Below are 53670 nucleotides of genomic sequence, written 5' to 3'. Positions count from 1 at the left end.
GTCAAGGCCGGCATGATCGAGACCGGTCCCGACATCCAGGTCATGGATCCGGAACTGGTCATCTGCACGCTGGACAACGGCGCGCGGCTGAACATGGAACTGACGGTCGAGACCGGCAAGGGCTATGTCCCGGCCAGCCAGAACCGTCCGGAAGACGCGCCCATCGGCCTGATCCCGATCGACGCCCTGTTCTCCCCGGTCCGCAAGGTGTCCTACAAGGTCGACAATGCCCGCGTCGGGCAGGTCACCGACTATGACCGCCTGTCGATGACGGTGGAGACCAACGGTTCGGTCAAGCCGGACGACGCGGTGGCCCTGGCCGCCCGCATCCTGCAGGACCAGCTGCAGCTGTTCATCAACTTCGAGGAGCCGACGCACGCCGTCTCCGAGGAGAAGCACGAGGAGGTTCCGTTCAACAAGAACCTGCTCCGCAAGGTGGACGAGCTGGAACTGTCGGTCCGTTCGGCCAACTGCCTGAAGAACGACAACATCGTCTACATCGGCGACTTGGTGCAGAAGACGGAAGCGGAAATGCTCCGCACCCCGAACTTCGGCCGCAAGTCGCTGAACGAGATCAAGGAAGTGCTGTCCCAGATGGGCCTGCACCTGGGTATGGAAATCCCGAACTGGCCGCCGGAGAACATCGAAGAGCTGGCCAAGCGTCTGGAAGAGCCGTACTAAGCATCTCGCTTGTTTCCGCGTCCTTCCCGTCCACGGGCGGGGAGGGCGCGTTTCCCAGGGCCGAAACGGCCCGACCCCATGGCCGTACCAGCGTTATGACTGGGCGGCGGGGTTCACGATCGGCTCCCCGAGGGGGGTCATGCCATGAAGGAGGACCGCCATGCGTCACGGCGTTTCGGGACGTAAGTTCAGCAAGACCAGCAGCCACCGCAAGGCCATGTTCTCGAACATGGCGAACGCGGTGATCAAGCACGAGCAGATCACCACCACCCTGCCGAAGGCGAAGGACCTGCGTCCGATCGTCGACAAGCTGATCACGCTCGGCAAGAAGGGTGGCCTGGCCAACCGTCGTCTGGCCTTCGCGCAGCTGCGCGACAACGACACGGTCACCAAGCTGTTCACGGTGCTGGCCGACCGCTACAAGGATCGCCAGGGTGGCTACAGCCGCGTCCTGAAGGCCGGCTTCCGCTACGGCGACGCCGCCGACATGGCGGTGTTCGAGCTGGTCGACCGCGACGTTTCCGCCAAGGGCCAGGATTCGGGCCCGACGCAGGATGCCGTCGAGGCCGAGGCCGAGACCGCTGAGTGATATGACCGGGCATCGCGCCGGTTATCCTGACTGTGCGGCATCGGGCCTCAGGGCCCCATGTCGTGCAGGACGGAACCGCCGATATCGGTGATATGTTAGACCCTTCCTTCGGGCACCCCCGAAGGAAGGGTTTTCTCTTATGTGGCCGGTCGAATGTTGCGTTCCCTTTACACGCGCCTCCAGCGCCTGTCCGCCCGCGACGATGCCGTCTGGTGGATGTCGGCGATCTCCTTCGCCGAAAGCTCCTTCTTCCCATTGCCGCCGGACGTGATGCTGGTGCCGATGTGCCTGGAGAAGCCGAAGCGACTTTGGTTCTACACCAACATCTGCGCCTTCGCGTCGCTACTGGGCGGCCTGCTGGGCTACGCGCTGGGCTTTTATCTGTTCGAGAGCATCGGGCGGATGATCATCGACTTCTACAATGCGCAGGAGTCGTTCCATCACTTCCAGGAGATGTTCACCGAGTTCGGTCCCTGGTTCCTGATCCTGAAGGGCGTAACGCCGATCCCGTACAAGCTGCTGACGATCACCGCCGGATTCGCCCATCTGGACCTGACGGTCTTCATCCTCTGTTCGATCGTCGCGCGCTTTTCCCGATTCTACATGATCGCCATCCTGCTGCATTTCTACGGACCGCAGGTTCAGCACATCATCGAGAAGCGGCTGATGCTGGTGGCCACCGTCCTGTTGGTCGTGGTGGTCGGCGGCCTGCTCAGCTTCAAGTTCGTCTGAACGACTCAGTCCGGCATGCCCTGGTCCTGGCGGTCGCGGCGGGACGGGGGCAGGGCGTCGCGGTCGGCGCGGTCGCGGCGCACGATCAGGACGATGGCGACCGCTACGAACAGTCCGCCCAGCATCGGGATGATCATCTCGGCCATGCCGATGTTGGGCAGCGCCATCACGCGCGACGCCAGCATGACGAGTCCAAGGACAAGCAGCGCCAGCAGCAGTCGCAGGGACCGGTTGCGCGGCGGTCTGCCGTCCGATTTCGGAGTCATTTCAGTCATTCCCTTCTTACAGCTGATATCGGCATAGTGGGGGCCGAACGGGGGATGGTCCAGAGGGGTGTGGCATTCCGTCATGCCCATGGCCGTCCTCACAACAAGAAGAATAGGAGCCGTCGTGGCTAAGTTCCGTCCGGTCCGTCTCATCGCCCCGCTTGTGGCTGTGGCCCTTCTCGGCCTGTCGGCCTGCGCCGACCACCCGGCGTCGCGCCCTGCCGCCTCCGGTCCGGCGCCCACCGTCACCGTGGTCCCCGGACCGTCCACCCCGCGCGGCGGTGCCGACGACCAGTCGCTGCGGATCGACGGTGGCACCGGCGCCGGCGCCTCCTGTCAGGCCCAGTGCGAGCGCAGCCACAATGTGTGCATGGATTCGGTCGCCGCGCGCAACCAGGGCGGCATCGACCGCACCGATTCGACCCCCTTCAGCCCGACCGACAACTGCAGCTATCAGCTGAAGCAGTGCTACCAGCGCTGCGGCGCGCCGCGCTGAGGCATTCATCATGGCGAAGCGCGGCGAGTCGGGCGGGGATGCCGGGCTGTTCGAGTCGGCGGCTCCCCGCCCGCTCGCCGACCGGCTGCGTCCGCGCACGCTGGGCGAGGTGGTCGGGCAGGACCATCTGCTGAAGCCCGACGGGCCGCTGGGCCGCATGGTCGCGGCGCGGCGGCTGGCCTCCATGATCCTGTGGGGGCCGCCCGGCTGCGGCAAGACCACCATCGCCCGCCTGCTGGCCCACAGCACCGACCTGCATTTCGAACCGCTGTCGGCGGTCTTCTCCGGCGTCGCCGACCTCCGCAAGGTCTTCGACGCCGCCCGCGCCCGGCGGGTGGCGGGGCAGGGCACTCTGCTGTTCATCGACGAGATCCACCGCTTCAACCGGTCGCAGCAGGACGGCTTCCTGCCCTTCGTCGAGGACGGCACCGTCACGCTGGTGGGGGCCACCACCGAGAATCCGTCCTTCGAACTGAACGCCGCCTTGCTGTCGCGGGCTCAGGTGTTCGTGCTGAACCGCTTGGACGACGCGGCGCTGGAAAAGCTGTTGTCGCGGGCGGAGGCGGAGATGGGCCGGCCGCTGCCGCTGGACGCCGATGCGCGCGCCGCGGTGAAGGCGATGGCCGACGGCGACGGCCGCTTCTGCCTGAACCTGTGCGAGGAGCTGTTCGCGCTGCCGGGCGAGACGGTGCTGGACACCAACGCGCTCGCCGCCACCATCCAGCGCCGCGCGCCGCTCTACGACAAGGCGCAGGAGGGGCATTACAACCTCATCAGCGCCCTGCACAAGTCGCTGCGCGGGTCGGACACCGACGCGGCGCTCTACTGGTACAGCCGCATGCTGGATGGCGGGGAGGACCCGCGTTACATCGCGCGGCGCCTGACCCGTTTCGCGGTGGAGGATGTCGGGCTGGCCGATCCCAATGCCCTGACCCAGGCCATCGCCGCCTGGGAAGCCTATGAGCGGCTGGGCAGCCCGGAGGGCGAACTGGCCCTGGCGCAGCTGGTGATCTATCTGGGGACGGCGCCGAAGTCGAATTCCGGCTATACGGCCTACAAATCGGCGGTGCGCGCGGCGAAGGAAACCGGTTCGCTGATGCCGCCCAAGCATATCCTGAACGCGCCGACCAAGCTGATGAAGACCATCGGCTACGGCAAGGGATACGAGTACGACCACGACACGGCGGAGGGCTTCTCCGGCCAGAATTACTTCCCCGAAGGGATGGCGCGGCGCGAGTTCTACCAGCCAGTGGAACGCGGATTCGAACGCGACCTGCGCAAGCGGCTGGACTATTGGGCCAAGCTGCGCGAACGGCGGGGGGAAGAGTAGGCAGCGGACGTCATGCCGGTGTCGGAATGACGGCGTCGAATAACGTCCGCTGAACCGCGCCCTTTACGCCGCCATCCCATCGGCCGGTGCCGAGGCGATCAGGCGATAGTGGCTGGTGTCGGCGAGGACCGAGCAGCTCAGGGTCTTCGACACGCCCTCGTCTTCGGTGCTGACGACGCGGGCATGCGGAATGCCCAGCAGGTTGACCGTTGCCGTCACCCGCCAACCGCGGCCGCCGGCGCTGCCGACCGGTTGGAAAACCTGCCCGATCTGGACATGCTTCTTACTCATGACGGATAAACCCTCGGACGGCCGGTTGCCCGTGGGCGAATCCCGGCCAGTTGCGCAAAACCTCAACCCACAGTTAAGCGCAGCGGCGAGTCGCGATCAACAGGGAAACCACCGGACATCCCCAGGATCGGCAAAGCCGGTGTGAAATGTCACGGGCCGTTGCCGTGGCGTCAACATCCCGACTTCGGCAGCGCCTCGATCTTGTCCAGCACCGCGTTGACGGTGAAATCGCCATAGTCGATCTGCATGGACTCGGCGATGCCGTTTTCCAGCAGATGCAGGCTCATCTCATATTCTGGCTGGGCCGAATCGCTCTGGGTCGGGAAAAAGGCCATGCGGACCGGCCAGGCCTTGCCCACCTTCAGCAGCGGATCCTTGCCGCCGTCCTTCGGCGCGCCGGGCTTGCCGACGACGGTCGATACCTCGGTCGGCCCTTCCGCGTCGGACCCGTCGAAGATGGTGCGGGTGAAGAAGGGGTCCTTCCGCTCGGCATGGTCCAGGATCGCCAGCGTGTGGGCGGTCGGGAACATGGTGCCGGCCGGCAGATCCATCTCCTGCGGTTCGGGCTTGGTGAACTGGGCGGTGCCGGCGCCGTCGCGGTTCAGGTTCGCCTCGCCGCGCACCTCCTCGTCCACCTCGCCGTTGACCAGCTTGCGGACGTTGAAGCGGTAGCGCAGTCCGTCCTTCGATTCCCAGGTGGTGTAGTTGGTGTTCATCGCCATGTCGTCGCCTTCGCTGTAGACGAAGCGCAGCTGGAAGCGCTGCTCCGTCGTCCAGCCGTCGCAGGCGTCGGCCCATTCGAACATCATGCGGCCGCGAACGTCGCTGACCTTCGACCCGTTGCGCGCCGAGGCGAGCGACATGGTGTAGATCGCCCGGTGCGGCTGGATCCTGGCCGCCACCGCCGCCATGGAGGTCGCGGCCGGCTGAGCCAGGACGGGGGAGGCCGCAAGGAGCGCACCGGTGGAAACGGCGGCCGCGAGGACCGCGCCGACGGTTGCCGGAAAGGCGGAAAGACGGTCGAGCAAGACGGGATCCACAGGTGATTGACGGCTCTTGGTGAAGTATGGGTGTTTTTTCCGCGGTCCGAAAGGCCCGCCACCCGAATGTCCTAATCAATGGAAGGGAACCGCCGGAATGACAAGCCCTGCCGAGTTGCCGCTTGCGGCGCAGTCGGACAGTCCCGCCTCCCGCCCCGCCTCCAGTCCCGACACCCGCCCGGTGCTGCTGCTGACCCGCCGTCTTCCCGATGCGGTGGAGGCGCGGGCCTCGCGCGATTACCGGGCGGTGCTCAATCCGGATGACCGCGCCTTCAGCGGGACGGAGATCGCGGCCCGCGCGGCGGAGGTTGGGGCCGACGCGGTGCTCTGCTGTGCCGGCGACCGGCTGGACGCCGCCGCCATCGCGGCGCTGCCGCAGCGGGTGCGGGTGCTGGCGACCTTCTCGGTCGGGACCGACCACATCGACCTTGAGGCGGCGCGCGCCCGCGGCCTGACCGTCACCAACACGCCCGACGTGCTGACCGATGCCACCGCCGACATCGCGCTGCTTCTGCTGCTGGGTGCCGCGCGCCGCGCCTCGGAGGGCGAGCGGATGATCCGCGCCAACGCCTGGACCGGCTGGACGCCGACCCAGTTGATGGGCACCCATGTCGGCGGCAAGCGGCTGGGCATAATCGGCATGGGCCGCATCGGGCAGGCGGTGGCGGCGCGCGCCCGCGCCTTCGGCTTGACCATCCATTACAGCAACCGCCGCCGTCTGCCGCCGGAGCTCGAACTGGGCGCCATCCATCATGCCGACCCGGAGGCGATGCTGCCGGTGTGCGATGTCCTGTCGCTTCACTTTCCGGCCACGGCGGAAACCCGACATTGGCTGAACGCCGAACGGATCGGACGGCTGCCGCCGGGGGCCATCCTCGTCAACACGGCGCGCGGCAGCGTGGTGGACGACGATGCGGTGATCGACGCGCTGAAGGCCGGGCGGTTGGCGTCCGCCGGGCTCGACGTCTTCGAGAACGAACCGAACCTGCATCCCGGCTATCGCGATTTGCCCAACGCATTCCTGCTGCCGCATCTGGGCAGCGCCACGGTGGAAACGCGGAATGCCATGGGATTCAAGGCGCTGGACAACATCGACGCGGTGACGGCCGGCCGGCCGGCGCCGGATCGGGTGGTGTGACGGGTGGGGGGGGGCCTTTTGCCGGGCCGGCGTTCCGGCCGCCCCACACCGGCAGGGATTTCCTGCCCCGAACGGATGGGGTGGGCAGAAGATGCCGGTCCAGTGGGAAATAGGCTCCACCCCCTGCCGATGATCCGGCGGCGCAATCCGCCGGAAATGCATAAAATGCTTGGTATCTGCGGGGTGCGGCGGGTTGGCACAGCGGTTGCTTGGGTAGGAGCGAAGTGTTCCGACCTTCATCAGAGGAGCCGACCCCATGAACGCCATCGTCGCCGCCCTGGACCTGAAGCACCACACCTCCGACCGTTTCGACGTGCCGGCCGGATGGTCGCCGGTCGCGTTGGCTTCGCGTGTCGGGCTTCTGCGGGGGACCGAGCGCCAGACGCTGGACGAGACGATCGCGCTACTCGCCGAAGCCAAGGAGACGATCGCCGAACTGCATGAGCGCATCGCCTACCTGGAAAGCCTGACGATGACGGACGAGTTGACCGGCCTCCTGAACCGGCGCGGCTTCTACAGCCACTTCCGGCGCGAGCTGGCGTCCGCCCGCCGCAACGGGTCCGCCGGCGGGCTGCTGGTCATGATCGACCTGGACGGTTTCAAGGCCATCAACGACACCCACGGCCATGTGGCCGGCGATGCCTATCTGCGGCAGGTGGCGCGGATGATCGTCGGCAATGTCCGCCAGGAGGACGTGGTCGCCCGGCTGGGCGGTGACGAGTTCGCCGTGCTGCTGACCAACACCGACACCGCCAGCGGCCTCGCCCGCGCCCGCCAACTGGCCGCCATCGCCGACGCCACCCATGTGGAATGGGGCGGGCAGTCGCTGCCGGTCCGTTTCTCCGTCGGCACCCAGCCCTATGGCGCCGACGACAGCGAGGACGAGGTGATGCGCCGCGCCGACGCCATGATGTACGGCGCCAAGGGTGCCCGTCGCCGCGATGCCAAGCGCAGGACCAGACGGGCGGCCTGAGCCGCCGCCCGGCTCCATCCCGGTATATTGCCACTGCCGATAACCGATCGCCGCCCGCGTCCGCCGTGGGCGGTTTTTCGTTTGAATGCAGGGCGGTCGGCGGTCATCAGGGGTGTCATCCAGCGGTCCGGTAACGACTATTTAACCGTCGCGACCTAATCAGAAAGGGGCTATACCGGTACTGCGATCCCGCAACTGTGGTACGCAATCCGGCAATGGACAGCGTGAACGCGGGGGTCACACCCAGGGAGGATGCATGTCAGCGGAGCCGTGCGGTCCATTGGCGACCGGTGGTGGGCCGACCAAGACCGTCCTCATCGTCGAGGACAACGAGCTGAACATGAAGCTCTTTCATGACCTGCTCGAAGCGCACGGCTACGGCACGCTGCAGACCCGCGAAGGCATGGAGGCGATGCGGCTGGCCCGTCAGCACCGCCCCGACCTGATCCTGATGGACATCCAGCTGCCGGAGGTTTCCGGGCTGGAGGTGACCCGCTGGATCAAGGACGATCCGGATCTGAGGAGCATTCCGGTGGTGGCCGTCACCGCATTCGCCATGAAAGGCGACGAGGAGAAAATCCGTCAGGGTGGCTGCGAGGATTATGTGGCAAAGCCCATTTCGGTTGTGAGGTTCCTCGAAACAGTCAAGAAGTTTCTCGGCTGAGTCTGTTTTCACTGTAGCAATTCTGCAGGAATTTCCTTCCGATGTCCGCGCGTGTCCTTGTCGTTGACGATGTACTGCCGAATGTGAAGCTGCTCGCGGCAAAGCTGACGCGCGAGTACTTCAATGTTCTGACGGCCTTCAACGGACCCGACGCGCTTGAGATGGTGCGGAAGGAATCGCCGGACATCGTCCTCCTCGACGTCATGATGCCGGGCATGGACGGGTTCGAGGTCTGCGAGAAGATCCGCTCCGATCCCGCCACCATGCATATCCCCGTGGTGATGGTCACGGCGCTGTCGGACATCGCCGACCGCGTCCGCGGGCTGGAGGCCGGGGCCGACGATTTCCTGACCAAGCCGGTGAACGACATCGCGCTGTTCGCGCGCGTCCGCTCGCTGGTGCGGCTGAAGATGATGATGGACGAGTGGCGGCTGCGCGAAAGCACGTCCGGCCAGTTCGGCGTCATCGAGCGCAGCGGCACCATGCTGAGCGAATCCTTCGAGCGCGCCAACGTGCTGGTGCTGGAGGATTCCGCCCTCGACCTGGAAAAGGTGACGGAGACGCTTCAGCGCGACCACAACGTGGTGTTCTCCGCCGACACCGGCGCCAAGGCGCTGGAACGCGCGCTTGGCACGCCACTCGATCTGGTGGTGGTCAGCCTGACCCTGCTGAACGAGGACGGACTGCGGCTCTGTTCGCAGCTTCGCTCGCACGAGCGCACGCGGCAGGTGCCGATCCTGCTGATGGTGGACGACGGCGACCTGGGGCAGGTGGCGAAGGGGCTGGAACTCGGCGCCAACGATTACGTCATCAAGCCGGTCGACCGGAACGAACTGCTGGCCCGCGCCCGCACCCAGATCCGGCGCAAGCGCTATCAGGAACGTCTGCGCTCCAATTACGAGCAGAGCCTGTCGATGGCGCTGACCGACAGCCTGACCGGCGTCTTCAACCGCCGCTACGTCAACGCCCATCTGCCCCGGCTGTTGGAACGCGCCATCGACAGCCACAAGCCGGTGTCGGTGCTGATGTTCGACATCGACCATTTCAAGGTGGTCAACGACACCTACGGCCACGCCATCGGCGACGAGGTTCTGCGCGAGGTATCCGCCCGCGCCAGCCGCAACCTGCGCACCTTCGACCTCGTCGCCCGTCTGGGTGGCGAGGAGTTCGTCGTCATCCTGCCGGACACCGACGGGGAAGCCGCCCTGATCGTCGCCGAGCGCCTGCGCTCGCGCATCGCCGACACACCCTTCACCGTGTCGTCCGACCGTGGCGAGATCAACGTGACGGTGTCCATCGGCATTTCCATCGGCGGCCGGCTGGGCGACACCGCCGAAGGGCTGGTCCGCCGTGCCGACGAGGCGCTGTACGAAGCCAAGCGGTCGGGCCGCAACTGCGTCATCGCCGACGCCCGTGCCGACCAGTTGGAGGGGTAGGGGCGGGGTTTTCGACTCGTCCTCTTGCCGATCCTGCTGCGCCGCACCATGTGGCAAGGCCGTTCCTGATCACCGGCATCCATGGGGGACCGATGCTCGCCACCGCCAGCGGCGCCATCACCCATCTGGGCAGCAGCAGCCTTCTCGTCCCGCTTTCCGCCCTCTATGCGACCGCGCTGTGGCGGCACCATTCGGCGCCGCTGGCGCTGCGCTGGCTGCTCGCCCTGTCGCTGTGCCTGGGCGCCATGGTGGTGCTGAAACTGGTGGGGCATGGCTGTGGCCTGCCCGACTTTCCGCTGTTTCCGTCGCTGTTCGCCGGCGACCGTTTCGTCAGCCCCAGCGGCCATGCCGCCTTCTCTGCCGTCTTCTACGGGTCGGTGTCGGCGCTGGCGGCGCGCAATGCCCAATCGCGCTGGCTCCGCATCGCGCTGCCGCTGGCGGCGGTGGCGCTGGTGCTGGCCATCGGCGCCTCGCGTGTCGCCGTCTCCGCCCATTCGGGGGCGGAGGTGGTGGCCGGGCTGATGATCGGCGGGCTGTCGGCCTTGCTGTTCCTGTGGAGCAGCCGCAAGGACTCCGTACCGCGCCTGCGTCCTTCCCCCTGGCTGGCGGGGGCGATGGCGCTGGGGTTGGCCCTGCTGTTCCATGCCGGCGATCCGTCCTTCGTCGAGGGGACGATCCGCTGGGCCGCCCATCAGTTGGGCAGCGAGGGCAGCCTGTGCGAGCTGGCCGGCCGGGTGTTCCCCGGCAATCGCGGGTAAATCACCAACCGGGGTGAAGCCGGTGGCGTCCTGTGCTATGACGGACGGCCGCGCCCGGTTCCGCCGATGCGGCGCCGTTCGCGTCAATGCTTGAGCCTGGGGCTTGCGCCACGCCGCGCAAGATCCTATACCGACGCCCCGTTTCCGTTCCGTTCCGTTCCGCCCGTTCCGTCAGCTTTGGCCTGGTCACCTCGCACCGCATGTCGCTTTTCGATGCCCTGCCGCGTGGCCCTTCGTCGGGTGGCGCCGCCGTCCCCTTCGGTCAGGAGGACCTGACGCGCGTCTTCGATGCCAAGACGCTGCAGCGCGGCCGCACGCTGATGATGACCGGTGCGGTGACGCTGGGTCCTTCCGGCGGCGACCGGATCGAGGCGGAAGTCAGCGATCTTGGCCGCCGGCTGTCGGTGACGGTGACGCCGGTGCAGGGCAAGCGCAGCATCGTGCTCGACCGCAGCTGTACCTGTGGCCGCAACGCCTGCGCCCATATGGCGGCGGCGGCGATGCTGGCGCTGGAAAGCCGGCCGGAATGGCGCCGCGCCTCCCTGTTCGACGTGGCCGACGTGAAGGCGCCGCTGGTCCCGCCGCCGCCACCGCCGCCTGTCCCGGTGACGCCTTCGCCGGCTGCGGCGCCGGCAGCACCGCCACCTGCGCCTACAATACCCAAGCCCCCGCTGTCCCTGGTCCGCCCACCGGTCCCGCCGCCGATCCGCAGCGTGGCGCCCCCGCCTCCACCCCTGGCGCCGAAGCCGGAGCCGGTGCGCAGCCTGCGCTGGACGCTGGAGCCGGGGCAGGGCGACGTCGCCTGCTATATCCTGGTGGAGTTCGTGGCGGAGGGATCGGCCGACGCCAGCCCCGCCAGCCCGCGCGACGTGCTGGCCAAGGCGCCGCGCTCTGTCGACGGCGATGCCGACCGTGCCATCGCCCGGCTGCTCGGCGGCGGCGGGACGGAGCGCACCCCCGTGGCCAAGAGCCGGGGGGAGGCGGTCGACCGCTTGCTGCGCCGCCTGCTGTCCACCGGCCGCCTGCGCTGGCGCGACGGCACCCCGCTGGCCGAGGCACCGGGCCGCACCGTCCGCGCCTTCCGCGACCCCGCCACCCGCAAGCTGCGCCCGACCGGCCTGCCGGAACGCAGCGTGCTGGTGAAGGGCCAGTCCTATTGGTGCGTCGACAGCGCCTCCGGCACCGTCTTCCCGGTCGACCTCCAGGTGGTGGAGGTGCCGAAGGCCAAGCCGGTGCAGGCCGTTCCGCCACCGCCGGTTCCGTCAAAATCGCCTCCGTCCAAATCGACCCCGTCCCGCCTGTTCGGTCCGTCGCGCGGTGGTGTGGCGTCGATGCCGCGCATCACCCCGCCGCCGCCGTCCATCTCGTCCTCCAACTTCCGCGACAACGCCATTCCCGGCGTGCGCAGCGGCGCGGCCGACGCGGCGGCCATCGTCGAACGCTCCCCCCGCATCATCGCACGCCTCGGCCGCGTGGTGACGCCGGCCGACGGGCTGGTCGACGTGCTGCGCCTGTCCTTCGACTATGGCGAACCCGGCCGCGCGGTTGAGATCGAGCCCGACGACCAGCGCCAGTTCGCCCGATACGAGGATGACTTCGGCGACGTTACCTTCGTCCGCCGCGACAAGGCCGACGAACAGGCGGCGCTGGACCGGCTGTCGGGGCTCGGCTTCGCCCAGGCGCGGATCGAGCCGCCGAAGGGTGCCTTGAACGCCCGCGGCTCGCGCGTCCACTGGCTGACCGGCCGCGACGTGGAGGAGCGCTGGCAGCATTTCCTCACCAACGAGGTCCCCGCCCTGACCAAGGCCGGCTGGGTCATGGAGGTCGGGGCGGATTTCGGCACCAAGGTGATCGAGCCGGGGGCGGAGGTCGAGGTCGCCGTCCGCGATGCCGGCGACGGCTGGTTCGATCTGGACGTCGGCGTCGAGATCGACGGCGAGCGACAGCCGCTTCTGCCGATCCTTGCCCGGTTGGTGGAAAAGGGCGGCCTGTCGACCACCCGTGTCATCGACGGCCGGGCCCACATCGTGCTGGACGACGGCAATGTCCTGGCCCTGCCAGCCGAGCGGATCGAGCGGCTGCTGAGCGTCCTGGAAGCGATGCTGGACAGCGGGCGCAGCAGCGGCGACCGGCTGAAGGTCCCGCTGGCCGAGGCCGACTCGTTGCTGGACATCGACGACCTGATCGCCCGGCGCGGCGACGAAACGGCGCAGATCGACGGCTACCTCCAGCGCCTGCGCGCCGACGAGATGCCGGGCGACATGACGCCGCCGCCGGGCTTCAAGGGCGAACTGCGCGATTACCAGCGCGGCGGTCTCGCCTGGATGCAGAGCCTGCGCGCCAACAACGTCGCCGGCATCCTGGCCGACGACATGGGGCTGGGCAAGACCGCCCAGACCTTGGCCCACATCGCGATGGAGGAGCATGAGGGCCGGCTGACCGACCCCTGCCTCGTCGTGGTGCCGACCAGCCTCGTGCCGAACTGGGTGGCGGAGTCGGAGCGCTTCACCCCGGATCTGCGGGTGGTGGTGCTGCATGGCATCGACCGCCACGGCAAGCTGTCGGAGATCGACCGCGCCCACATCGTCGTGACCACCTATGGCGTGGTGGCGCGCGACGTCGACCTGCTGAAGCGCCTGACCTGGCACATGATCGTGCTGGACGAGGCGCAGGCGATCAAGAACCCCGACGGCAAGGCGACCCGCGCAGTGGCGGCGCTGCCGGCGCGGCACCGGCTCTGCCTGTCCGGCACGCCGGTGGAGAACAATCTGGGCGAACTGTGGAGCCAGTTCGCCTTCCTGATGCCCGGCCTGCTGGGCGACCGAAAGGACTTCGGCAAGCGTTACCGCGTGCCGATCGAGAAGCGCGGCGACAACACCCGCGCCAATCTGCTGATGCGCCGCATCCGCCCCTTCCTGCTCCGCCGCACCAAGGAGGCGGTGGCGAAGGAGCTTCCGCCGAAGACCGAGGTGGTGGTGCGCATCGACCTGGAACGCGACCAGCGCGACCTCTACGAGACCATCCGCCTGTCGGTGAACGAGACGGTGCGCGCGGCGCTGGCCGCCAGCGGCAAGGGGCTGGGCCAGAACGCCATCGCGGTGATCGACGCGCTTTTGAAGCTGCGGCAGGTCTGCTGCGACCCGCGCCTGCTGAAATCCATCGCCGCCTTGGGCGGCAAGGCGCGGCCGAGCGCCAAGCTGCACGCCCTGACCGAGATGGTGAAGGAGATGGTGCCGGAAGGCCGGCGCATCCTGATCTTCTCGCAGTTCACCACCATGCTCGACCTCATCAAGCTGGAACTGGAGAAGGCCCACATCTCCTATGTCGAGCTGACCGGCCGCACCCTGGACCGCGCCGAGCCGGTGAACCGCTTCCAGAACCGCGAGGTTCCGGTCTTCCTCATCAGCCTGAAGGCCGGCGGCCGCGGCCTGAACCTGACCGCCGCCGACACGGTGATCCATTACGATCCCTGGTGGAACCCGGCCGCCGAGGATCAGGCGACCGACCGCGCCTATCGCATCGGCCAGGACAAGCCGGTCTTCGTCTACAAGCTGATCGCCGCCAACACGGTGGAGGAACGCATCCTCGACCTCCAGCGCCGCAAGGGCAGCCTGTCCGCCGCCACCATCGAGGGCAAGGGGCTGGTCAGCGCGCTCGACGGCGGCGACATCGACTATCTGCTGGGGGATGGGGACGGCGACGAGGACTAGGCGCCGACCTCAGTGCGCCCGTTTGGCGGCCAGCAGGCTGGCGACCGCCGCGCCGTTCCTGCCGGCGCGCTCGCCGATGGCGGTCAGAGTTTCGCCCGGTGCGGCGTCGATGTTCGCGGCCTTCAGCACCTCCATCGCCTTGTCCGGCGTCAGCCCCAGCGCCGGCGCCGCCGCTTCAAGCGTGGCGCCCGACAGCGCGCCGAACACCGCCCCCGGATTGACGCTGCCGCCGCCGGTGGTGCCGGTCAGGCCGGTGAAGACCACCGACAGGACGATGGTGGCGACGAAGGCGGCCTGCGCGGCGTACCGCTTCAGATAGCCGAGGAAAGCCCGCCAGTTCTTCACCAGATGCCAGAGCGCGATGGCGGAAAACGCCATGCTGAGCCATTCGTGGGAGAAGCGCACCAGCCCGGTGTTCCAGTGCAGCAGCAGCATCACGCCGGTCACCGTCGACACGACGAAGGTGACGATGGTGACGGGAGTGACCACGTCGCGGGTCATGGTTTTGGAAATGGTCATGGCAGTCGCCCTTGATCCGGTGTCGTTTCTTGTTGGCTGCCATGATCGCGCGCGACTGTAACTGGACAATATCCGGCGGGATGCTGCTGTGTAACAGTGTGTAACGCGCCGGCCGGCATGCTATCGGCCGCTTCGCCCTTCATTGTCTGCGATGTGATTGGGGAATGTCATGGCCTCGATTCAGGAAGCCTTGCGGGTTGCCGTCGACCATCACGGGGCCGGGCGGCTGCGGGAGGCGGAGATCCTCTATGGCCGCATCCTCGCTGCCGCTCCCGGGACCCATGCCGCGTCCCATCTGCTGGGAATGCTGCTGGCGCAGACCGGCCGGCTGGAGGACGCGGCGCTACGCATCGCCGCGGCGGTGCGCGCCCGGCCGGACATCGCCGATTACCACCGCGACCTCGGCAAGGTCCATCAGGCGCTGGGCCACCCGGCGGAGGCCATGGCCAGCCTGCGCCGCGCCGCCGCCCTGCAGCCCGACGACGCGGCGGTCCTGGTTCTTCTTGGCGTCGCGGCGCAGATGACGGGCGACACCGACTCCGCCATCGACGCGCTGGGCCGCGCGCTGGCGCTCGAACCGCGCGACGGCGAGACCCGGCAAAGGCTGGGCCTGCTGCTGGAACTGCGCGGCATCCACCACCTGGAACAGGGCCGTGAAGAGGCGGCGGTCGCCGACCTGTCGCGCTTGGTTGCCGTGGAACCGCCGACGGCGGAGCGGCTGTTCCAGCTCGGCAACGCCTTCTCCCGCGCCGGACGGGCGGACGATGCGCTGGCCCGCTATCGGCAGGCGCTGGCGTTGCAGCCCGACCATGTCGGGGCGGTCTTCAACCTCGGCATCCTGACCCGGCAAGCGGCGGGCCTGGATCTGGCGGCGCTGGAGCAGGCGGCGGCGAGCCTGGACCGGGCGGTGACGCTGGCGCCCGATTTCCTCGACGCGCGGGAGAACCTCGCCATCCTTCTGTTCCAGACCTACCGGGAGGCCGAATCGCTGACCGAGATCGACAGGCTTCTGACGCAGAAAACACAGCGCGCGGTGCAGGAAGGCGCGGCGCTCGCCCTGCCGCCGCTTCGCGACCGCCCGGCCGCCCCGGAGAGGCGCATCCGCGATGTCGTCGCCTTCAGCCTGTGGGGGGTGGCCGAGATCTACCAGCGCGGGGCGCTGGAGAATGCCCGGCTGGTGCGGTCGGTCTATCCAGGCTGGACCTGCCGGATTTACCACGACGACAGCGTGCCGCCGGAGTTCCTGGCGGAGTTGGACGCGCTGGGCGCAGAACGGGTGGTCATGCCGCCCGGCAGCGGCCCGGTCAGCGGCCTTTACTGGCGCTTTCTCGCCTCCGACGATCCGACCGTCCGCCGTTTCGTCTGCCGTGACTGCGACTCGCGGGTCGGTCCGCGCGAGCGTGCGGCGGTGGAGGCGTGGATCGCGTCGGGCAAGCCCTTCCACGTCATGCGCGACCACCCGCTGCACAGCGAACTGATGCTGGCCGGCATGTGGGGTGGGGTCGCCGGCCTGCTGCCGCCGCTGGCGCCGCTGATCGACCGCTTCGCCGCGGTGGAAGCCGACCGCTGGCAGGACCAGCGCTTCCTCCGCTCCCACCTGTGGCCGCTGATCGCCGATGCCTGTCTGGTCCATGACAGCCACCAGCCCCGCCATGGCGTCCCGTTCCCCGCCCATTCCGGCGACCAGGCGGAGCATGCCGTCGGCCGGCGCATCGTGTGATCCGCCCGCAATCCTGTCCCCGCAATCCTGTCCAAGACGACCGTCACGCCCGCCTGTTAGACTGCGGCATGGACCAGCAATCAGCACTCACCCGGACTCCGGTCGGCGGCGGCGATTTCGCCCGGCTGTGGCGGGAAGCGCGCTTCGACGGCATGGAATGCCTGAACGCCCGCTTCCAGCGCCACAGCTATGCCCCGCACACGCACGAGACCTATGTGGTCGGAGTCATCACCGCCGGGACGGAGTTGTACCGCTGCCGCGGCGCCGAGCGGATGGCGCGGGCCGGACAGGTCGTGGTTCTGGATCCGGAGGTTCTGCATGACGGCCGTCCGGCCGAGGACGGCTATGCCTACCGCATGTTCTACCCGTCGGTGGCGCTGTTCGAACAGGCGATGGCCGATGCTCTGGGCCAGTCCGTCGCCCCGCATTTCGCCGCCACCGAACTGGACGACCCGGAGCTGTTCCAGGCCCTGCGCGGCCTGCACCATGGGCTGGAGGGGCCGTACCGCGAGCCGCTGCGCACCGACACCGACGCGCTGCGCGCCTTCACCGCGCTGGCTCTGCGCCATGGCGACCTGACCGCCCGCCCGCGCCATGCCGGGCAGGAGCCGGTGGCCGTCCGCCGCGCGCGGGAATATCTGGATGCCCACCTCGACAGTCCGGTGGAACTGGCCGATCTGGCCGGGGCGGCGGGGCTCAGCCGCTTCCACCTGCTGCGCGTCTTCCGCGCGGCGGTGGGCACCACACCGCACGGCTATTTGACCGACCGGCGCGTCGCCCAGGCCAAGCGGCTGCTGGCTGGGCCTCTGCCGTTGGCCGATGTCGCGCTGGACTGCGGCTTCTGCGATCAGGCGCATTTCAACCGCGTTTTCAAGGGCCGGGTCGGCGTCTCCCCCGGCCAATACCGGCGCGGCAGCAATCCCATCCAAGACGCCCCCGCCGCGGCCGCCTAGCTTCCCGCACATGAGCATGGACAGCATCACCATCCCGGCATCCCCGCGGCAGGAGTTCGCGGCGGGCGTCGTCCATTGCCTGCCCATCGTGGCGGGCGCGGTTCCCTTCGGCTTCCTGCTGGGCAGTCTCGCCGCCAAGGCCGGGCTGTCCGCGCTGGACATGGGGCTGATGAGCGCGCTGGTCTTCGCCGGCAGCTCCCAGTTCGTCGCCGTCGAGCTTCTGGACAAGGGCAGCGCCGGTCTGGCGGTGGTTGGGGCGATCCTGCTGGTCAACCTGCGCCACCTGCTGATGGGGGCGACGCTGGAGCCGCGCTTCCGCGGCATCCCCCGCGCGCAGGCCGGTCTGGCGCTGTTCTTCATGACCGACGAGCAATGGGCGCTGGCCCTGCGCCGAGGCCCTGAGCTGACGCTGGCCTATTGGTACGGCGTGGCGGCGACGCTCTATCTGGCGTGGCTCACCAGCACGGTGGCGGGAACGCTGGCCGGTGCGCTGATCGCCGACCCCGCCGCCTGGGGGCTGGATTTCACCTTCATCGCCGTCTTCCTGTGCCTGCTGGCCGGGTTCTGGCGCGGAGCGGGTTCGCTGCCGCCCTGGCTGGCCAGCGCCGCCGCCGCGCTGGCCGTGCATGCGCTGTCCTCCGGAGGGACTTGGCACATTCTGGCGGGTGCGCTGGCCGGCGGAGCGGTCGCCGCAATGCAGGCCAAAGGGCAGGGGAGGGCGCGCGATGCTTGAGTCGCTGCATCTGGACTGGAGCGTCTTCGCCATCGTGCTGGGCGGTGCACTGGTCACCTGGATGACGCGGATCGGCGGGCCGTGGCTGATCGCGCGGATCCGGCCCGGCCGGGCGGCGAGCGCGGCGCTGGAGGCGACGCCGGGCGCCGTCCTGGTCGCCCTGGTGGCGCCCGCCGCACTGTCGCGCCCGTCCGACGCGCTGGCCGCCGCCTTCGTCTGCCTGATCGCCCGGCGCGTGCCGATGGTGGTCGCGGTGGTGGCCGGCGTGGTCGCCGTCGTGTTGCTGCGCCGCCTGCTGTAGCCACAGCTGAAGTCATTGTTGCAAACTGCCGTCTGGTGAAGCGCGTGAGGGATGCCTATAAGTCGGGAATGACCGACCCGATCTCCGCCCCCTCCGCGCCCGCATCCACCCCGGCTGCATTCGACCCGCACGCCCTGCCGCCGCTGCGCGACGTGATCGCGCGTTTTGGGCTGGAGGCGCGCAAGTCGCTGGGACAGAACTTCCTGCTCGACCTGAACCTGACGGGACGGATCGCGCGCTCGGCCCACCTGCCGGCCGGCACCACCGCCATCGAGGTCGGCCCCGGTCCCGGCGGCCTGACCCGCGCGCTGCTGGCGACCAACGCGGTGAAGGTCATCGCCATCGAACGCGACCGCCGCTTCATCGAGGCGCTGCAGGACGTCATCGAAGCGTCGCAGGGCCGCCTGAGCATCGTCGAGGCCGACGCCCTGACGGTGGACCCGGAGGATCTGGCGCCCGCCCCGCGCGCCATCGTCGCCAATCTGCCCTACAATGTCGCGACCCCGCTTCTGCTCGGCTGGCTGGCGCGGATCGAGGCCTATGTCAGCCTGACCCTGATGTTCCAGAAGGAGGTCGCCGACCGGCTGGTGGCGAAGCCGGGCAGCAAGGCCTATGGCCGGCTGTCGGTCATCACCCAATGGCGCTCCGATGCCCGCGTGCTGTTCAATCTGCCGCCGCGCGCCTTCACCCCGCCGCCGAAGGTCGAATCGACGGTCGTCCACCTGACCCCGCGCACCAACCCGGAATCGGCCGACTGGCGCGCACTGGAACAGGTCACCGCCGCCGCCTTCGGCCAGCGCCGCAAGATGCTGCGCCAGAGCCTGAAGTCGCTGGGCAACGCCGAAGCCCTCCTTGAAGAGACCGGCATCGCCCCGACCGCCCGCGCGGAGGAGATCGACGTCGCCGGCTTCGCCGCACTCGCCCGTGCTTTCCGCGCGCGCACTCCGGTGGAGCCGCCATCGGAGGGGGGCGCATGATCCGGGTCAATCCCCGCATCAGCCTGGATGAAAGCGAGTTGCAGGAGGAGTTTATCCGCGCCTCCGGCCCCGGCGGCCAGCACGTCAACAAGACGGAGACGGCGGTCCAACTGCGTTTCGATGTGCGCCGCTCGCCGAACCTGCCCGATCCGGTGCGTTACCGGCTGGAGCGGCTGGCCGGATCCCGCCTGACCCAGGACGGCGTATTGATCCTGGTGGCGGACCGCTACCGCTCGCAAATGCGCAACCGCGAAGACGCCCGCGAGCGCCTGATCGACCTGATCCGCGAAGCCGCCGCCCCGCCGCCGCCGCCCCGCCGTCCGACCAAACCGACCAAGGGTTCCAAGGAGCGGCGATTGGAGGGCAAGGCCAAGCGGTCGGAGGTGAAGAAGATGCGCGGAAACGTTCACGACTGAGCGCTTTTGGTCAAAGCGCCATCTTCATCTCAACGTCGTCATAGTCCACCCGCAACCCGTCCTGATCGTCGATCAGTCCGGCCTGGACCAATGCGGTCACATCCAGATGGACATTGCGGTAATCGCGGCCCAGCGCTCCGGCCAATGCCCGGATACTCGCAGTGGGATTGCGATGCAGATGCCGGAGGATCTCCAGTCGCTTCGGTGTAAGGACCCGCGCCATCCCCTCGAAGGACTCGAAGGTGATGTGATGCTCCCGGACGGTCTCCCCGGCTGCATGGCGGCGGAATGCATCCTTGATCGCGGCGGCCTCTGCCTGGAGGTCGACACCGACGTGGATCTGAAGCGTCGTCATAGCCTTCCCTCCCTGACCGCCGCGACATCGGCGAAAAACTGGTCGATCAACTGCTCGATGGTCTCGAACCGAATCGGTACCTCCCGGCCTCGAATGTGCTTGTGGTCACCTTTGCCCTTTTCATTGTCGTACCCGACCATCCGTTCACCGGCCCTGCCGTAGAACAGGCTGTATTTGTAGCCATGCTCCGATGGTGGCACCGGAGCCGCCACTGACCAGACCCGCACTTGGACAATGCTTCCGTCGTCGTAGAGGGTCTTGCGGGACAGCAGGATCACGGCCTTGTTCATGCCTTAAGGTAAATGGTTTCGATGATGTGATAAAGCCACATATGGCAATCCACCAAATCAGGTCCGGCCTTGTCGCCCGAATATGCCGCGACCGGAGTCCATGCGGCATGCCCGCCATGAGGCAGGCGCATTGGACGGTTCAACCAACCCGTGCCAGCCTTGCAGTTCGCTTGCCTGTGAAACATTTCCCGGTCCGGACAGGTCCGGGGTCGGAGACGTTCCATGAGCCACCCTTCCGCCGCCTTGCCGTCGCCGACTTCGGCGCGGCTGTCCGTCGGATTCGCCTGGGTCGGGCATTCGCTGATGCACATCGTGTCGGCACTGTTCCTGACCATCGTGCTGGCGCTGGAAACGGAATGGAAGCTCTCCTATGACGAGCTGATCCGGCTATGGACGCTGGGCGCCTTCATGATCGGGCTGGGGGCGCCGCTGGCCGGCTGGCTGGGCGACCGCTGGAGTTCGGCCGGCATGATCGCCGTCTTCTACCTGATGACCGGCGGCGGAGCGGTTCTGGCCGGGCTGTCGGACGGGCCGGAGATGCTGATGTGGTCGCTGGCCCTGCTGGGGCTGGGGGCGTCGATCTACCACCCCGTCGGCATGGCCTGGATGATGGCGAATGCCGAGAACCGCGGCAAGGCGATGGGCTGGCTCGGCCTGTTCGGCACCTTCGGTGTCGCCACCGCCGCGGTGGTCGCCGGCAGCCTGACGCAATGGCTGAACTGGCGCATGGCCTTCATCATCCCCGGTGCGATCTGCCTCGTGCTGGGTGTCGTTCTGGCCCTGCTGATGATGTCCGGAGTCGTTCAGGACCGCCACGCCGACGTGAAGCCGCAGCCCAAGCCGTCGCGCGGCGACGTGGTGCGCGCCTTCTTCGTGCTGTCGCTGACCATGGTCTGCGCCGGGTTGATCTTCAACGCCATGCAGGTGGTGCTGCCCAAGCTGTTCGAGGCGCGGCTGGGCGGCTGGCTCGGCACCGGCACGCTGGGGGTCGGCGGGCTGGTGACGGCGGTCTACCTGATCTCCGCCCTGCCGCAGATGGTCGGCGGTGTGCTGGCCGACCGCCATTCGCTGAAGCGGGTCTATATGCTCTGCCTGCTGGCCCAGATTCCGCTGATGGCCGCGGTCGCCGTTCTGGCCGACGTGCCGCTGGTGGCCGCTGCGGCCTTCGTGGTCATCGCTTCACAGACGCAAATCCCGGCGGAGAACATGCTGCTGGCCCGTTACACCCCGGACAAGCACCGCGGGCTGGCCTTCGGCGCCAAATACATCCTGTCCTTCGGTGCCGGCCCGCTGGCGGTGCAGCTGGTCGCCTGGGTCTATGAGCGCACCGGTGAGTTCACCATGCTCTACCTGACCTTGTCGGCGCTGGCCGCCATCGCCTTCGCCGCCGCCCTGCTGCTGCCCGACGACCGCCGCAAGGCCGAACCGGTGGCGGAACCCCTGCCGGCGGCGGAGTGAGGTGCGTTACAGGTTGTCCCGCAGGTCGGCCAGAGTGACCATCAGCATCATCGGATCAATCGGCGAGGTATCGAGGCCGAGGCGAAGATAGAATCCCTTTGCCTCCTCCGACAGTGCATGGACGATCAGCCCGCGGACGCCGATCAGATCGGCTGCCTGCACGACCCGCAGGGCGGCGTCACGGAACAGGGCCCGGCCGAGACCCTGCCCCTGTCGTGCCCGCGAAACGGCAAGCCGCGCCAGCACTACCACCGGAATTGGGTCCGGCATGTTGCGGCGGAAACGTCCCGGCGCATCGGTGACCGCCACCGCGCTCGATGCCAAAGCATAATAGCCGGCAATTACGTCGCCGGCGCAGGCGACGAAGGTCCGCGATGCGCCGCTGGCCTGATTGGCCATGGCCCGGCGCCTCAGCCAAGTGTCCAGTGACGGCGTGCCGGAGTCGAACAGGTCGACGCGATGGTGGGGCGCAAGCGGCTCGGGCGCGGACAGCGTCATTCGCGGTCCCAGGGTGCGGGCGTCCGTAGGGCCCGGCGCAGCCGTTCATTGGGCTTGGGCGACGCATCCAGCCGGGCCAGGAACTCGGCATAAGCCTCCGGGCTGGCCGCTATGATCGCGCGGTCGAGCAGCGCATCCTCGGCGGCGCGGCGAGCTGCTTCCAGAATGAAGTCCGTGCGGTTCTTGCCCTGTGCCTGGGCCGCCCGGTCGATCAGGCTGCGCTCCTCCGGCCGGATGCGGATATTGAGCGTCTCGCGCCGGGACTTTTCTTCTGACGGTTCGACAGGCTGCATGGCGGCCACCTCCGGTTGGTGAGATAGCCTGCCATAGCGCAATGACAATGTCATTACAAACCAGCCCTTACGTGTCGGGAGCACGCCGGTCGTCCCGACGCGCTCCCCGCCAGATCGTCAGGCCAGCGTCTTGTTCAGCGCCTGATCCAGGTCGGCGATGATGTCCTCCGGCGTTTCCAGCCCGATCGACAGGCGGATCACGTCGGGGCCGGCGCCGGCCGAGGCCTGGGCTTCCGCCGACAGCTGGCGGTGGGTGGTCGAGGACGGGTGGATGATCAGCGACCGGGCGTCGCCGATGTTGGCGAGGTGGCTGAACAGCTCCACGCTCTCCACCACCTTCACGCCGGCCTCGAAGCCGCCCTTGACGCCGAAGGTGAGAACCGCACCGGCACCGCGCGGCAGGTACTTCTTCGCGAGATCACGGTACTTGGACGATTCCAGCCCGGCATAGCTGACCCAACTCACCGCCGGATGGCTTTCCAGGAACTGCGCCACCTTCAGCGCGCTGTCGGCGTGGCGCTGCATGCGCAGCGGCAGGGTTTCGATGCCGTTCAGCGTCAGGAAGGCGTTCATCGGCGCCTGGCTCGGGCCCAGGTCGCGCAGGCCAACGGCATGGCCGTGGATGGTGAAGGCGAGATGGCCGAAGGTCTCGTGGAAGCGCAGGCCGTGATAGCCGGGGTCCGGCTCGCTCAGCGCCGGGAACTTGCCGGACTTGCTCCAGTCGAACTTGCCGCTGTCCACCACCACGCCGCCGACCGAGGTGCCGTTGCCGGACAGGAACTTGGTGGTCGAATGCACGACCAGCGTGGCGCCCCACTGGATCGGGTTGATCAGGTATGGGGTGGCGAGCGTGTTGTCGACGATCAGCGGGATGCCGGCCTCGTCGGCGATCTTGGCGATGGCCTCGATATCCGTTACCACGCCGCCGGGGTTGGCGAGGCTTTCCACGAAGATCGCCTTGGTCTTCTCGGTCAGCGCCGCCTTGACGTTGTCGACGGTGTCGGTATCGACGAAGCTCGGCTGCCAGCCGAAGGCGCGCGGGAAGCTGATGCCGAGCTGGTTCAGCGAGCCGCCATAGAGCTTCTTCGAGGCGACGATGTGGTCGCCGGGCGCCATCAGCGGGAACAGCGCCAGCAGCTGCGCGGCATGGCCGGACGAAGTCGCGGTGGCGCCGGCGCCGCCTTCCAGGTTGGCCAGACGCTCTTCCAGCACCGCCACCGTCGGGTTGGTCAGGCGGGAATAGATGAAGCCGACCTTCTGCAGGTTGAACAGAGAGGCGGCGTCGTCGACATCGTCGAAGACGAAGCTGGTGGTCTGGTAGATCGGCGTCTGCCGCGCGCCCGTCGCAGGGTCGGGCGCGGCGCCGGCATGGATGGCGCGGGTCTCGAAGCCGAAGCTCTTCTGCTCAGTCATCTGCGTGTTCCCCCAGTTTATCAGATCAGCTTTTTGAACGATTTCGTCGGCGCCATGCGGCGCGTCACCAGCACATTGGAATTGACCCCGATCCGGCCGATCTCGCCGTACAGGCGCTGGATTTCCATCTTCGGGCAGCGGTCCATCACCACCGTCAGGCCGGCGGCCTGGGCCCGCGCCGCCGCCTCGTCGTTACGGACGCCAAGCTGCATCCACACCACCTTGGCCCCGGCGGCGATCGCCTCGTCCGTCACCCCTCCGGCGGCGGCGGAGTTGCGGAAGATGTCGACCATGTCCGGCGGTTCCGGCAGGTCCTTGAGGCTGGCGAAGACCGGCAGGCCGAGAATGGTCTGGCCCGCCATCTTCGGGTTGACCGGGATGACTCGATAGCCCTTGTCGCGCAGATACTTCATCACGAAGAAGCTGGCCTTCACCGGGTCGGCGCTGGCCCCCACCACGGCGATGCTCTTCGCGTTCTCCAGCACGCCGCGCAGGAAGGCGTCGGTGTAGTCGGCCGGATCGGTGATCCTGGTCTCGCTCAACTTGGGATCGGTCATCGGCCGCACCAGACCGGCGTGCGTTTGCCCAGGAAGGCGTCGATGCCCTCGGCGGCATCCTGCGCCATCATGTTCTCCGTCATCACCTTGGCGGCGTAGGCATAGGCGCCTTCCACGTCCAGATCGATCTGGCGGTAGAACGCCTCCTTGCCGGTGGCGAGGGTCAGCGGCGATTTGGACGCGATCTTGGCCGCGACGCCGTCCACCACCTCGTCCAGCTGGTCGGCCGGCACCGCGCGGTTGACGAGGCCGATGCGCTCCGCTTCCTCGGCGTCGATCAGGTCGCCCAGCAGCAGCATCTCCATCGCCGCCTTGCGCCCGACCGCGCGGGTCAGCGCCACCATCGGCGTCGAGCAGAACAGCCCGATGTTGACGCCCGGAGTCGCGAAGCGCGCCTCCTCCTCGCAATAGGCGAGGTCGCAGGTCGCCACCAGCTGGCAGCCTGCGGCGGTCGCCACGCCGCGCACCTTGGCGATCACCGGCTGGCGGACGCGGTTGATCGTCAGCATCAGGCGGGAGCACTGGGTGAACAGCGCCTCGTACAGCTCACGCGATGGGGCGGCGCGCATCTCCTTCAGGTCATGCCCGGCGCAAAAGGCGCCACCGGCCCCGGCCAGCACCACGGCGCGCACGGAGCCGTCCTCGTGAATGGCGTCCAGCGCGTCCTGCAGCGCCGCCATCAACCCCACCGACAGGGCATTGCGCGCCTTCGGCCGGTTCAGCGTCAGCGTGGCAACCCCATCGCGATCCTCGCGCAGGACCAGCGGGGCATGGGGGTCGTGAGTGGAAACCGCGGCGCTCATGGATGTTGTCCTCCCGTATTCCTTTGGTTGCGCACCGCCGGCAGCTTAACGCGCTGGGCCTATGGGTGACACGGGGAACCTGCAGGGCAGGGACAATGAGACGACAGGCCGAGGGGAATTTCAACAGAGAAATTTGTCTAAACAGGGATAATGTCTTTTATTTTAGTAGGAAAATACGTGCAGAATCCCCTTCCCCGGGGGTTAGGGCATTCACGCAATTCCAGGCATTGCTAAGTTTCTGGAACAAAAGGAACTTTGCGTCATCCCCGCGAAGGCGGGGATCCAGGAAACTCCGCAGATCCGCGGCGGATATGGCTGGATTCCCGCCTTCGCGGGAATGACGGTCGAGAAAATTGCTTTATCCCAATGTCTTACGTGACGCTGTGGTGTGCGAAAACCCCTCTCCCGGCGCAGGAGAGGGGGACTTCGGTTACGATGCCTTGGCGGTCTTCTTCTTAGGCGCGGCGGCTTCCGCAGGAGCATCCTTGGCGGCCTTGGCCTTGCTCGCCTTCTTGGCGGCCGGCTTCTTCGCCGCGGCCTTCGCCTTGGCGGGCTTCTCAGCCTCCGCACCCTCGGCCTTGGCCGGTTCGGCGTCCTTCGGGGCCTTGCCCTTCTTGGCGGCGTCCTTGGCGACCTTGGCGTCGATCAGTTCCAGCGCCTGTTCCAGCGTGACGCTGTCCGGCTCGGTTCCCTTGGGAATCGAGGCATAGACGCTGGCGTGCTTCACATAGGGACCGAAGCGGCCCGACCCCATGGTGATCGGCTTGCCGGTCTTCGGGTGGTCGCCCAGCGTCTTGGCCGGAGCCGACGCCTTCTTGGCGGCGCCGGCCAGCAGGTCGACGGCGCGGTTGATGCCGACGGTCAGCACGTCGTCATCGGGCGTCAGCGACTTGTAGACGCTGCCATGCTTCAGATAGGGGCCGAAGCGGCCGATGCCGGCGCTGATCTCCTCGCCGGTCTCCGGGTGGTTGCCGATGACGCGGGGCAGGGCCAGCAGCTTCAGCGCGGTGTCGAGATCGACGTCCGCCGCGGCCATGCCCTTGGGCAGCGACACCCGCTTGGGCTTCGGCGTTTCATCCTTCTTCTTTTTCTTCGCCTTCGGCTTCTTCCCGTCGGCTGCAGGCTCTTCCGCCGCAGGCTCCTCCGGCGGAGCGACCGCCGCGGTGGGCGCCGGGCCCAACTGGATGTAGGCGCCGTAGGGGCCGCGGCGCACCGTCACCGGCAGGCCGGTCTCCGGATCGTTGCCCAACTCGCGCGGGCCCTCCTGCGCCTCGCCGTTCTCGTCGTTGGCGACGGCGAGCGGCCTCGTGTAGCGGCATTCCGGATAGCGCGAGCAGCCGATGAAGGCGCCCATCTTGCCCAGCTTCAACCCCAGCCGGCCCTCGCGGCAGACCGGGCAGACGCGCGGGTCGTGACCGTCCTCGGTGGCGGCGGGGAAGAAATGGGCGTCGAGTTCGTTGTCGAGGGTGGTCAGCACCTGGGTGATCGTCAGATCCTTGGTGCCGTTCACCGCCACGTCGAAGGCGGTCCAGAAATCGCGCAGGACAGTCTTCCAATCGATCTTGCCGTCGGAGATCTCGTCCAGCTGGTTCTCCAGCTCCGCCGTGAAGTTGTACTCCACATAGCGGTGGAAGAAGTTCTCCAGGAAGGCGGTCACCAGCCGGCCACGGTCTTCCGGGATGAAACGCCGCTTGTCCAGCCGCACATAATTGCGGTCCTGCAGCACCTGCAGGATCGAGGCATAGGTCGACGGACGGCCGATCCCCAGCTCCTCCAGCTTCTTGACGAGGCTGGCTTCGGAATAGCGCGGCGGCGGCTGGGTGAAGTGCTGGTCCGGGACGATGTCGCCGCGGTCCAGAGCGTCGCCCTGGTCCATGGCCGGCAGGCGGCGTTCCTGCTGGTCGTCCTCGGCCGCGTCGTCGCGATCCTCCTGATAGACCTTCAGGAAGCCGTCGAACACGACGATGGAGCCGGTGGCGCGCAGCACCACGTCCTTCGACGGGCTGGCGATGTCCACCGCCACCTGATCCAGCACGGCGCTTTCCATCTGGCTGGCCAGCGTGCGCTTCCAGATCAGTTCATAGAGCCGCAGCTCGTCGCTTTCCAGATAGCCGGACACCGATTCGGGGCGGCGGTGCAGGTCGGTCGGACGGATGGCCTCGTGGGCCTCCTGGGCGTTCTTGGCGGCGGTCTTGTAGACGCGCGGCTGGGCCGGGACGTATCGCTCGCCATAGTGCGAGCCGATCAGGCTGCGGGCGCCGTCGATGGCCTCCTGCGACAGGCTGACGCCGTCGGTTCGCATATAGGTGATGAGGCCGACAGTCTCGCCGCCGATGTCGACGCCCTCATACAGCTTCTGCGCCGTGCGCATGGTGCGGGTGGCGCCGAAGCCCAGCTTGCGCGAGGCCTCCTGCTGCAGGGTGGAGGTGGTGAAGGGCGGCGACGGGTTGCGGCGGCTCTGCTTGCGCTCGACCTGCGACACGGCGAAGGCCTGCGGGCGGATCTTCGCCACCGCGGCTTCCGCCGCCTCGCGGTTGGGCAGGCCGAACTTGTCGAGCCGCTTGCCGTCCAGCTGGGTCAGCGACGCGGAGAAGGAGGCCCCCGCCGGCGTGGTGAAGCCCACCGCGATCGACCAGTATTCCTGCGGCTTGAAGACCTCGATCTCCGACTCGCGCTCGCAGATCAGGCGCAGGGCCACCGACTGCACGCGGCCGGCCGACTTGGAGCCCGGCAGCTTGCGCCACAGCACCGGCGACAGGGTGAAGCCGACCAGATAGTCCAGCGCCCGGCGCGCCAGATAGGCGTCGACCAGTTCGCGCGACACGTCGCGCGGGTTGGCGATGGCGGCCTGCACCGCGCTCTTGGTGATCTCGTTGAAGGTGATGCGCTGGACGTCGCGATTGTCGGTCAGGTGCTTTTCGCGCAGCAGCTCCGACAGGTGCCAGGCGATGGCCTCTCCCTCGCGATCCGGGTCGGTTGCGAGATAGACGCGGTCGGCCGACTTCACCGCCTTGGCGATCTCGTCGATGTGGCGCTTGGAGCGGTCGCCAAGCTCCCATTCCATCGCGAAGTCTTCATCCGGGCGCACCGAGCCGTCCCGCGCCGGAAGGTCGCGGACATGGCCGAAGCTGGCGATGACGGTGTAGTCGTCGCCCAGATACTTGTTGATGGTCTTCGCCTTGGCCGGCGATTCGACGATGACGACGTTGCTGCCCGGCAAGAAACCAGCCCTTCGCGTATGCCCACTCAAACCACGGCGATGCCGATCAGGCGAGAGAGACCTGATGACCGGGAAGACGCTGGACTCGGCCGGCAAGCTCAAGTTCCAGAACCACGGTCAGCACCACCGGAGCGGACAATTGGCACCCGCGAACGAGTTCGTCAATGGTGACGGGCGAGTGGCCCAGGTTTTCCAGCACCAGGGCGCGTGCCTTCGCGAGGTCGGATTCGTCCAAATCGGCTCGCGGTTCCGCCGCAATGGCGTGGGTATGGATGGGGGCGCTGAACAGGTCGCGCTGCCGTTCCGCCAGCGTCGGCGGCCGCAGATTTTCGATCGCGCGCAGCACGTCGTCGGCCCGTTCCACCAGCGTGGCGCCCTCGCGCAGCAGGTTGTTGGTGCCGTGGCAGCGCGGGTCGAGCGGGGAACCCGGCACCGCCATCACCTCGCGCCCCTGTTCCAGAGCCATCCGCGCGGTGATGAGAGAACCGGAGCGCAACGCCGCCTCCACCACCAGAACGCCCAGCGACAGGCCGGAGATCAGGCGATTGCGGCGGGGAAAGTGGCGGGCCTGCGGCTGTGTGCCGATGGGGCTTTCCGCCACCACGACGCCCTGCGCCACGATGTCGCGGTAAAGCCCTTCGTTCTCGGGCGGATAGACCACGTCGATGCCGCCGGCCAGCACCGCGGCGGTGCCGCTGGCGATCGAGCCGGCATGGGCGGCGGTGTCGATGCCGCGGGCGAGGCCGGAGACGACCAGCAGCCCGGCTGCCCCGAGTTCGCGCGCCAGCGATTCGGCGAACTTCTTGCCGTTCAGCGAGGCGTTGCGCGCGCCGACGATGGCGACAGCGCGGCGCCGCAGCAGGTGGGCATGCCCGGCGACCGAAATCACCGGCGGCGCATCGTCCACCGCGGCCAGCGGCTCCGGATAATCGGGTTCGCAGGCGCAGAGCAGGCGGGCGCCGAAGCGCCGGTTGGCCTGCATCTCCCGCTCCGCTTCCGCCTTGGAGGCGACGCGCAGCGGCTTGGTCCGCCCACCGCGCCGCGCCAGTTCCGGCAGGGCGTCCAGTGCCCTTGCGGCGCTGCCATACTGCTCCAGCAGGCGATGAAAGGTGATCGGCCCCACATTTTCCGTACGGATCAGGCGAATCCAGTCGATCCGTTCGGCGTCGGTCAAGGGATGGCGCGGTTGTGTCATGTCCCGAGTTATTACAACCATCCGATGGTGCGCACAACATGCATTCGCATGAAAGTGGGCTTGGCGCGACGCCAATGCTCCTGTCGGTGTGGGCCGATGCGTGTCCGGTGCGTCCGTCGCCCCCGTCGCCCTCGTCGCCTTCGGGGAGCCGTTCCGCTTGGTCTGTTCTGGTCGGTGCGGCATCGCGACATGAACAGCATGCTGCGAAGCAGCATTGTTTCCAACCCTAAGTGCTCAACCAAAGATGTTGCTGCGGCTTGGTTTGTGTGACTTGTTCGGTAGGTTTCTGGTTATGTCGCGATACATCAGCTTCTGCTTTAAAAATCTGAAGAAAATGTCACAAGATGTCGGAGATGGCCTTATGGAATTCCCTCAAATTGCCGGTATGATCCGAACCATACCATCGTACTCACGAGGGGAAGCCGATGTTCGGACGGGGGAAGATCAATCAGGCGCTCGGGCGCAAGATGGCGGCGCTTGATGGGCTGCGCGCCAAGGTGATGGTGGCGGATGAAAATCTGACCATCGTCCACGTCAATCCCGCCGTTGTGGCGTTGCTGCGCGAGGCCGAGAGCGACCTGCGCAAGGATTTGCCCCGCCTGGATGTCAATCGTCTGGTCGGCAGCAACATCGACGTGTTCCACAAGAACCCGAGCCACCAACGTGGACTGCTGGCGTCGCTGACCAAGCCATACGGCGCCACCATCAAGGTCGGCGGACACCAGTTCGATCTGCTGGTCACGCCGTTGACCGAAGACGGCCGGCGCATCGGCTTCGTCGTCGAATGGGCCGATGCCAAGGAACGGCTGGAGAACCTCGATTACGCCGCGCAGATGGCGGCGATCAACCGGTCGCAGGCGGTGATCGAGTTCACGACCGAGGGCATCATCACCAAGGCCAACGACAATTTCCTGAAGGTGATGGGCTATCGCCTGGACGAGGTCGTCGGCAAGCACCACAACATGTTCGTGGAGCAGGCCTATCGCGACAGCGCCGACTATGCCCGTTTCTGGGAAACCCTGCGGCGCGGCGAATTCCAGGCGGCGCAATACAAGCGGATCGGCAAGTCCGGCAAGCCGGTTTGGATCGAAGGCGCCTACAACCCGATCCTCGACGAGAAGGGGCGGGTCGTCAAAGTGGTGAAGTTCGCGGTCGACGTGACCGCGCAGGTCTCGCTGCTGAACAACCTCAAGGTTCTGATCGACAAGAATTTCGGCGAGATCGACCAGGCGCTCCAACTGTCGATGGGGGAGGCGCATTCCGCCAACGACGCCGCGGGCTCCACCTCCGCCAGCGTCCAGGCGGTGGCGGCGAGTGCCGAGGAACTGGTCGCCTCCATCGGCGAGATATCCCAGAGCATGACGCGCGCCCGCTCGGCGACCGACGGCGCCTTCGACCGCACCGTCGCGGTGGCGGAAAGCACCGACCGCCTGGCCGCCGCCGCCCAGGCGATGAACGGCATCGTCGGGCTGATCAACAGCATTGCCGGCCAGATCAACCTGCTTGCGCTGAACGCCACCATCGAAGCGGCCCGCGCCGGCGAGGCGGGGAAGGGCTTCGCCGTCGTCGCGTCGGAGGTGAAGAACCTGGCCAATCAGGCCGGGAAGGCGACCGAGCAGATCTCCGCCGAGATCGAAGGCATCCAGTCGACCTCGACCGAAGTCGCCAATGCACTGAACGCCATCCGCGAAGCCGTCTCGGTGGTGCGGGAACATGTGACCGGCACGGCGTCGGCGGTGGAGGAACAGAGCGCCGTCACCCAGAACATGTCGTCCAACATGCAGAGCGCGTCCGCCGCCGTGGCAACGGTGACGTCCAACATCTCCGCCATTTCCACCGCGGTCAGTCAGGTGGCCGGTGCGGTCGGACGGACGAAGGAGGCGGCGCACGTCCTGGTGCGGTGATGCGGAGCCGGCCGGGTGCCGTGACGGACGACGCCCGGCCGGCTTTATCGCTCAGCGTTTGTGGAACACCGGACGGCGCTTCTCGAAGAAGGCGGTGATGCCCTCCTTCGCCTCGCCATGGTGCAGGGCCTCGACGAACAGGTCGCTTTCACGGGCAAGCTGGGTGGCGAAGCTGCCATAAGCCAGTTCCATCAGCTTCTTCGCCCGGCCCATGGCGCCGGCCGGCCCCTCGGCGATGGTCTGTGCCCAGGCGGTCGCCTCATCCAGCGCCCGGTCCGGCGCGGTGACGCGGTTGACGACGCCGGCGGCATGCAGGCGCGCCGCATCGACCGGACCGCCGGTCAGCATCAGTTCGGCATAGAGTTGCGGCGGCAGCGCGCGGGCGAGCGAGGCGGAGGCGCCGCCGTCGGCGGTCAGCCCGACCTTGACATAGGCGGTCAGGAACTGGGCATCCTCCGCCGCGACGATCAGGTCGCAGGCCAGTGCCAGCGAGAACCCGGCACCGGCGGCCGGCCCCTCCACCGCGGCGATGATCGGCTTGGGGCATTCGCGCATGGCCCGGACCCAGCCGTGGAAGCGCTCGATTCCGTCCCGGTTCTCCGACCGCGAGCGGCTTCCGTGGTGATAGAGGTTGTTCAGGTGCCCACCGCTGCTGAAGGCGCCGCCGGCGCCGGTCAGCACGATGGCGCCGATTTCGGGGTCGTGCGTCGCCTCGTCCAGCGCGTCGCGGCCGGCCGCCATCATCTTCAAGCCCAGCGCGTTGCGGGTGCCGGCGTCGCTCATGGTCAGCACCATGACGCGCCCCTGGCGGTCCACCGTCATGCTGCCGGTATCCTGACGTTCGTTCATGGTCGTTTCTTCCCCGGTTGTCATTGTCCGGCGAAGGGACCCTCGCCGGATGGTAGAGCCACTGTGCCAGCCGGTGGCCGGCGCTCCAATCCGTACGACCGGTATAGGAGGCCCCTGAGCGGCGCAGGAAACGGCTGTTTTTCGCCAATACCCCTTCTTACATTGGGGTGAGACTTATCGCCGCGCGAAGCGGCGGCACCGAACAGCGGGGGCAGGGGATGGCGCTGGCGCTGGACCGGCAAGGCCGGAGCGGAGGAACTGGACCGGTCGCCGTTGCGCCCATCCCGCCCTATGCCAACCGCACCGTCATCCTTGTCTGCGTGCTGGCCTTCGTCCTAAGGTTGCCGCCGGAGTCCTTTGCCTTTGTTCCCGCCTATTTCTTCGGAACGGTCGAGTTGGCGGGGCCGTTGCCCACCGGTGCGCTGTGGCGCGGGCTGTTCGGGCATGTGCTGATCCACGGCGACCTGACGCATCTGGTTTCCAACATGGCCGTGCTGTGGCTGTTGGGTGACGTGGTGGAGCGGGAAGCCGGGCATCTCCGCTATCTGTCGCTGTTCCTCGCCGGCACGGTGGCGGCGGCGTTGACGGAAGGGCTGCTCGCCGTCGACCGGATGGCGCCGCTGATTGGGGCGAGTGGGGCGATCTGTGCGCTGATGGGCGCCTTCCTGTGGATGCGGCCGCGCTTCGGATTGATGTCGCGGCGCCGGCCCCGGCGGCTGGTACAGGGGGCGATCCTGGCTTTCGCACTGCTGAACGCGGCGATGACGCTGGTGCCGTTGAAAGGCGACTCCCCGTTTGCCGACGTCGGCTGGGCCGCGCACGCGGGCGGGGTGGCGGCCGGGCTGCTGTTGGGCGGAGTGCTGCTGTGCCTGTGTCCCAGGCACGGCCGACGGGCCGGCGATCCTTGAGCGGTCGTGATTCTGCTCCACCGTTGGCGATTGTGAAGCTCGTCGGGGTGACCCGTTGCCGTTGGCGGGAAAAAGCACTATTTTCGGGGTGGGTGTGCCGGGGCTCCTATCCCCGGCACACCCACCCGATCAGCGGTTCAGGTACTCAAGCACCAGCTTGACCACCTGCAACAGCAGGATCAGGAGAGTGAGGATTTTGTCCATCCTCTTGCCCTCCGTTGGTGCGGCGCGGGCGGTGGCCGTTCCACCGCCCCGACCGCGTGGCCAACATGCCAAGCATCCCATCCCGTTGGAAGCTGCAAGTTGCATGCGATGGCGTGTATTCGCCTTTGCATGCGTACGAAGCGCTTACCCGTCGCGCGGCCGACAGCGTGTCTCGGAACTGCCGCAGATGAACGAAAGTAGGGGTGGGTGCCATTCCGGGTGTCGCATATATCATCGGTACACGTAACCATTCAGGCGACGGCAAGACGGGTCCGCGGTTGATCGATGAGGCTGATGGATGCTTCCCCGAGCAGACACTCCAGTCTTGCTTTCTTCCCGCGATGCATTGCTTTGAAATCCCTGCAGAGGGCGACGGACTTCCGTCGCTGTTTCAGTCGCGCCTGCGCGCTGTATTTTCCACGCGATGGAATTGGGTGGGAATGGAAGCCATGCATTTTGACGAATTGCCCAACGGCCGTCGCAATTTCTAGGATTGTTCAGGCACCAAAGTGTCTTCTGTTCGGCAAATGGCGTCATCGTTCAACCGGCGCCATGGCCATAACGATGAGGAAACGTTCATGAAGCGTCGTTCCTTCCTGACCTCCGCCGGTGTCGGCGTCGCCGCCAGCACCCTGGCGGCGCCCGCCATCGCGCAGACCCAGCCGGAAATCCACTGGCGTCTGGCGTCCAGCTTCCCCAAGAGCCTGGACACCATTTACGGCGCCGCCGACACCATCGCCGCCCGCGTTGCCGCGGCCACCGACGGCAAGTTCCAGATCCGTCCCTTCGCCGCCGGTGAGATCGTCCCCGGCCTGCAGGTTCTGGACGCGGTGCAGAACGGCACGGTCGAATGCGGCCACACCGCCAGCTATTACTATGTCGGCAAGGACCCGACCTTCACCTTCGACGCGACGGTGCCCTTCGGCCTGAACGCCCGCCAGCAGAACGCCTGGATCTACAATGGCGGCGGCATGCCGCTGCTGCGCGAGTTCTTCGACGGCTACGGCGTCGTGAACTTCCCGGCCGGCAACACCGGCGTGCAGATGGGCGGCTGGTTCCGCAAGGAAATCAAGACCGTCGAGGATCTGAAGGGCCTGAAGTTCCGTATCGGCGGCTTCGCCGGTCAGGTCCTGGCCAAGCTGGGCGTCGTGCCGCAGCAGATTGCCGGCGGCGACATCTATCCGTCGCTGGAAAAGGGCACCATCGACGCGGCCGAGTGGATCGGTCCCTATGACGACGAGAAGCTCGGCTTCAACAAGGTCGCCAAGTATTATTACTATCCGGGCTGGTGGGAAGGCGGGCTTAACGTCTCGCTGCTGGTCAACAAGCAGCAGTGGGAACAGTTGCCCAAGCAGTACAAGGCCGTTCTGGAGGCCGCCTGCTTCGAAGCCAACCTGACCATGAATGCCAAGTACGACGCCGAAAATCCGGCGGCGCTGAAGCGTCTGGTCGGCGGCGGCGCCCAGCTGCGCCCCTTCCCGCGCGACGTGATGGAGGCATGCTACAAGGCCGCCATCGAGCTGTACGATGAAACGGCGAAGAGCAACCCGAAGTTCGCCAAGATCTACGAGCAGTGGAAGAAGTTCCGCGACGACGAGTATCTGTGGTTCCGGGTGGCCGAGAACTCCTTCGACAACTTCGCCTTCACCGCCGGCCTGAAGCGCTGACGGCGGAAAGCTGCGACTGAGAGAGCAAGAACTGCGGCCCCCGCATCCCCTCCCGGATGCGGGGGCTTTCTTTTTCAGGTGGGGCGGCCGGGTGCCAGCAGGTTGGCGATCATGGTCTGCACCACCTCGTCATTCTGGTTGAAGGTGGTGGTCTTCACCCGCAGCACGCCCTGGTCGGGACGCTTGGCGGAGCGGCGGGCCTCCATCACCTCCATCTCGATGCGCAGCACGTCGCCGGGCCGGGTCGGGCGGGGCCAGCCAACGGAATCGACGCCCATGCCGATATAGCCGCCCGCCAGTTCGGCATTGCTGCCCACGATCATCCGCATGGTCATCCCCGCGGTGTGCCAGCCGCTGGCCGCCAGGCCGCGGAACAACGTGTCCTTTGCCGCGTCGGCGTCCAGATGGAAGGGCTGCGGGTCGAACTTCTCGGCATAGGCGACGATTTCCGCCGCCTCGACCGTCAGCGGCCCGCCGGTGAAGCGGTCGCCCACCGTGACATCCTCGAAATAGCGCATCCCCCGGAACTCCGTTCATTGTGGTGGTCAGGTCCGGATCGCTCGGCGATGATACAGACCTGTCTCTTCGTTGCGATGGTAGAGACAGGTCTGTATCATTGTCAATGTCGGGCTTGAACCCGGCCGTTCGGAACGGATGGAGCGGGAATGTCGGAGGCGGCAAGCGCAAGGAAGCCGGCGCGGGAGCGGATTCTCGATACGGCGGCGGAACTGTTCTATCGCGAGGGCATCCGCGCGGTCGGTATCGACACCATCATCGCCAAATCCGGCGTTGCGAAGATGAGCCTGTACCGGAACTTCGAGTCCAAGGACGATCTGGTCTGCGCCTATCTGGAGCGCAGCATCTCCCAGCATGGCGCGTGGTGGGACCGGGTGGTGGCCCGCCATCCCGGCGATCCGCGCGCCCAGATGAAGGCGCTTTTCGTGGCGCTCGCCCACTGGATCGATCATCCGAAATTCCAGGGCTGTCCCTTCACCAGCGCCGCCGCCGAACTGCGCGACCCCGACAACCCCGCCCGTGCGTTGGCTTTGGCCCACAAGCGCATGGTCCGTGACCGTCTGCACAGGTTGGCGGTTGCGGCCGGCGCCGACGATCCGGACCGGCTGTGCGCCCAATTGCAGTTGCTGATGGAAGGCGCCTATGCCGCCGGCCGCGCGCTGGACCTGGGACCGGGCAACGACGCGGTGGCAAGCGCGGCTGCGATGCTGATCGACGCGGCATGTGGGCAGGCGCGGCCATAGGCGACGGATGCCCCCGGCCTCAATCGCCCCAAACGCAACGAAGCGCCGCAGGTCGGCCCCGCGGCGCTTCGTCGACGCTGATTGCGCTGCGTCAGTCCGCGCCGATGCGGTCGCGGACGGGCTGGCCGGGGCGGTAATCCTGCAGGCGGGTGGCGCGCAGGCCGCGCATGCCGTGGCTGTCGATCAGCCGCTGCCAGGACAGGAATTCCTCCACCGACAAGGTGTAGCGGCGGCAGGCCTCCTCCAGGCTGATCAGGCCCGAACGGACGCCGGCGACCACTTCCGCCTTGCGGCGCATCACCCAACGCTTGGTGTCGGGCGGGGGAAGGTCGTTTTCGGTCATGGGACGCCCCTCAGGACCAATGACCGATGCACCGGCTGCAGAGTCGTCGCCGGTGTCGAGTTCGATGAGTGCCATGCGCGGACGCTCCAACCCAAACTGTGGATTCCACGATTTCGGGGTACTGTATGCGCCGGCACTTAACAAATGCCTAAACGAAAGGGTTAACTTTTTATCGGGTGGTAGTCGCTCATCCGAACGGATGGGGGCGGTCGTGACGCCCCGTCCGGCAAGTGGGCCGACAATCCGTATGTGGAACGAGTCCCGATCAATAGACGGTGGTCAGCTTCGAAAGCGGCACTTCGCTGGTGCCGATGTTCAGCACGGTTTCGCCGTCCTTGTTGCTGCCGATACCGGCAACGGTGCCGAAGGTATAGGTGGTGGTCTTGATGGTGTCGTTCTTGTTCTCCGCCACCGGCGCCACGTTCATGCGATAGGTGCCGGGCTGCACCGCGCGGCCGTTGTTGTCCTTGAAGTCCCAGCTGACCGCATGCTTCGTCCCGGCGGTGGTCTCGCCCGGCATCGAGCGGATGATGTTGCCGTTGGAGTCCAGGATGTCGACGCGCACCGACTTGGCCGAGGTTTCCAGTTCGTAGCCCAGCGGAGCCTGGGCCATGCCCTGGCTGTACTGGAAGCTGTCGCCCTCGAAGGCGACGGTGCGGCCGAGATAGGCTAGGTTGGTCGAGGCGGTGCCGGCCGACTGCAGTTGAACCAGCTTGTCCAGCCGGCTGTTGGTGCCGATGTTCTGCTCGACGTTGGCGAAGTCGACCAGCTGCTTGGTCATGTCGTTGGTGTCGAGCGGCTTCAGCGGGTCCTGGTTCTTCATCTGCGTGGTCAGCATGGTGAGGAACGTCTGGAAATTGTCGCCGAGGCCTTTGGTCGCCGACGCGGTCTTGTCGGCATCGGTCTGCGGGGTCTTGGCGGTTTCGGACGCCGACTTCGACCCGGTGGATTTGCCACCCGAATAGGTGCCGTACTGGTTCAGGGTCGGGCTGGTGGTGTTGGTCGTCGTGGTCATCGCGGTCGTCCTTCGTTGGCCTTGCGGCCGATATCTCTCATGTGACGGTGGGCTGCGGCGGTATGGCCGCCGGCGTGGCCGTCAGGCTCGGATGTCGACGCGCCCGTTGCCGAGCGTTGCCGTGTAGACGGTGCTGTCGGTCCCGTCATCGTCGCCACCCCCGCCGAAGCCGCGGCCGCGCCGACCCGATCCACCGTTCTTGCCGTCGCCCCGGCCGTCGCCTGCGAAGGGATTGCCTTCGCCGCGCAGGCTGAAGTTGAGGCTGTTCGAGTCCGTCTGCAGTCCTGCGTCTTGCAAGGCGCGTTCCAGGCTGCGGCTGTCACGCTGCAGAAGTTCGAGGGTCTGCGCCTTTTCCACCGCGACCATCGCGTTGACCCGGCCATCGGCGCCGATGTCCAGCTTGATGTCGATCCGGCCAAGCTCGGCCGGATGCAAGTTGATGGTGAACTGGTCGACCTCGTCGCCGACATTCTTCTTGATGTGGACGGCGATCTGGTCGTGCACGCCCATCGGCATGCCGGCGCCGCGCGACGGGCGGAGCGTCGCGGTCGCCTGTGGCTGATCGAGCCCGGGAATGCCGCCGTGAGCACCTTCCATCGCGGCCAGGGCCGGGTGGGTGTGCGGGCTGGCGGTGGCGGCGCCGGACGTCCCGCCGGCCGAGCCTGCCGCATCGATGCCCTCCAGCGCCGCGGTGGCCGTACCCGTCGCAGCGGACGTCACGGCTTCCGCCACCGGGACGGCGGGCGTCGCCGGCGGAGCCGGCGGCTGCTGCATCGCCTGGGTTTGGGCCTGGGCGTCATTCCGGGCGCCGCCTTCACCGCCGGCGTGCTTGCCATTCTGCTTGGCTTCGCCCGTCTTGGCCTTGGCCGCGGCCAGCAGGTCGGCGAAGCGGTCGGGCAGGGCGACGTCCTCGTCGTTCGGCAGGGCTTCGGCGCCGGCATCGGCCTGGGACGCGTCCGCGGTCTTCGCGGCGTCGCCATCCATGGCACCGCCCTTGCCGGCCGTCTTCGCGGCGGCATCGGCACCGGCGGCCTGTCCGCCCGCCATTGCGCCGGCAGCGGCAGCCTGCGCCTGGGCGAGCTGGGCGGCGGGATCGAGGGCGCCAGCCGTGCCGTTCCTCGCGACCCCGGCCTTCGCGGAGTCGTCGGCGCCCGCGCCCGCCTCATCGGTGGCGTCCTTCGCCGCGGCCTGTCCGGCCGGCATCAGTCCGGCAAGGATCAGATCGCTGGCCTGCGGCATCGGTTGCGGCGGCACCGGCTGAACCGCCGGAGGCTGTCCGGTGGTGGACTGGTCGCCCGGCTGGGCCTGATCGTCGGCCATGGCGGTCGGGTCACCGTTGCCAGCGGCATCGGCATCGGCATCGGCCGACGCGGTTTCGGTCTGTCCGGCATCCTCGGCCGAAGCGGCGGCATCGTCAGTCGCAGCGGCCTCGTCTGCCGCTGCGGCTCCCGTGTCGTCCGTCTTCGCCTCGGCAGCCTTGGACGAATCGGCCTTCGCCCCTTCCGCCTTCGGATCCTTCGCCGGCTTTTCGGCTTTGGCCGGCCGGCGGTCGTCCTGCCCGGCCTGAACCTTGCGGTCGTCGTCGGCCTTGGCGGTCTTCGGCTCCGGAGCGCGGGGCGTGTCGGCGGCATCGGCGGCCGAACGGGCGGCCTGGGCCGTGCGGTCGCGGGTCAGGTCCGGCTTCGGTTCGGCGCGCACCGGCTGCTTGCGCTGGGCCTCCGCCCGGCGGGCGTCACCGGCCTCCTTGGCCGCCTCCTTGGCAGCGTCCTTGGCGGAGTCGCGCGCCGCCTCGTCGGCCTGCTCGCGCTTGCGCGCGGCGGCATCGGTCAGCATGCGGTCCATCATCTTGGAAAACAGGTCGTTCTTCGTCCCGGTCCCTTGCGTCTGCTGGGACTGGCTGAGACCGTCGAACAAGGACGCGGCGATGTTGTTCGATTGGACTTCCATGGAACGGCCTCTCAGGGACGGCGGAACGCACCGACGGCGATGCGGAGAGACCAATGCAACAGGCGGGCCAGTTGGTAACCCCGCGCCATTGGACCATCGATGCGGTGTGGGGCGGCAGTTCCAGCCCCTGGCGCATGGCCGGACCGGCAATTTCCGCCGGGTGCGGGGCGTTTCTTGCCGCAGCGGTCCGCTTCCAAGGAAAATTGCGCCCAAAGAAAAAGGCCGCCCCGATGGCAGGGCGGCCGTCCGAAACGTCTCGGCAGTCACGGATGAAGGCGGTTGGGATCAAAGCCGGGTGTTCAGCGCCGCCGAGGTGCGCGGCCCGCTGGGCGGCGGGGAATAGCCGCGGCCCCCGCCCATGTGGGCGGCATAGGCGGTGGTCGGCGCCTTTTGCTGGCGGGTGATGACAGTGACGACGGTGTCGACCATCACCTTCTGCGCCTCGCCGCCGATGCGCAGGGCCTCGGCATTGTCGGCGGTGGCGGCATAGAGCTTGCCGGTCGCATCCTTCAGCGCGGTCTTCATCTCCTGCGGCAAACCCATCAGCCCTTCGCGGTCGACGCGCAGCATGCGGCTGATCTCTTCATAGACCAGCGTCATCGGCTGCTTGTCCTTGACGATCTGGGCCAGCTCCTTGGCCGGGCGGCGGGCGCGGACGGCGGCGGCCTCGCGCTCCAACAGCGCGGTCAGGCGGCCCATCAGCTCGACCAGCGCCACCGCGCGTTCCTGCGCGTTCTTCGGCAGGTTGGCGGCCGGCTTGGCAGGCTGGGGGAAACGGACGTCGACCTTATCCATGGCTGGCCTCCTGGGCGCGAAGAAGCTCTGCGTAAACCTGTTTGGCGATGCCGAAGCCGCCGCGCTGGGTGATCTGTTTGCCGAACTGCTCGACCAGCATCGGCCGGAACATTTCCTCGCCGCGCCCGCCGCCGAAGGTCTCGTCGGTCTGGATCCCCTCGAACATCGGGCTCAGCATCTGCGACACGAACTGGCTCTCGAACTCGTTGGCGGACTTGCGCAGCTGGGTAAGCTTTGCCGGGTCGGTCTTGGCCTCCAGATCGGAAATCTTTGCCAAGGTCCGCACGCCGAACCCTGCGGCCTGGGCGCGCTCGACAAGCGAGGAACTGCGCGGGGCCGAAGCGGCGGAAAGGGCGGGGCTCATGGACATCAGATCACCTCGATCTCGGCTTGCAGGGCTCCGGCGGCCTTGATCGACTGGAGAATGGCGATCATGTCCCGCGGACCCACCCCAAGCGCATTCAAGGACTGTACCAACTCCTGCAACGTCACCCCGGCATTCATCACGGCGAGGCGGTTGTTGGACTGTTCGTCGACCTGGATGTCGGTGCGCGGCACCACCGCGGTCTGGCCCTGGCTGAACGGGCCGGGCTGGCTGACCTGCGGGGTTTCGGTGATGCGGATGGTCAGGTTGCCCTGGGCGATGGCGACGGTGGAGATGCGGACGTTCTCGCCCATCACGATGACGCCGGACTTCTCGTCCACCACCACGCGGGCGACCTGATCGGGGGTGATGCGCAGCTGTTCGATCTCCGTCACCAGCCCCACCACGTCGCCGCGGCGCGTCTCCGGCACGTTGATGAGGACGGAGGCGGGGTCGGTCGCCTGGGCGCGGTTTCCGCGCAGCTGGATGTTGATGGCGGTCGCCACCCGCTGGGCGGTGGTGAAGTCCGGATTGCGCAAGGACAGCCGCAGCACCGGCAGTTCGGCCAGCGAGAATTGGATTTCCCGCTCCACGATCGCGCCGGAGGAGATGCGGCCCGAGGTCGGCACGCCGCGGGTCACGCTGGCGCCCTGGCCCTGGGCAGTGAAGCCCGAGACCGCGATCGGCCCCTGCGCCACCGCATAGACCTCGCCGTCGGCGCCCATCATCGGGGTGACCAGCAGAGTGCCGCCCAGCAGGCTCTTGGAGTCGCCCATCGCCGACACGGTCACGTCGATGCGCGTGCCCTGCGCCGCATAGGCGCCTAGCGTCGCCGTCACCATCACCGCCGCAACGTTCTTGGTGCGCAGGTTGGTGCCGCGGGTGTTGACGCCCATCCGTTCCAGCATGCCGGTCAGGCTCTGCTCGGTGAAGGGCGAGTTGTTCAGGCTGTCGCCGGTGCCGTTCAGACCCACCACGAGGCCATAGCCGATCAGCATGTTGTCGCGCACGCCCTCGACATCCACGATGTCCTTGATACGGGCGGACGCGGCCAATGCCGGTGCGGCCGGGACACCGAACGCCAGCAGGGCGGTCAGCACGGCCAGGATGGCACGGCGGCGCAGAAGGCGAAGGGCGGTGGGAAGCATGACGCGGACACTCCTGAACTCGTGCCCATCCCTATACAAACGCCGTGCCAGACGACGGAAACGGCAGCAATCCGCGCTTGTCCTTAAAAACGTCCCGAAGATGGCGCCTTTCGGTCACAGCCGACCGGCAAATTTTGCCCGATTGCGGCAAACCTTGACCGGATGTTAAGGTTGGTCCATCTACAGTGCGCGCGTTTACGCATCCTTTACTGCAAACGGTTGCACGGATCATGAAAGTCGAAGGCACCGGAAACATACGCGGCAGCGGTTCGGTCCGCCGCACCGGCAAGGCCGAAGGCTCGTCCGGCGCCGCGTTCTCCAAGCAATTGGTGGGGGAGGCGGGCTCGGCGCACGGCGTCAGCGGCACCGCCGCCACCGCCGGAGTTTCGGGCGTGCTGGCCTTGCAGGAGGTCGATGCGACCGACGACGCCACCGCGCGTGCGTCGCGCGGCAAGATGCGGGCGGAAGAGATGCTCGACCGGCTGGAGGAAATCCAGCACGGCCTGCTGTCGGGCACCCTGTCGATGCAGAAGCTGGTCGATCTGGCCAAGGTGGTGCAGACGCGCCGCGCCCAGGTCGACGATCCCGGTCTGGCTGAAATCCTCGACGAAATCGACCTGCGGGCGCAGGTCGAACTGGCGAAGCTCACCTCCTGAGCCTTCCCGGGCAGGTGGGCCGATCCCCCGATGCCGTCCGCCTGCAGTCAGGCGGGGCAGGGCGCGCTCCGACCCATGGTCCCATGCCCCGATGGGGTAGTGGTACGGCGCGGCCAATGTGCCACTCTGACAAATCTTTTTTATTCCAATGGCTTGTTTGGTCGTTGCGGGGGCGAACCAATGGGTTGCGGTCCCGACGTGGCGTGCCTATACTCCGCGCCGCCCGGATCACCCCTTTTTCGCTGGATGCTTTCGGATGACGTCGCCGCTTCTGCCCCAGAACTATTCCCCGTCGGAAGACGAGGAGTTCATGAACCCGATCATGCGGGAGTATTTCCGCCAGAAGCTGCTGCGCTGGCGCGCGGAGCTTCTTGCGGAATCGACCGGCACGCTGAACAGCCTCCAGGAAGGCGGTATCCAGGAACCGGATATCGCCGACCGCGCCTCGGCGGAGACCGACCGCGCGCTGGAACTGCGCACCCGTGACCGCGAACGCAAGCTGATCTCCAAGATCGACGCCGCGCTTGAGCGTCTGGTCGACGGCAGCTACGGCTACTGCGAGGAGACGGGCGACCCCATCTCCGTGCGGCGGCTGGATGCCCGCCCGATCGCGACGCTGAGCCTGGAGGCCCAGGAGCGTCACGAACGGATGGAACGGACCCAGCGCGACGACTGACGCCGCGCCGTCTTCCGGAAGGTCACGGCCTTCCCGGCGCCGGTCGCCGGGACAGGGTGGCGTGTGCTTCGCCGGAAGTTGCACCGACGGATTTGAAAGCGCCGGTTCCCGACCGGCGCTTTCGTCGTTTCAGGTCGTCGCCAGCACTCCGGCTTCATCCGCCCCGTCCCCGTCCCCAGCGGCGCGGCCGGCATAGTCGATCATCCGCCGGGCGATCTCGCGTTCGCCCATGAAGACGGCGTCGGCGCCGGTACGGTCGAGAAGCTCCACGGCCTCGTCGCTATGGGCGCGGGCGGCGATGGCGACCGACGGATTCACCGATCGGGCCTGCTGGACGACCCCGCCGCCCTCCAGCGCGTCGGGAACCGTGACCAGGAGCAGCGAGGCGCCCTGCACCCCGGCGCGCTCCAGGATTCCGGCGGCATTGGCATTTCCGTAGACCGCCCGCACGCCCGCCGCCTGCAGGCTTTTCACCCGTTCGCGCTGAAGGTCGATCACCACCAGCGGCCGGTCTTCCGCCTGAAGGGCCTGCGTAACGTAGCGGCCGACCCGCCCATGGCCGACGATGATGACATGGCCGCTCAGGGCCTGATAATCGCGCAGCTCCGGCGCGGTGTCGGCCGGCGGCAGCGGCTCCGCCTCGTCCGGGAACAGGCGCTGGACCACAGCGAACAGCAGTGGGTTGGCGGTGATCGACAGCAGGGCGCCCGCCAGGATAAGCCCCTGGCCTTCTTCCGGCAGGATGCCGAGCTGCATGCCCAAAGCCACCAGGATGAAGGAGAACTCGCCGATCTGCGCCAGACTGACCGCCACCGTCACCGCCGTGCGCAGTGGATAGCGGAACAGCAGCACGAGACCGAAGGCCGCCGCCGACTTGCCCAGCAGAATGATCGCCAGCGTCGCCAGCACCGCCCAGGGCGACCGGGTCAGAACCGACGGGTCGAACAGCATGCCGACCGACACGAAGAACAGCACGGCGAAAGCGTCCTGCAAGGGCAGGGTCTGTTCCGCCGCGCGGTGACTGAGATCGGATTCGTTCAGCACCATTCCGGCGAAGAAGGCGCCCAGCGCGAAGGACACGCTGAACAGGGTGGCGGAGCCATAGGCGATGCCGAGCGCCAGCGCCAGGACGCACAGGGTGAACAGCTCGCGCGAACCGGTGCGGGCGATGCGCTCCAGCACCCAGGGGACGATCCGCCGGCCGCCGACCAGCATCAGGGCGACGAACAGCGCCACCTTCCCCAGCGTCCACGCCAGCGACAACAGCACCTCGCCGTCCAGCCCGCCGCCGCTTTCCAGCATGCGGGACACCGGCGGCAGCAGCACCAGCGCCAGCACCATCGCCAGATCCTCTACGATCAGCCAGCCGATGGCGATCCGCCCGCGTTCGGTTCGGAACAGGTTCAACTGCTCCAGCGCGCGCAGCAGCACCACCGTGCTCGCCACCGACAGGGCCAGCCCGAACACCAGCCCGGCCGCCAGATTCCAGCCCAGGAAACTGGCCAATGCCCATCCCATCGCCGTCGCGATGGCGATCTGCACCACCGCGCCGGGCACCGCGATCGCCCGCACCTTCATCAGGTCGTCCAGCGAGAAATGCAGCCCCACGCCGAACATCAGCAGGATCACCCCGATCTCCGCCAACTGCGACGCCAACTGCATGTCGCCGACGAAGCCCGGCGTGAAGGGACCGATGGCGACGCCGGCCAGCAGATATCCCACCAGCGGCGACAGGCGCAGCCGGTGGGCCAAGGCGCCGAAGACGAAGGCCAGGACGATGGCGGCCACCATGGTGGCGATCAGGGGAACGTGATGGGGCATGCGGCGGCGTCTCCGGCGGCAGGGGAAGGGCGCGGATGGAACTTGGATTCCGGGATGGCCGTGCTCATATTGTGGTGGAAATAGTCAACTTCAACGCTTATGGCCGAGCTTTTCCGGAGAAAAATATGCTTACGAAAGGTGTTTTGACTCCGGGATTGTGCCGTGCGGCCCGCGGCTTCCTCGACTGGACGCAGGAGGAGCTTGCGGAGCGGGCGACGGTCTCCCGCGGGACCATCCGCGACTTCGAAAAGGGGCGCCACGCCCTGCACCGAAGCACCGAAACCCTGCTGGCCGCGGCCTTCACCACCGCCGGCCTGCTGCTGGTCGCGCGGGAGGACGGGGGGCCGGGTGTGCTCCATCCCGGCGAATTGCCGCCCGAATAAGGGCAAGGACGGCCAGGGAACCAACACCGCTCTCCAGCGGTTCGGAACGGCACGCGTGACAGCGGTTCCCAACCCGGAGGAACGGACATGGACAACGAGACCTTCAACCTCGATTTGCGCAAATTCCTCAAGCAGGTCGGCGTGACCTCCCAGCGGGAGATCGAACTGGCGGTCGGCCGCGCGCTGGCGGAAGGGCGGCTGGACGGAGTGAAGTCCCTGCCGGTCCGCATGGTGCTGACGGTCGACGGCATCGACCTGACGCACGAGGTCACCGGCGAACTCTCGCTGGACCAGCCGCCGCAATAACCGGTCAGGCGGGGTTCAACTGCGGTGTGATGCTCAGGATTGCCGCGGTCATCCGCCGTTCGGTCCAAGGCACGTCATGGTGGGCCGCGGTCAGATAGCGGCTGTTGGCATCGCGGACCCATTCCGCCGGGAACAGGGCGACCGCTTTGCCTGAGGTCCGGCCGAACGCACCTTCATAGGGCGCCCCCTCCAGCGCGCAGGCCATCGCCCGGCACAGGTCGCTGCCCGCCAGACTGCCGAGATGGGTGGTCTGGGTCGGACGGGCGTTGAACTCCAGGAAAACGGGCGGGCCGCCATCCTCCGGCAGGATGGCGTCGATGCCGCCGAAGCCGGAGTAGCGCGTCAATTCCACCATCCGGCGGGCCATGTCCATCAGGTCAGGAAGGTCCGCCAGTTCGATCACCGAGGCGGGGCCGAAAGGTTCCGGCTGGTGTTGCAGGACGGTATAGGCGAATCCCTCCAGCATCCGTCCGCCCAGCGCGCAGAAGGACACCGACGCCGCCCGCCCGCGCACGAACTCCTGCGCGACGACCCGCCGGCCGCCCGGAAAGGCGCTCATCTGCTCCAGTTCCGCCACCAGTTCGGTCGCGTGCCGGGCGTCGGACGCAAGAAAAACCCCACGGCCGGCGGAACTGCCGTCGAATTTCAGCAGAAGCGGCGCTCCGAGGGCGGACAGGTCGTTTGGGACGATGCGCCGCGGATCGACCAAGACCTGACGTGGCGTCCGGATGCCGGCCTCCGCCACGAGTTCCACGCAGCGCGAACGCTCCTCTTCCCAGCGGACGCCGCCGTACCAGCCCTGGAGGAGCCGCAGACTGTGTGCATCGGCGCTATCCTCCGCCACCCGTTCGAGCAGCCGCCCGGCCGAGCCGAGCACCTGGACAGCGCTTTCCTCGCAACCGATGATGATGTCCGCATGCAACTGCGCCGCCGCACGCGCGGCGGTGACCGTCAGGTCGTCGACCGGCATTCCCGGGTCGAAAGTGTGCCTGCCGTCGACATGGTCGCTGAATTCAAGCAGGGAATTCCGGGGGAAGATCGCAAAGACGCGAAATCCTGCCGCTTTCAGCGCGGCGGGCATTCTTGCGGTGCCGTGACGATACATCGCGCAGGACACCAGCAATGCCGTTGGCATAAATACCCTCACAGGGTGTGGATAGAGCGAATGCTTTATACTCTGGGCATGTCGACCGCAACCCATTCCGCTTATGTCCCCGACCCCGACGCTTGAGATGGAATCTGCTTTCGGATAGGCATGGGTCCGCACCGCCAACCGTAAGGAAAGCCTGCTGCCATGAGCGACGATCCCGATTGCCTGGGCATGTGCGCCATTGACGGCGACGTCTGTACCGGCTGCGGCCGCACGCTGGACCAGATCAATGCGGCCCTGGACCGTGTCGAAGGCGAAAGCGACGGCGAGACCGCCCGCCCGCCCGCCTGAAACAGCCGGCCTTCTCCCGCGACGATCTCCGGCCACCGCTGTTTTCTCCTCATCGCCAGTCGGAAAGACGACCGAGGAGCAGCAAGATGGCCGACCAGCCCAACCAGAATCCAGCCGCCGCCGACCGCAGCGAATCGCCGCAGAAGCCTGCCGATGCCGGCAAGGCCGGTGGTGGCAAGATCAGCCGCGTCACCGAGAAGGCCCAGGAGGAGGCGGCCAAGGAGCGTGCCCGCGAAGGCGGCTATCAATAGGCGGACACCGGCCGAAGGCAGGACGGCCCGGCTCCCGGCGAGGGAGGCCGGGCCGTTTCGTTTTGGGTGGTGCGGAGCCGCGGATTGTTTTTGAAATGGATTGTTGCGTTGTTATTTTCCCGTTTTGCGAGGCAATCAGACGGGAAGAACAACCATGTGCACGGATTTTCTGATCGGGGCAGTTGATGGAACGATCGTCAACGGCCGCAGCATGGAGTTCGGCATCGACCTGAAGGGCGCCCTGATCGTAAGGGCGCCGGGCAAATCGGCCGGACTGGTTGGATGGCTGGAGGACAAGCTCCATCTGGTCCCGAAATACGGCTATGTCGGCGTGACTTCATTCGGTCTGCCGATATGCTCCGACGGCATGAACAGCCAAGGCCTGTCCACCGGCGCGCTTTGGTTGCCCGGATCGGAGTATCAGGCGCCCGACGCCAAGGCGACGAACGTCTTCTGCGGGTTCTTCGTCGATTGGCTTCTGGGCAACTGCGCCACGGTGGCGGAGGTCCGGCAGGCGCTGGAAAGCGGCGCGGTCCGGGTCGTCGGCGACCAGTGGGTGGCGAAGGCCGGTCCGTTGCATTTCCCGGTTCACGATGCCGCCGGCAACAGCATCGTCATCGAATTCCTGGGCGGTCAGCCGGTCATCAGCGACAACCCGGTGAAGGTGCTGACCAACCTGCCGAACTTCTCCTGGCATCTGACCAATCTGCAGAACTATGTCAACCTGACCCCTTGGGACGCGGACCCGATGACCGTCGGCGATCTGACCGTCTCCCGTCCCGGCCATGGGACCGGGCTGGCCGGCCTTCCCGGCAACGCCACGCCGCCCGCCCGCTTCATCCGCACGGCTCTTCTGAAGCAACTCGCCGATCAGCCCGCGACCGCAGCCGAGGCGCAGAGCCTTGCCTTCCACCTGCTGAACGCCGTCGACATCCCCAAGGGCACGGTGCGCGCCCGCAAGTCCGACGGGGCCGTGGAATGCGACTATACCCAGTGGGTGGTGGTTAAGGACCTGACCGACCGCCTCATCTCCATCCGCATGGCCGCCTCGCCGCTCGCCTGGAGCCTGGACCTGAAGACGATGGATTTCGAGAGCATGAACGGCCGGCAGATCGCCATTCCGACCACGATGGCGAACCCGCTGCCGGTGTGAAGACGCCCGCGACGGCGGACTCTGCCGCACTCCAACCCGCCCGGTTCCACCGTGGCGGGTTTTCTGCTCCGGAACGGCGGAGGCGGTGCTTGCGGCCCGGGGGCACGCCACACTCCCCGTAACGGTCGGCGGAATCCCGCCCACCGAACCGGACCGGCGGTTTCCCGGTTGTCCGGGCCGCAAGCGCCACCAGCATACACCCGTCGGGCGGCCTCGCCCGCCACCGCCGATCCCACCGCAGATGATCCAATTCAGAATGGAAGGCTGCGTCCGCAAAGGCCTTGTCATCACCGCCGGCATGATCGCGCTGGTTTTGTGAAGCACGCAACATCGGATGGCGGGCTAGGAGCGTAGGGTCATCCTCGACCTGCCGACCATGGGAGTGCTTACCACCGCCACCTGACGGAATGGTGGGGCGGCGAGCTTCCAGGCGGGCAGAATGGACCAATCACACCAACGCTGTTCGAGGAGACGAACGATGACGAGCGATCTCGCCCTGTCCCGGAGCATCGTCAACGCGGCTGACCTGATCGACTGCGTTGCCCAGCGCGAGGCTTACCGCCGCGCCACCGAACTTATCGGACCGTCGTTGGGGCGCATCGGCGGCAACATGGCAGTCGGAATGATGGATGGTTTCACCGCGCTGCCGCAGCCTTCGCTTGAAGGCTGAACCGGTGGCGCTCGTCGCCTTCGCCAAGGAACCGCGGCCCGGCAACATCGCCCCGGTACAACCCACCGGGCGGCAGCAATTGCCGACCCGCCCGCAACGCGCGGAGCTTGCGTTATCGATGCCAATGCCGGCGACGTTCGCGACAACCCGCAATAGAGCCGGGCCATAAGGGAATTCATCCCCCACGGCCCAACTCCCGCAACCGTTAGGCAGGGCGTCCTCAGAACGGCATCCCGATTTTCAGGCGGAAAAAGCGACGGAAGATCAACGCTGTAGCTTTTTCGTGTTGCAGCCGTGTTGCATCGGCGCCGGCTAGCCGAACAGGCGCCGCTCCATGTCGGCGACCGCCCGGTGGTGATCCTCGGAGGGGAACAGCTTCCCGTACCGCTCCATCGTCATCCGGTAGTCCTTGTGCCCTGCGAAGGTCATCACCGCCTTCACGCTGAAGCCCTGGTCGATCCAGGCCGACACCGCGAAGTGCCGAAGGTCGTGCCACCGCATCGCGATCCCCAGCTTCTCGCACAGCGGCCGGAACCAGAGCCGATGGATATCGGTCTGGGCCCGCACGCCGCCCTTTCGATTCGGGAACACCAAGCCCAGCTCCGACTGCGGGCAGCGCAGCTTCCAGGCCTTCAGCGTGTTGACCACCATCGGGCCGATCGGGATGTCGCGGGTGCCGGCGCTGCTCTTCGGATCGCCCATCTCGTTGTAGATGTCGGCGCGCTCGCGGACATGGATGAAGCCGGCTTCCAGATCGACGTGCACCCAGCGCAGGCCGCGCTGCTCCGACGCCCGCAGGCCGGCGAGGGCGGCGACGATCAGGTAGGGGCGGAAGTCGTCGTCCGCGGCGTCCAGCAGGCGCTTGACGTTGGTCCGCAGCTGCCGCGCCGCCTCATGCGAGATCGCGGCGCTGGACCGGCACGGCCGGCGCACGGTGACGCCTTCGGTCGGATCGGTGAAGATCAGGTCGTTCGCCCGGGCGAAGGCCAGCATGAACCCCAGCGTCGCGATGATCCGCTTCGTCATGGCGATCGAGCGGCCGGCCTCCAGCAGCCGGTCCCGGAACTCGGCGACCGTGACGGTGCGCAGCGCCGCCAGCTTCAGCGTGCCGATCCCGACCTCCGGATCCGTGATGTGGCAGCGGATGCAGCTTTCGTAGGTGGCGAGCGTCGCACGCTCCATGGCCTGGCCGGTGTCGCGTCGAACCGTCAGATGCTTGACGTAGCGCTTCGCCAGTTCGGCGACCGTGATCGAATCGGAGGCGGGCAGGTGGGTGCCGGCGGCGACCTCCGCCCGCGCCTTCGTCTCGAACTCCACCGCCTCCCGCTTCGTCGCGAACTGGCGGGCCCGGCGCTTGCCGGCCTGATCGCGGTAGTCGACCTGCCACCTGATCTCCCCGCTCGGCAGGGTGCGCTTTCGGACCGACGCCATGGTGATTCCTCTCACGCGATTGAGGTGGGCTTCGCCGGCGTAGCCATCGCCAGGGCGCTGGCCGTTACAGCCCCACGGACTTGCGCAGCTCGTCGTTGATCCGGGACTGCCAGCCCGGCCCGCCGGCCTTGAACCGCTCGATCACATCGGCGTCCAGGCGCAGCGTCACCTGTTGCTTGGGCTTCTCCGCCGGCGGCCGGCCCCGGCCGCGCTTCAGGCTCTCGGCCAGCTGCGGGAAGACCTCGGCAAAGGGGCGGGCCTGCCGCATTTCCTCTTCGGTCAGTTCCGGGGTGTCGGACACCTCGTCCCAGTCCTCTTTGCTGTATCCACGCCCTGGCTGAAACTCGGTCAGCAATTTCCGGTCTTCGGTCATGTCAGGAGCTTCCTTTCCTTGATGCTTGCCGGGCGCATGCTGATGACGGAGAGCGCCTCCGTTCCCAGCGGCTTGAACACCACGACGACCACCAGCACGTCGCCCAGCCAGCCCACCGCCTTGAAGCGGCCATCGCGCGACGGGATGACCAAGGCTGTTTCGAAGAACGCCCCGTCCTCCAGATCGGCGAAATCCAGCCCGTGCTTGTCCAGGTTGGTGATGCGCTTCGGAGGGTCGTAGACGATCTTCATGGGATTAATGTAACTCCAGAAATTAGCTGGGGCAAGATTAAGCGTAGCTACGGAAATTGGCGTGCGGCTGGGAACGGTTCAGGATGTGGGCTGCGGCTGGCGAGGTCAGCTCGCCGATCTGCCATCCGGCGGCAGGTCCATCTCCTGCTGGGCCAGGGCGGGGGAGGCGATCACCCGGACGCCGACATCGGCGTAGATGCCCGGCAGGCTGTCGGCCGCGGCCTGGGGGCCTTTCGTGCGTCGGATCTGATCCACCATGCGGATGGCGCTGATCCGCTCCATGACACGCAGACGACGCTCGGCGTGGGACGGTTGGGGCGGGTAGGAGCGGCCGGCCGCGTGGCGCGATCCTCGCGGCAGAGGAAATAGCAGCGCACCAGCTTGCCTATAGCGCCATATTGATCGTACGAAACTCCAATTAGGAAGGCTGTCTTATCTCAAAACGGAATTAAGTCGCGTCGGTTCAGTAGCCATTTCTTTGTCAATTTGTCGAAGTGAATTTCTTGATCGCCGTGAAGGTAAATTTCGACGGTTTCATTGTTTATGTTGATGCTTCGAATAAGAGGATGGTCTTCAAGAATGTTGGCGATTACATAATTAATACTGTTTCCAGCGGAAGTTGCATCGGCGCAGCGGTTGGCAAGATCATTAGGAGTATCGATAGAGCCAAGTCCGATCTCGACTAGCCGTCGAAGCGCATCCGACTCCGACTGCAATGATCGCGACTCTCGAAACCGCTCGATTTGAGCGGCGAGTTCAAGCGGAAGAGCCACGTTCTTCCGAACGGTAGTTTTTGGGTTCACTGCCATAGATGCACCATAGCACCTAAGAATGTGCTGTCAAGGGCGCAAGCCGAGCTTGACAGATGCATCAGCGTGCGCGCAACGTAGTGATGGACTAGTGATGCACTTATAGGTGACGAGGTGGATGGAAAGAAGTCGAGGAAGATGATCACTCTTCCATCAGAAATATCCCAGAAGGTGGATGACTATAGGTTCACTAAGCGCTTCCGAACTGAGACGGAAGCCCTGGTCAGGCTGATTGAGGCCGGGTTGGAGGCCGAAGCGGCAAACACAGTCGATGCCAGCACTGCAAATATGAAAGCCGGCGAACGGTGAAGGGCCTAGGAAACTCCCACCGCGCCGGCTTTCCGCTTACCCAAGAGGAGGACAAGCGATGAAAGTGAATGTGCCCTCGGCACCCCCGCAGTGCAAGGACGCTCGGCCTTCGCAAGCGGGCATTCAACATGAGGAAGGTGCGACGGCTTCCCCCTTTGACGCCGCCACCGCGGCCTTTGAAGCCGAAGCCCGCACCCTGCTGGCCCAGCTTCCCGACCGGGCGGTTTCCCTCTGCCTGCGCTGGCTGGAGGTCGAAACCCAGGCGAAGGCGCTGGACGATCAGCTCACCGCCCGCGCCGCTGAACTGCGGGAGCAGGGGGCGCCGCTGGACGAGGATCCGGCCATGGTGGAGTTGAATGCCAAACTCGACGCGCAGGGATGGACGCTCGACGCCGTCCGCGCCGAGATCGCCGCGACCCCGGCGACCACCCCGGCCGGCGTGTTGGCGAAGCTGGTGATTTGGCAGACCGAGCAGGGCGTCCCGGCGGATGGCGATTCCGATCACCGCCTCGCCTGCGCCGCTGCCAACGACCTGCGCCGGCTGATCGCCGCCGGGCAGTGGGGGAGGGCCGCTTGATGCGTCGCGCCTCCTCCAAGACGGCGACCATGATTGCCACCGCTCCAGCCTGCCCGGCGCCGGTCGCCCAGATTGTCCCTCCCGCCGCCCCGCTGCAGCTCGCCGACGACCTTCTCCAGGGCGCCGACAGCATCGCGAAGTTCATGGGCGTCACGCGTCGTCAGGCTTACCATTTCGTCGCCGATGGCCGCATCCCGACCTTCAGGATCGGCGCCATCATCTGCGCCCGGAAGTCCACGATCCTCAACTGGATCGCCCAGCAGGAAGCCGCCCAGGGCGGGGGAGGGGCGGTATGATCCTGCCCCACGCCGCCGATCATCCGGCTTTGCCGCCGCCCGAGTGGAAGCCGCCGCAG

61 protein-coding genes (2 of these 61 running past the window's edge) are annotated in these 53670 nt (G+C 67.1%); 33 read left to right on the top strand and 28 right to left on the bottom strand.

What is annotated here, in order from left to right; all coding sequences use genetic code 11:
• The 3 genes from FZ029_RS01320 to FZ029_RS01310 form a co-directional block, all read left to right on the top strand.
• Positions 1–681, top strand: the 3' portion of a protein-coding gene (locus FZ029_RS01320; RefSeq protein WP_085089782.1) for a DNA-directed RNA polymerase subunit alpha. The gene continues 336 nt to the left of window position 1, outside the view; the window shows 681 of its 1017 coding nt (coding positions 337–1017); the start codon falls outside the window, past its left edge; it ends in the stop codon at positions 679–681.
• Between the two features lie 160 nt (positions 682–841).
• The gene (rplQ, locus tag FZ029_RS01315; RefSeq protein ID WP_109073821.1) at positions 842–1270 is read left to right on the top strand and encodes a 50S ribosomal protein L17; all 429 of its coding nucleotides are present in this window, start codon (positions 842–844) and stop codon (positions 1268–1270) included.
• A 153-nt stretch (positions 1271–1423) separates the two neighbouring features.
• Entirely contained in the window at positions 1424–2002 is a 579-nt protein-coding gene (locus FZ029_RS01310; protein WP_149198341.1) for a YqaA family protein, read from the top strand.
• Between the two features lie 5 nt (positions 2003–2007).
• Here FZ029_RS01310 and FZ029_RS01305 read toward each other — a convergent pair whose 3' ends face one another.
• Positions 2008–2268: a hypothetical protein gene (locus tag FZ029_RS01305; RefSeq protein ID WP_149267718.1), complete on the bottom strand. Its 261-nt coding sequence runs from the start codon at positions 2266–2268 to the stop codon at positions 2008–2010.
• Between the two features lie 124 nt (positions 2269–2392).
• Here FZ029_RS01305 and FZ029_RS32845 point away from each other — a divergent pair, with 124 nt between their 5' ends.
• Both FZ029_RS32845 and FZ029_RS01295 read left to right on the top strand, forming a co-directional pair.
• Positions 2393–2764, top strand: coding sequence for a hypothetical protein (locus FZ029_RS32845; protein WP_174757253.1), 372 nt, complete (start codon positions 2393–2395; stop codon positions 2762–2764).
• A 10-nt stretch (positions 2765–2774) separates the two neighbouring features.
• Positions 2775–4094 (top strand): replication-associated recombination protein A, encoded by a 1320-nt coding sequence (locus tag FZ029_RS01295; RefSeq protein ID WP_149267717.1) that lies wholly within the window; start codon positions 2775–2777, stop codon positions 4092–4094.
• A 63-nt stretch (positions 4095–4157) separates the two neighbouring features.
• On the opposite strand, the gene FZ029_RS01290 is transcribed toward FZ029_RS01295, so the two are convergent.
• Both FZ029_RS01290 and FZ029_RS01285 read right to left on the bottom strand, forming a co-directional pair.
• Positions 4158–4385, bottom strand: coding sequence for a hypothetical protein (locus FZ029_RS01290; protein WP_098739542.1), 228 nt, complete (start codon positions 4383–4385; stop codon positions 4158–4160).
• Positions 4386–4555: 170 nt separating this feature from the next.
• A complete protein-coding gene (locus tag FZ029_RS01285; RefSeq protein WP_247892091.1) occupies positions 4556–5413 on the bottom strand; it encodes a cell envelope integrity EipB family protein in 858 nt (285 codons plus the stop codon).
• A gap of 109 nt (positions 5414–5522) precedes the next feature.
• Between FZ029_RS01285 and FZ029_RS01280 the strand changes: the two genes are divergently transcribed.
• The 6 genes from FZ029_RS01280 (at position 5523) to FZ029_RS01255 (ending at position 14104) form a co-directional block, all read left to right on the top strand.
• Positions 5523–6563, top strand: coding sequence for a D-glycerate dehydrogenase (locus tag FZ029_RS01280; RefSeq protein ID WP_247892090.1), 1041 nt, complete (start codon positions 5523–5525; stop codon positions 6561–6563).
• A 256-nt stretch (positions 6564–6819) separates the two neighbouring features.
• Positions 6820–7536, top strand: coding sequence for a GGDEF domain-containing protein (locus FZ029_RS01275; protein WP_149198345.1), 717 nt, complete (start codon positions 6820–6822; stop codon positions 7534–7536).
• A 256-nt stretch (positions 7537–7792) separates the two neighbouring features.
• A complete protein-coding gene (locus FZ029_RS01270) occupies positions 7793–8200 on the top strand; it encodes a response regulator (protein ID WP_149198346.1) in 408 nt (135 codons plus the stop codon).
• Between the two features lie 41 nt (positions 8201–8241).
• Complete coding sequence (locus tag FZ029_RS01265; RefSeq protein WP_149267715.1) at positions 8242–9636, top strand: PleD family two-component system response regulator; 1395 nt, start codon at positions 8242–8244, stop codon at positions 9634–9636.
• Between the two features lie 92 nt (positions 9637–9728).
• Positions 9729–10394 carry a phosphatase PAP2 family protein gene (locus tag FZ029_RS01260; RefSeq protein WP_149267714.1) on the top strand — a complete coding sequence of 222 codons (666 nt, stop codon included), beginning with the start codon at positions 9729–9731 and terminating at the stop codon, positions 10392–10394.
• Positions 10395–10594: 200 nt separating this feature from the next.
• Positions 10595–14104 (top strand): DEAD/DEAH box helicase, encoded by a 3510-nt coding sequence (locus FZ029_RS01255; protein WP_149267713.1) that lies wholly within the window; start codon positions 10595–10597, stop codon positions 14102–14104.
• A 9-nt stretch (positions 14105–14113) separates the two neighbouring features.
• On the opposite strand, the gene FZ029_RS01250 is transcribed toward FZ029_RS01255, so the two are convergent.
• Entirely contained in the window at positions 14114–14623 is a 510-nt protein-coding gene (locus FZ029_RS01250; RefSeq protein WP_149267712.1) for a DUF4405 domain-containing protein, read from the bottom strand.
• A gap of 169 nt (positions 14624–14792) precedes the next feature.
• Here FZ029_RS01250 and FZ029_RS01245 point away from each other — a divergent pair, with 169 nt between their 5' ends.
• The 6 genes from FZ029_RS01245 (at position 14793) to arfB (ending at position 19723) form a co-directional block, all read left to right on the top strand.
• A complete protein-coding gene (locus FZ029_RS01245) occupies positions 14793–16343 on the top strand; it encodes a tetratricopeptide repeat protein (protein ID WP_149267711.1) in 1551 nt (516 codons plus the stop codon).
• A gap of 68 nt (positions 16344–16411) precedes the next feature.
• Positions 16412–17296 (top strand): AraC family transcriptional regulator, encoded by an 885-nt coding sequence (locus FZ029_RS01240; protein WP_149267710.1) that lies wholly within the window; start codon positions 16412–16414, stop codon positions 17294–17296.
• Positions 17297–17306: 10 nt separating this feature from the next.
• Positions 17307–18029, top strand: a complete 723-nt coding sequence (locus tag FZ029_RS01235; protein ID WP_188051795.1) for an AzlC family ABC transporter permease — start codon at positions 17307–17309, stop codon at positions 18027–18029.
• The gene (locus tag FZ029_RS01230) at positions 18022–18330 is read left to right on the top strand and encodes an AzlD domain-containing protein (RefSeq protein ID WP_149198353.1); all 309 of its coding nucleotides are present in this window, start codon (positions 18022–18024) and stop codon (positions 18328–18330) included. The genes FZ029_RS01235 and FZ029_RS01230 overlap by 8 nt, the downstream gene beginning before the upstream one ends.
• A gap of 68 nt (positions 18331–18398) precedes the next feature.
• Positions 18399–19307 carry a 16S rRNA (adenine(1518)-N(6)/adenine(1519)-N(6))-dimethyltransferase RsmA gene (gene rsmA, locus FZ029_RS01225; RefSeq protein WP_149267709.1) on the top strand — a complete coding sequence of 303 codons (909 nt, stop codon included), beginning with the start codon at positions 18399–18401 and terminating at the stop codon, positions 19305–19307.
• Positions 19304–19723 (top strand): alternative ribosome rescue aminoacyl-tRNA hydrolase ArfB, encoded by a 420-nt coding sequence (gene arfB / locus FZ029_RS01220; RefSeq protein WP_149267708.1) that lies wholly within the window; start codon positions 19304–19306, stop codon positions 19721–19723. Before rsmA ends, arfB begins: the two co-directional genes overlap by 4 nt.
• Positions 19724–19733: 10 nt before the next feature.
• Here the strand turns inward: arfB and FZ029_RS01215 are convergent, their stop codons facing one another.
• Positions 19734–20078 (bottom strand): winged helix-turn-helix transcriptional regulator, encoded by a 345-nt coding sequence (locus tag FZ029_RS01215; RefSeq protein ID WP_149267707.1) that lies wholly within the window; start codon positions 20076–20078, stop codon positions 19734–19736.
• Positions 20075–20356, bottom strand: a complete 282-nt coding sequence (locus FZ029_RS01210) for a DUF6516 family protein (RefSeq protein WP_247892089.1) — start codon at positions 20354–20356, stop codon at positions 20075–20077. The genes FZ029_RS01215 and FZ029_RS01210 overlap by 4 nt, the downstream gene beginning before the upstream one ends.
• Before the next feature lie 234 nt (positions 20357–20590).
• Here FZ029_RS01210 and FZ029_RS01205 point away from each other — a divergent pair, with 234 nt between their 5' ends.
• Positions 20591–21826 (top strand): MFS transporter, encoded by a 1236-nt coding sequence (locus FZ029_RS01205; protein WP_149198376.1) that lies wholly within the window; start codon positions 20591–20593, stop codon positions 21824–21826.
• A gap of 6 nt (positions 21827–21832) precedes the next feature.
• Here the strand turns inward: FZ029_RS01205 and FZ029_RS01200 are convergent, their stop codons facing one another.
• From FZ029_RS01200 to dprA, 7 genes are all read right to left on the bottom strand, one after another.
• Positions 21833–22324, bottom strand: a complete 492-nt coding sequence (locus FZ029_RS01200) for a GNAT family N-acetyltransferase (RefSeq protein WP_149267705.1) — start codon at positions 22322–22324, stop codon at positions 21833–21835.
• Positions 22321–22617: a DUF1778 domain-containing protein gene (locus FZ029_RS01195; RefSeq protein WP_149267704.1), complete on the bottom strand. Its 297-nt coding sequence runs from the start codon at positions 22615–22617 to the stop codon at positions 22321–22323. Before FZ029_RS01195 ends, FZ029_RS01200 begins: the two co-directional genes overlap by 4 nt.
• A gap of 117 nt (positions 22618–22734) precedes the next feature.
• Positions 22735–24030, bottom strand: a complete 1296-nt coding sequence (locus FZ029_RS01190; protein ID WP_149267703.1) for an O-acetylhomoserine aminocarboxypropyltransferase — start codon at positions 24028–24030, stop codon at positions 22735–22737.
• A 20-nt stretch (positions 24031–24050) separates the two neighbouring features.
• Positions 24051–24587, bottom strand: coding sequence for a CoA-binding protein (locus FZ029_RS01185; RefSeq protein WP_188051794.1), 537 nt, complete (start codon positions 24585–24587; stop codon positions 24051–24053).
• Positions 24584–25390 (bottom strand): enoyl-CoA hydratase, encoded by an 807-nt coding sequence (locus FZ029_RS01180; RefSeq protein ID WP_149267702.1) that lies wholly within the window; start codon positions 25388–25390, stop codon positions 24584–24586. The genes FZ029_RS01185 and FZ029_RS01180 overlap by 4 nt, the downstream gene beginning before the upstream one ends.
• A 430-nt stretch (positions 25391–25820) precedes the next feature.
• Positions 25821–28610 (bottom strand): type I DNA topoisomerase, encoded by a 2790-nt coding sequence (gene topA / locus FZ029_RS01170; RefSeq protein ID WP_149267700.1) that lies wholly within the window; start codon positions 28608–28610, stop codon positions 25821–25823.
• 46 nt (positions 28611–28656) lie between these two features.
• Complete coding sequence (gene dprA, locus FZ029_RS01165) at positions 28657–29805, bottom strand: DNA-processing protein DprA (protein ID WP_149267699.1); 1149 nt, start codon at positions 29803–29805, stop codon at positions 28657–28659.
• Positions 29806–30230: 425 nt separating this feature from the next.
• On the opposite strand from dprA, the gene FZ029_RS01160 reads away from it, so the two are divergent.
• Positions 30231–31709, top strand: a complete 1479-nt coding sequence (locus tag FZ029_RS01160) for a PAS domain-containing methyl-accepting chemotaxis protein (protein ID WP_149267698.1) — start codon at positions 30231–30233, stop codon at positions 31707–31709.
• Positions 31710–31760: 51 nt separating this feature from the next.
• Here FZ029_RS01160 and FZ029_RS01155 read toward each other — a convergent pair whose 3' ends face one another.
• Positions 31761–32558: an enoyl-CoA hydratase family protein gene (locus tag FZ029_RS01155; RefSeq protein WP_149267697.1), complete on the bottom strand. Its 798-nt coding sequence runs from the start codon at positions 32556–32558 to the stop codon at positions 31761–31763.
• Positions 32559–32776: 218 nt separating this feature from the next.
• On the opposite strand from FZ029_RS01155, the gene FZ029_RS01150 reads away from it, so the two are divergent.
• Together FZ029_RS01150 and FZ029_RS01145 are read left to right on the top strand one after the other, a co-directional pair.
• The gene (locus FZ029_RS01150) at positions 32777–33466 is read left to right on the top strand and encodes a rhomboid family intramembrane serine protease (RefSeq protein WP_149267696.1); all 690 of its coding nucleotides are present in this window, start codon (positions 32777–32779) and stop codon (positions 33464–33466) included.
• Positions 33467–34248: 782 nt separating this feature from the next.
• On the top strand, positions 34249–35337 hold the full coding sequence (locus tag FZ029_RS01145) for a TRAP transporter substrate-binding protein (protein ID WP_149267695.1): 1089 nt from the start codon (positions 34249–34251) through the stop codon (positions 35335–35337).
• Between the two features lie 74 nt (positions 35338–35411).
• On the opposite strand, the gene FZ029_RS01140 is transcribed toward FZ029_RS01145, so the two are convergent.
• The gene (locus FZ029_RS01140; RefSeq protein WP_149267694.1) at positions 35412–35855 is read right to left on the bottom strand and encodes a MaoC family dehydratase; all 444 of its coding nucleotides are present in this window, start codon (positions 35853–35855) and stop codon (positions 35412–35414) included.
• Positions 35856–36002: 147 nt separating this feature from the next.
• On the opposite strand from FZ029_RS01140, the gene FZ029_RS01135 reads away from it, so the two are divergent.
• On the top strand, positions 36003–36596 hold the full coding sequence (locus tag FZ029_RS01135; RefSeq protein ID WP_149267693.1) for a TetR/AcrR family transcriptional regulator: 594 nt from the start codon (positions 36003–36005) through the stop codon (positions 36594–36596).
• A gap of 91 nt (positions 36597–36687) precedes the next feature.
• On the opposite strand, the gene FZ029_RS01130 is transcribed toward FZ029_RS01135, so the two are convergent.
• The 6 genes from FZ029_RS01130 to FZ029_RS01105 form a co-directional block, all read right to left on the bottom strand.
• Positions 36688–37014, bottom strand: a complete 327-nt coding sequence (locus FZ029_RS01130) for a DUF1153 domain-containing protein (RefSeq protein ID WP_109073795.1) — start codon at positions 37012–37014, stop codon at positions 36688–36690.
• 190 nt (positions 37015–37204) lie between these two features.
• Entirely contained in the window at positions 37205–37954 is a 750-nt protein-coding gene (locus tag FZ029_RS01125) for a flagellar hook capping FlgD N-terminal domain-containing protein (RefSeq protein WP_149267692.1), read from the bottom strand.
• An 81-nt stretch (positions 37955–38035) separates the two neighbouring features.
• Positions 38036–39901 carry a flagellar hook-length control protein FliK gene (locus FZ029_RS01120; protein WP_247892088.1) on the bottom strand — a complete coding sequence of 622 codons (1866 nt, stop codon included), beginning with the start codon at positions 39899–39901 and terminating at the stop codon, positions 38036–38038.
• 285 nt (positions 39902–40186) lie between these two features.
• The gene (locus FZ029_RS01115) at positions 40187–40696 is read right to left on the bottom strand and encodes a flagellar basal-body protein (RefSeq protein WP_149267690.1); all 510 of its coding nucleotides are present in this window, start codon (positions 40694–40696) and stop codon (positions 40187–40189) included.
• Positions 40689–41060: a rod-binding protein gene (locus tag FZ029_RS01110; RefSeq protein ID WP_247892087.1), complete on the bottom strand. Its 372-nt coding sequence runs from the start codon at positions 41058–41060 to the stop codon at positions 40689–40691. Before FZ029_RS01110 ends, FZ029_RS01115 begins: the two co-directional genes overlap by 8 nt.
• Positions 41061–41065: 5 nt before the next feature.
• Complete coding sequence (locus tag FZ029_RS01105; protein ID WP_149267688.1) at positions 41066–42208, bottom strand: flagellar basal body P-ring protein FlgI; 1143 nt, start codon at positions 42206–42208, stop codon at positions 41066–41068.
• A gap of 230 nt (positions 42209–42438) precedes the next feature.
• Between FZ029_RS01105 and FZ029_RS01100 the strand changes: the two genes are divergently transcribed.
• Together FZ029_RS01100 and dksA are read left to right on the top strand one after the other, a co-directional pair.
• Positions 42439–42864: a flagellar assembly protein FliX gene (locus FZ029_RS01100; RefSeq protein ID WP_149267687.1), complete on the top strand. Its 426-nt coding sequence runs from the start codon at positions 42439–42441 to the stop codon at positions 42862–42864.
• A gap of 256 nt (positions 42865–43120) precedes the next feature.
• Positions 43121–43540: an RNA polymerase-binding protein DksA gene (dksA, locus tag FZ029_RS01095; protein ID WP_012974451.1), complete on the top strand. Its 420-nt coding sequence runs from the start codon at positions 43121–43123 to the stop codon at positions 43538–43540.
• 129 nt (positions 43541–43669) lie between these two features.
• Here dksA and ybaL read toward each other — a convergent pair whose 3' ends face one another.
• Positions 43670–45361, bottom strand: coding sequence for a YbaL family putative K(+) efflux transporter (gene ybaL, locus FZ029_RS01090; protein WP_149267686.1), 1692 nt, complete (start codon positions 45359–45361; stop codon positions 43670–43672).
• Between the two features lie 125 nt (positions 45362–45486).
• Here ybaL and FZ029_RS01085 point away from each other — a divergent pair, with 125 nt between their 5' ends.
• A complete protein-coding gene (locus FZ029_RS01085; protein WP_149267685.1) occupies positions 45487–45744 on the top strand; it encodes a helix-turn-helix transcriptional regulator in 258 nt (85 codons plus the stop codon).
• An 87-nt stretch (positions 45745–45831) separates the two neighbouring features.
• A complete protein-coding gene (locus FZ029_RS01080; RefSeq protein WP_149267684.1) occupies positions 45832–46050 on the top strand; it encodes a DUF6494 family protein in 219 nt (72 codons plus the stop codon).
• Between the two features lie 4 nt (positions 46051–46054).
• On the opposite strand, the gene FZ029_RS01075 is transcribed toward FZ029_RS01080, so the two are convergent.
• Positions 46055–47020, bottom strand: a complete 966-nt coding sequence (locus FZ029_RS01075) for an ATP-grasp domain-containing protein (protein WP_188051793.1) — start codon at positions 47018–47020, stop codon at positions 46055–46057.
• Between the two features lie 324 nt (positions 47021–47344).
• Between FZ029_RS01075 and FZ029_RS01070 the strand changes: the two genes are divergently transcribed.
• The 4 genes from FZ029_RS01070 to FZ029_RS01060 all read left to right on the top strand — a co-directional run bounded on the left by FZ029_RS01070 (position 47345) and on the right by FZ029_RS01060 (position 49565).
• A complete protein-coding gene (locus FZ029_RS01070) occupies positions 47345–47491 on the top strand; it encodes a DUF1289 domain-containing protein (RefSeq protein WP_149267682.1) in 147 nt (48 codons plus the stop codon).
• An 86-nt stretch (positions 47492–47577) separates the two neighbouring features.
• Complete coding sequence (locus FZ029_RS32840; protein WP_188051792.1) at positions 47578–47742, top strand: hypothetical protein; 165 nt, start codon at positions 47578–47580, stop codon at positions 47740–47742.
• 154 nt (positions 47743–47896) lie between these two features.
• Positions 47897–48895: a linear amide C-N hydrolase gene (locus FZ029_RS01065; protein ID WP_149267681.1), complete on the top strand. Its 999-nt coding sequence runs from the start codon at positions 47897–47899 to the stop codon at positions 48893–48895.
• Positions 48896–49373: 478 nt separating this feature from the next.
• Positions 49374–49565 carry a hypothetical protein gene (locus tag FZ029_RS01060; RefSeq protein WP_149198398.1) on the top strand — a complete coding sequence of 64 codons (192 nt, stop codon included), beginning with the start codon at positions 49374–49376 and terminating at the stop codon, positions 49563–49565.
• Between the two features lie 312 nt (positions 49566–49877).
• Here FZ029_RS01060 and FZ029_RS01055 read toward each other — a convergent pair whose 3' ends face one another.
• The 5 genes from FZ029_RS01055 to FZ029_RS01040 form a co-directional block, all read right to left on the bottom strand.
• Entirely contained in the window at positions 49878–50996 is a 1119-nt protein-coding gene (locus FZ029_RS01055) for a site-specific integrase (protein WP_149267680.1), read from the bottom strand.
• A 64-nt stretch (positions 50997–51060) separates the two neighbouring features.
• A complete protein-coding gene (locus FZ029_RS01050) occupies positions 51061–51369 on the bottom strand; it encodes a BrnA antitoxin family protein (protein WP_149267679.1) in 309 nt (102 codons plus the stop codon).
• Positions 51366–51620, bottom strand: a complete 255-nt coding sequence (locus FZ029_RS01045) for a BrnT family toxin (RefSeq protein ID WP_014248063.1) — start codon at positions 51618–51620, stop codon at positions 51366–51368. The genes FZ029_RS01050 and FZ029_RS01045 overlap by 4 nt, the downstream gene beginning before the upstream one ends.
• Before the next feature lie 105 nt (positions 51621–51725).
• Positions 51726–51902, bottom strand: a complete 177-nt coding sequence (locus FZ029_RS32835; protein ID WP_188051791.1) for a hypothetical protein — start codon at positions 51900–51902, stop codon at positions 51726–51728.
• A 155-nt stretch (positions 51903–52057) separates the two neighbouring features.
• Positions 52058–52393 (bottom strand): hypothetical protein, encoded by a 336-nt coding sequence (locus FZ029_RS01040; protein ID WP_149267678.1) that lies wholly within the window; start codon positions 52391–52393, stop codon positions 52058–52060.
• 403 nt (positions 52394–52796) lie between these two features.
• On the opposite strand from FZ029_RS01040, the gene FZ029_RS01035 reads away from it, so the two are divergent.
• The 3 genes in view from FZ029_RS01035 to FZ029_RS01025 are tightly spaced (each overlapping or abutting the next) and all read left to right on the top strand, a layout consistent with a single transcriptional unit that may run on beyond the window.
• Entirely contained in the window at positions 52797–53315 is a 519-nt protein-coding gene (locus FZ029_RS01035; protein ID WP_149267677.1) for a hypothetical protein, read from the top strand.
• Positions 53315–53611 (top strand): hypothetical protein, encoded by a 297-nt coding sequence (locus FZ029_RS01030; RefSeq protein ID WP_211104085.1) that lies wholly within the window; start codon positions 53315–53317, stop codon positions 53609–53611. The genes FZ029_RS01035 and FZ029_RS01030 overlap by 1 nt, the downstream gene beginning before the upstream one ends.
• Positions 53608–53670: the beginning of a hypothetical protein gene (locus tag FZ029_RS01025; RefSeq protein ID WP_149267676.1), read on the top strand. Its footprint extends 246 nt past the window's final position; only the first 63 of its 309 coding nucleotides appear in the window; it begins with the start codon at positions 53608–53610; the stop codon falls past the right edge of the window. Before FZ029_RS01030 ends, FZ029_RS01025 begins: the two co-directional genes overlap by 4 nt.

Origin of the sequence: Azospirillum sp. Sh1, assembly GCF_008365135.1 — a bacterium.
GTDB lineage: Bacteria > Pseudomonadota > Alphaproteobacteria > Azospirillales > Azospirillaceae > Azospirillum > Azospirillum oryzae.
Note: the sequence above shows the minus strand (reverse complement) of the source record. Positions and strands in the feature narration are given on the sequence as shown.

Coding starts and splice junctions, on each gene's coding strand:
- FZ029_RS01050 (WP_149267679.1), bottom strand. CDS start 51,369: ATGACCGAAGACCGGAAATTGCTGACCGAGTTTCAGCCAGGGCGTGGA.
- FZ029_RS32835 (WP_188051791.1), bottom strand. CDS start 51,902: ATGGAGCGGATCAGCGCCATCCGCATGGTGGATCAGATCCGACGCACG.
- FZ029_RS01250 (WP_149267712.1), bottom strand. CDS start 14,623: ATGACCATTTCCAAAACCATGACCCGCGACGTGGTCACTCCCGTCACC.
- FZ029_RS01240 (WP_149267710.1), top strand. CDS start 16,412: ATGGACCAGCAATCAGCACTCACCCGGACTCCGGTCGGCGGCGGCGAT.
- FZ029_RS01230 (WP_149198353.1), top strand. CDS start 18,022: ATGCTTGAGTCGCTGCATCTGGACTGGAGCGTCTTCGCCATCGTGCTG.
- FZ029_RS01110 (WP_247892087.1), bottom strand. CDS start 41,060: ATGAGCCCCGCCCTTTCCGCCGCTTCGGCCCCGCGCAGTTCCTCGCTT.
- FZ029_RS01195 (WP_149267704.1), bottom strand. CDS start 22,617: ATGCAGCCTGTCGAACCGTCAGAAGAAAAGTCCCGGCGCGAGACGCTC.
- FZ029_RS01130 (WP_109073795.1), bottom strand. CDS start 37,014: ATGGCACTCATCGAACTCGACACCGGCGACGACTCTGCAGCCGGTGCA.
- FZ029_RS01270 (WP_149198346.1), top strand. CDS start 7,793: ATGTCAGCGGAGCCGTGCGGTCCATTGGCGACCGGTGGTGGGCCGACC.
- rsmA (WP_149267709.1), top strand. CDS start 18,399: ATGACCGACCCGATCTCCGCCCCCTCCGCGCCCGCATCCACCCCGGCT.
- FZ029_RS01120 (WP_247892088.1), bottom strand. CDS start 39,901: ATGGAAGTCCAATCGAACAACATCGCCGCGTCCTTGTTCGACGGTCTC.
- FZ029_RS01275 (WP_149198345.1), top strand. CDS start 6,820: ATGAACGCCATCGTCGCCGCCCTGGACCTGAAGCACCACACCTCCGAC.
- rplQ (WP_109073821.1), top strand. CDS start 842: ATGCGTCACGGCGTTTCGGGACGTAAGTTCAGCAAGACCAGCAGCCAC.
- FZ029_RS01190 (WP_149267703.1), bottom strand. CDS start 24,030: ATGACTGAGCAGAAGAGCTTCGGCTTCGAGACCCGCGCCATCCATGCC.
- FZ029_RS01305 (WP_149267718.1), bottom strand. CDS start 2,268: ATGACTCCGAAATCGGACGGCAGACCGCCGCGCAACCGGTCCCTGCGA.
- ybaL (WP_149267686.1), bottom strand. CDS start 45,361: ATGCCCCATCACGTTCCCCTGATCGCCACCATGGTGGCCGCCATCGTC.
- FZ029_RS01160 (WP_149267698.1), top strand. CDS start 30,231: ATGTTCGGACGGGGGAAGATCAATCAGGCGCTCGGGCGCAAGATGGCG.
- FZ029_RS01100 (WP_149267687.1), top strand. CDS start 42,439: ATGAAAGTCGAAGGCACCGGAAACATACGCGGCAGCGGTTCGGTCCGC.
- FZ029_RS01030 (WP_211104085.1), top strand. CDS start 53,315: ATGCGTCGCGCCTCCTCCAAGACGGCGACCATGATTGCCACCGCTCCA.
- FZ029_RS01150 (WP_149267696.1), top strand. CDS start 32,777: ATGGCGCTGGCGCTGGACCGGCAAGGCCGGAGCGGAGGAACTGGACCG.
- FZ029_RS01070 (WP_149267682.1), top strand. CDS start 47,345: ATGAGCGACGATCCCGATTGCCTGGGCATGTGCGCCATTGACGGCGAC.
- arfB (WP_149267708.1), top strand. CDS start 19,304: ATGATCCGGGTCAATCCCCGCATCAGCCTGGATGAAAGCGAGTTGCAG.
- FZ029_RS01140 (WP_149267694.1), bottom strand. CDS start 35,855: ATGCGCTATTTCGAGGATGTCACGGTGGGCGACCGCTTCACCGGCGGG.
- FZ029_RS01125 (WP_149267692.1), bottom strand. CDS start 37,954: ATGACCACGACGACCAACACCACCAGCCCGACCCTGAACCAGTACGGC.
- FZ029_RS01065 (WP_149267681.1), top strand. CDS start 47,897: ATGTGCACGGATTTTCTGATCGGGGCAGTTGATGGAACGATCGTCAAC.
- FZ029_RS01075 (WP_188051793.1), bottom strand. CDS start 47,020: ATGCCGGTCGACGACCTGACGGTCACCGCCGCGCGTGCGGCGGCGCAG.
- FZ029_RS01135 (WP_149267693.1), top strand. CDS start 36,003: ATGTCGGAGGCGGCAAGCGCAAGGAAGCCGGCGCGGGAGCGGATTCTC.
- FZ029_RS01310 (WP_149198341.1), top strand. CDS start 1,424: ATGTTGCGTTCCCTTTACACGCGCCTCCAGCGCCTGTCCGCCCGCGAC.
- dprA (WP_149267699.1), bottom strand. CDS start 29,805: ATGACACAACCGCGCCATCCCTTGACCGACGCCGAACGGATCGACTGG.
- FZ029_RS01145 (WP_149267695.1), top strand. CDS start 34,249: ATGAAGCGTCGTTCCTTCCTGACCTCCGCCGGTGTCGGCGTCGCCGCC.
- FZ029_RS01265 (WP_149267715.1), top strand. CDS start 8,242: ATGTCCGCGCGTGTCCTTGTCGTTGACGATGTACTGCCGAATGTGAAG.
- FZ029_RS01205 (WP_149198376.1), top strand. CDS start 20,591: ATGAGCCACCCTTCCGCCGCCTTGCCGTCGCCGACTTCGGCGCGGCTG.
- FZ029_RS01045 (WP_014248063.1), bottom strand. CDS start 51,620: ATGAAGATCGTCTACGACCCTCCGAAGCGCATCACCAACCTGGACAAG.
- FZ029_RS01245 (WP_149267711.1), top strand. CDS start 14,793: ATGGCCTCGATTCAGGAAGCCTTGCGGGTTGCCGTCGACCATCACGGG.
- FZ029_RS01105 (WP_149267688.1), bottom strand. CDS start 42,208: ATGCTTCCCACCGCCCTTCGCCTTCTGCGCCGCCGTGCCATCCTGGCC.
- FZ029_RS01085 (WP_149267685.1), top strand. CDS start 45,487: ATGCTTACGAAAGGTGTTTTGACTCCGGGATTGTGCCGTGCGGCCCGC.
- FZ029_RS01215 (WP_149267707.1), bottom strand. CDS start 20,078: ATGACGACGCTTCAGATCCACGTCGGTGTCGACCTCCAGGCAGAGGCC.
- FZ029_RS01155 (WP_149267697.1), bottom strand. CDS start 32,558: ATGAACGAACGTCAGGATACCGGCAGCATGACGGTGGACCGCCAGGGG.
- FZ029_RS01255 (WP_149267713.1), top strand. CDS start 10,595: ATGTCGCTTTTCGATGCCCTGCCGCGTGGCCCTTCGTCGGGTGGCGCC.
- FZ029_RS01080 (WP_149267684.1), top strand. CDS start 45,832: ATGGACAACGAGACCTTCAACCTCGATTTGCGCAAATTCCTCAAGCAG.
- FZ029_RS01200 (WP_149267705.1), bottom strand. CDS start 22,324: ATGACGCTGTCCGCGCCCGAGCCGCTTGCGCCCCACCATCGCGTCGAC.
- FZ029_RS01295 (WP_149267717.1), top strand. CDS start 2,775: ATGGCGAAGCGCGGCGAGTCGGGCGGGGATGCCGGGCTGTTCGAGTCG.
- FZ029_RS01185 (WP_188051794.1), bottom strand. CDS start 24,587: ATGACCGATCCCAAGTTGAGCGAGACCAGGATCACCGATCCGGCCGAC.
- FZ029_RS01235 (WP_188051795.1), top strand. CDS start 17,307: ATGAGCATGGACAGCATCACCATCCCGGCATCCCCGCGGCAGGAGTTC.
- FZ029_RS01260 (WP_149267714.1), top strand. CDS start 9,729: ATGCTCGCCACCGCCAGCGGCGCCATCACCCATCTGGGCAGCAGCAGC.
- FZ029_RS01180 (WP_149267702.1), bottom strand. CDS start 25,390: ATGAGCGCCGCGGTTTCCACTCACGACCCCCATGCCCCGCTGGTCCTG.
- FZ029_RS01280 (WP_247892090.1), top strand. CDS start 5,523: ATGACAAGCCCTGCCGAGTTGCCGCTTGCGGCGCAGTCGGACAGTCCC.
- dksA (WP_012974451.1), top strand. CDS start 43,121: ATGACGTCGCCGCTTCTGCCCCAGAACTATTCCCCGTCGGAAGACGAG.
- FZ029_RS01035 (WP_149267677.1), top strand. CDS start 52,797: ATGAAAGTGAATGTGCCCTCGGCACCCCCGCAGTGCAAGGACGCTCGG.
- FZ029_RS32840 (WP_188051792.1), top strand. CDS start 47,578: ATGGCCGACCAGCCCAACCAGAATCCAGCCGCCGCCGACCGCAGCGAA.
- FZ029_RS01290 (WP_098739542.1), bottom strand. CDS start 4,385: ATGAGTAAGAAGCATGTCCAGATCGGGCAGGTTTTCCAACCGGTCGGC.
- FZ029_RS01055 (WP_149267680.1), bottom strand. CDS start 50,996: ATGGCGTCGGTCCGAAAGCGCACCCTGCCGAGCGGGGAGATCAGGTGG.
- FZ029_RS01060 (WP_149198398.1), top strand. CDS start 49,374: ATGACGAGCGATCTCGCCCTGTCCCGGAGCATCGTCAACGCGGCTGAC.
- FZ029_RS01115 (WP_149267690.1), bottom strand. CDS start 40,696: ATGGATAAGGTCGACGTCCGTTTCCCCCAGCCTGCCAAGCCGGCCGCC.